The sequence below is a fragment of the [Pseudopropionibacterium] massiliense genome, from assembly GCF_900607225.1.
GTDB lineage: Bacteria > Actinomycetota > Actinomycetes > Propionibacteriales > Propionibacteriaceae > Arachnia > Arachnia massiliensis.
The window spans coordinates 898,537-953,934 of sequence record NZ_LR027842.1 but is presented as its reverse complement, the minus strand read 5'-3'; the positions used below and the strand labels follow the sequence as shown (position 1 = coordinate 953,934).

59 protein-coding genes and 2 pseudogenes (2 of these 61 cut by a window edge) are annotated in these 55,398 nt (G+C 67.8%); 25 read left to right on the top strand and 36 right to left on the bottom strand.

Annotation, left to right across the window (positions count from 1 at the left end; genetic code table 11):
* Positions 1–1,410, top strand: partial view of a GuaB1 family IMP dehydrogenase-related protein gene (locus tag E0E39_RS04110; RefSeq protein ID WP_130873606.1) — the 3' portion only. The gene continues 48 nt to the left of window position 1, outside the view; only the last 1,410 of its 1,458 coding nucleotides appear in the window; the start codon falls outside the window, past its left edge; its stop codon occupies positions 1,408–1,410.
* Positions 1,411–1,431: 21 nt separating this feature from the next.
* Here E0E39_RS04110 and E0E39_RS04105 read toward each other — a convergent pair whose 3' ends face one another.
* Genes E0E39_RS04105 through E0E39_RS04090 form a run of 4 tightly spaced genes read right to left on the bottom strand, consistent with a single transcriptional unit; the run spans position 1,432 to position 3,779 of the window.
* Positions 1,432–1,779 (bottom strand): HesB/IscA family protein, encoded by a 348-nt coding sequence (locus E0E39_RS04105; protein WP_245988186.1) that lies wholly within the window; start codon positions 1,777–1,779, stop codon positions 1,432–1,434.
* Between the two features lie 28 nt (positions 1,780–1,807).
* A complete protein-coding gene (locus tag E0E39_RS04100) occupies positions 1,808–2,659 on the bottom strand; it encodes a glycerate kinase (protein ID WP_130873605.1) in 852 nt (283 codons plus the stop codon).
* Positions 2,656–2,979 (bottom strand): PspA-associated protein PspAA, encoded by a 324-nt coding sequence (gene pspAA, locus E0E39_RS04095; RefSeq protein ID WP_130873604.1) that lies wholly within the window; start codon positions 2,977–2,979, stop codon positions 2,656–2,658. Before pspAA ends, E0E39_RS04100 begins: the two co-directional genes overlap by 4 nt.
* Positions 2,976–3,779 carry a PspA/IM30 family protein gene (locus E0E39_RS04090; RefSeq protein ID WP_130873603.1) on the bottom strand — a complete coding sequence of 268 codons (804 nt, stop codon included), beginning with the start codon at positions 3,777–3,779 and terminating at the stop codon, positions 2,976–2,978. The genes pspAA and E0E39_RS04090 overlap by 4 nt, the downstream gene beginning before the upstream one ends.
* Before the next feature lie 147 nt (positions 3,780–3,926).
* Here E0E39_RS04090 and E0E39_RS04085 point away from each other — a divergent pair, with 147 nt between their 5' ends.
* Both E0E39_RS04085 and E0E39_RS04080 read left to right on the top strand, forming a co-directional pair.
* On the top strand, positions 3,927–4,664 hold the full coding sequence (locus tag E0E39_RS04085) for a DUF3043 domain-containing protein (protein WP_130873602.1): 738 nt from the start codon (positions 3,927–3,929) through the stop codon (positions 4,662–4,664).
* Entirely contained in the window at positions 4,661–4,867 is a 207-nt protein-coding gene (locus E0E39_RS04080) for a hypothetical protein (protein WP_130873601.1), read from the top strand. The genes E0E39_RS04085 and E0E39_RS04080 overlap by 4 nt, the downstream gene beginning before the upstream one ends.
* 147 nt (positions 4,868–5,014) lie before the next feature.
* Here E0E39_RS04080 and rocF read toward each other — a convergent pair whose 3' ends face one another.
* From rocF to E0E39_RS16000, 9 genes and pseudogenes are all read right to left on the bottom strand, one after another.
* A complete protein-coding gene (rocF, locus tag E0E39_RS04075; RefSeq protein WP_130873600.1) occupies positions 5,015–5,932 on the bottom strand; it encodes an arginase in 918 nt (305 codons plus the stop codon).
* A gap of 79 nt (positions 5,933–6,011) precedes the next feature.
* Positions 6,012–6,785, bottom strand: coding sequence for an ABC transporter ATP-binding protein (locus tag E0E39_RS04070; protein ID WP_130873599.1), 774 nt, complete (start codon positions 6,783–6,785; stop codon positions 6,012–6,014).
* Positions 6,786–6,788: 3 nt separating this feature from the next.
* Complete coding sequence (locus E0E39_RS16020; RefSeq protein WP_207302570.1) at positions 6,789–7,250, bottom strand: ABC transporter substrate-binding protein; 462 nt, start codon at positions 7,248–7,250, stop codon at positions 6,789–6,791.
* The gene (locus tag E0E39_RS16015; RefSeq protein ID WP_207302411.1) at positions 7,205–7,777 is read right to left on the bottom strand and encodes an ABC transporter substrate-binding protein; all 573 of its coding nucleotides are present in this window, start codon (positions 7,775–7,777) and stop codon (positions 7,205–7,207) included. The genes E0E39_RS16020 and E0E39_RS16015 overlap by 46 nt, the downstream gene beginning before the upstream one ends.
* 34 nt (positions 7,778–7,811) lie before the next feature.
* Positions 7,812–8,944 (bottom strand): annotated as a pseudogene (locus E0E39_RS16260) (FecCD family ABC transporter permease).
* On the bottom strand, positions 8,877–9,266 hold the full coding sequence (locus E0E39_RS16555; protein WP_281275611.1) for an ATP-binding cassette domain-containing protein: 390 nt from the start codon (positions 9,264–9,266) through the stop codon (positions 8,877–8,879). The pseudogene E0E39_RS16260 and the gene E0E39_RS16555 overlap by 68 nt, the downstream one beginning before the upstream one ends.
* 74 nt (positions 9,267–9,340) lie before the next feature.
* Positions 9,341–10,570, bottom strand: a pseudogene (locus tag E0E39_RS04055) (ATP-binding cassette domain-containing protein); the annotation flags it as partial.
* Between the two features lie 35 nt (positions 10,571–10,605).
* Positions 10,606–11,514 (bottom strand): ATP-binding cassette domain-containing protein, encoded by a 909-nt coding sequence (locus E0E39_RS16005; protein WP_207302408.1) that lies wholly within the window; start codon positions 11,512–11,514, stop codon positions 10,606–10,608.
* Positions 11,511–12,347 (bottom strand): ABC transporter transmembrane domain-containing protein, encoded by an 837-nt coding sequence (locus E0E39_RS16000; protein ID WP_207302407.1) that lies wholly within the window; start codon positions 12,345–12,347, stop codon positions 11,511–11,513. The genes E0E39_RS16005 and E0E39_RS16000 overlap by 4 nt, the downstream gene beginning before the upstream one ends.
* A gap of 232 nt (positions 12,348–12,579) precedes the next feature.
* On the opposite strand from E0E39_RS16000, the gene E0E39_RS04045 reads away from it, so the two are divergent.
* From E0E39_RS04045 to E0E39_RS04025, 7 genes are all read left to right on the top strand, one after another.
* Positions 12,580–14,073 carry a leucyl aminopeptidase gene (locus tag E0E39_RS04045; protein ID WP_130873598.1) on the top strand — a complete coding sequence of 498 codons (1,494 nt, stop codon included), beginning with the start codon at positions 12,580–12,582 and terminating at the stop codon, positions 14,071–14,073.
* Between the two features lie 205 nt (positions 14,074–14,278).
* Positions 14,279–14,881 (top strand): TetR/AcrR family transcriptional regulator, encoded by a 603-nt coding sequence (locus tag E0E39_RS04040; RefSeq protein WP_130873597.1) that lies wholly within the window; start codon positions 14,279–14,281, stop codon positions 14,879–14,881.
* Positions 14,878–15,156, top strand: a complete 279-nt coding sequence (locus E0E39_RS15995) for an NmrA family NAD(P)-binding protein (protein ID WP_207302406.1) — start codon at positions 14,878–14,880, stop codon at positions 15,154–15,156. The genes E0E39_RS04040 and E0E39_RS15995 overlap by 4 nt, the downstream gene beginning before the upstream one ends.
* 54 nt (positions 15,157–15,210) lie before the next feature.
* Complete coding sequence (locus tag E0E39_RS15990; protein ID WP_207302405.1) at positions 15,211–15,516, top strand: hypothetical protein; 306 nt, start codon at positions 15,211–15,213, stop codon at positions 15,514–15,516.
* A complete protein-coding gene (locus E0E39_RS15985; protein ID WP_207302404.1) occupies positions 15,450–15,773 on the top strand; it encodes a hypothetical protein in 324 nt (107 codons plus the stop codon). The genes E0E39_RS15990 and E0E39_RS15985 overlap by 67 nt, the downstream gene beginning before the upstream one ends.
* Positions 15,770–17,032, top strand: a complete 1,263-nt coding sequence (locus E0E39_RS04030; RefSeq protein WP_130873596.1) for a glycosyltransferase — start codon at positions 15,770–15,772, stop codon at positions 17,030–17,032. Before E0E39_RS15985 ends, E0E39_RS04030 begins: the two co-directional genes overlap by 4 nt.
* 157 nt (positions 17,033–17,189) lie before the next feature.
* On the top strand, positions 17,190–17,903 hold the full coding sequence (locus E0E39_RS04025) for a hypothetical protein (RefSeq protein WP_130873595.1): 714 nt from the start codon (positions 17,190–17,192) through the stop codon (positions 17,901–17,903).
* 110 nt (positions 17,904–18,013) lie between these two features.
* On the opposite strand, the gene E0E39_RS04020 is transcribed toward E0E39_RS04025, so the two are convergent.
* A complete protein-coding gene (locus tag E0E39_RS04020) occupies positions 18,014–18,340 on the bottom strand; it encodes a hypothetical protein (protein WP_126378645.1) in 327 nt (108 codons plus the stop codon).
* A 37-nt stretch (positions 18,341–18,377) separates the two neighbouring features.
* On the opposite strand from E0E39_RS04020, the gene E0E39_RS04015 reads away from it, so the two are divergent.
* The gene (locus tag E0E39_RS04015) at positions 18,378–19,781 is read left to right on the top strand and encodes a dihydrolipoyl dehydrogenase (RefSeq protein ID WP_130873594.1); all 1,404 of its coding nucleotides are present in this window, start codon (positions 18,378–18,380) and stop codon (positions 19,779–19,781) included.
* A gap of 60 nt (positions 19,782–19,841) precedes the next feature.
* Positions 19,842–21,470 carry a 2-oxoglutarate dehydrogenase, E2 component, dihydrolipoamide succinyltransferase gene (gene sucB / locus E0E39_RS04010; protein ID WP_130873593.1) on the top strand — a complete coding sequence of 543 codons (1,629 nt, stop codon included), beginning with the start codon at positions 19,842–19,844 and terminating at the stop codon, positions 21,468–21,470.
* Positions 21,471–21,879: 409 nt separating this feature from the next.
* Here sucB and E0E39_RS04005 read toward each other — a convergent pair whose 3' ends face one another.
* From E0E39_RS04005 to purN, 5 genes are all read right to left on the bottom strand, one after another.
* Positions 21,880–22,869, bottom strand: coding sequence for a malate dehydrogenase (locus E0E39_RS04005; protein ID WP_130873592.1), 990 nt, complete (start codon positions 22,867–22,869; stop codon positions 21,880–21,882).
* Between the two features lie 61 nt (positions 22,870–22,930).
* Positions 22,931–23,215 carry a DUF3017 domain-containing protein gene (locus E0E39_RS04000; RefSeq protein WP_165444629.1) on the bottom strand — a complete coding sequence of 95 codons (285 nt, stop codon included), beginning with the start codon at positions 23,213–23,215 and terminating at the stop codon, positions 22,931–22,933.
* Positions 23,196–24,059, bottom strand: coding sequence for a bifunctional methylenetetrahydrofolate dehydrogenase/methenyltetrahydrofolate cyclohydrolase (locus E0E39_RS03995; protein WP_130873590.1), 864 nt, complete (start codon positions 24,057–24,059; stop codon positions 23,196–23,198). Before E0E39_RS03995 ends, E0E39_RS04000 begins: the two co-directional genes overlap by 20 nt.
* Positions 24,060–24,072: 13 nt before the next feature.
* A complete protein-coding gene (purH, locus tag E0E39_RS03990; RefSeq protein WP_130873589.1) occupies positions 24,073–25,629 on the bottom strand; it encodes a bifunctional phosphoribosylaminoimidazolecarboxamide formyltransferase/IMP cyclohydrolase in 1,557 nt (518 codons plus the stop codon).
* Between the two features lie 8 nt (positions 25,630–25,637).
* On the bottom strand, positions 25,638–26,201 hold the full coding sequence (gene purN, locus E0E39_RS03985; RefSeq protein ID WP_130873588.1) for a phosphoribosylglycinamide formyltransferase: 564 nt from the start codon (positions 26,199–26,201) through the stop codon (positions 25,638–25,640).
* A gap of 192 nt (positions 26,202–26,393) precedes the next feature.
* Here purN and E0E39_RS03980 point away from each other — a divergent pair, with 192 nt between their 5' ends.
* The gene (locus tag E0E39_RS03980) at positions 26,394–27,563 is read left to right on the top strand and encodes a TIGR04053 family radical SAM/SPASM domain-containing protein (protein ID WP_130873587.1); all 1,170 of its coding nucleotides are present in this window, start codon (positions 26,394–26,396) and stop codon (positions 27,561–27,563) included.
* Here the strand turns inward: E0E39_RS03980 and E0E39_RS03975 are convergent.
* Positions 27,552–28,832, bottom strand: coding sequence for a cell division protein PerM (locus tag E0E39_RS03975; protein WP_130873586.1), 1,281 nt, complete (start codon positions 28,830–28,832; stop codon positions 27,552–27,554). The genes E0E39_RS03980 and E0E39_RS03975 overlap by 12 nt on opposite strands.
* 102 nt (positions 28,833–28,934) lie before the next feature.
* Between E0E39_RS03975 and E0E39_RS03970 the strand changes: the two genes are divergently transcribed.
* Together E0E39_RS03970 and E0E39_RS03965 are read left to right on the top strand one after the other, a co-directional pair.
* On the top strand, positions 28,935–30,800 hold the full coding sequence (locus E0E39_RS03970) for a hypothetical protein (RefSeq protein WP_130873585.1): 1,866 nt from the start codon (positions 28,935–28,937) through the stop codon (positions 30,798–30,800).
* Between the two features lie 114 nt (positions 30,801–30,914).
* The gene (locus tag E0E39_RS03965; protein ID WP_130873584.1) at positions 30,915–31,985 is read left to right on the top strand and encodes a M23 family metallopeptidase; all 1,071 of its coding nucleotides are present in this window, start codon (positions 30,915–30,917) and stop codon (positions 31,983–31,985) included.
* Positions 31,986–32,052: 67 nt separating this feature from the next.
* On the opposite strand, the gene pcrA is transcribed toward E0E39_RS03965, so the two are convergent.
* Entirely contained in the window at positions 32,053–34,449 is a 2,397-nt protein-coding gene (gene pcrA, locus E0E39_RS03960) for a DNA helicase PcrA (RefSeq protein ID WP_130873583.1), read from the bottom strand.
* A 30-nt stretch (positions 34,450–34,479) separates the two neighbouring features.
* Here pcrA and E0E39_RS03955 point away from each other — a divergent pair, with 30 nt between their 5' ends.
* Both E0E39_RS03955 and E0E39_RS03950 read left to right on the top strand, forming a co-directional pair.
* A complete protein-coding gene (locus E0E39_RS03955; protein WP_130873582.1) occupies positions 34,480–35,712 on the top strand; it encodes a phospholipase D-like domain-containing protein in 1,233 nt (410 codons plus the stop codon).
* 70 nt (positions 35,713–35,782) lie between these two features.
* Positions 35,783–36,043, top strand: a complete 261-nt coding sequence (locus E0E39_RS03950; RefSeq protein ID WP_130873581.1) for a GlsB/YeaQ/YmgE family stress response membrane protein — start codon at positions 35,783–35,785, stop codon at positions 36,041–36,043.
* 77 nt (positions 36,044–36,120) lie between these two features.
* On the opposite strand, the gene E0E39_RS03945 is transcribed toward E0E39_RS03950, so the two are convergent.
* Positions 36,121–36,786 (bottom strand): response regulator, encoded by a 666-nt coding sequence (locus E0E39_RS03945; protein WP_130873580.1) that lies wholly within the window; start codon positions 36,784–36,786, stop codon positions 36,121–36,123.
* On the bottom strand, positions 36,783–38,015 hold the full coding sequence (locus E0E39_RS03940) for an ATP-binding protein (RefSeq protein WP_130873579.1): 1,233 nt from the start codon (positions 38,013–38,015) through the stop codon (positions 36,783–36,785). The genes E0E39_RS03945 and E0E39_RS03940 overlap by 4 nt, the downstream gene beginning before the upstream one ends.
* A gap of 128 nt (positions 38,016–38,143) precedes the next feature.
* On the opposite strand from E0E39_RS03940, the gene E0E39_RS03935 reads away from it, so the two are divergent.
* Genes E0E39_RS03935 through E0E39_RS03925 form a run of 3 tightly spaced genes read left to right on the top strand, consistent with a single transcriptional unit; the run spans position 38,144 to position 39,674 of the window.
* Positions 38,144–39,226, top strand: a complete 1,083-nt coding sequence (locus E0E39_RS03935; RefSeq protein ID WP_130873578.1) for a PspC domain-containing protein — start codon at positions 38,144–38,146, stop codon at positions 39,224–39,226.
* Positions 39,223–39,432, top strand: a complete 210-nt coding sequence (locus E0E39_RS03930; RefSeq protein ID WP_130873577.1) for a hypothetical protein — start codon at positions 39,223–39,225, stop codon at positions 39,430–39,432. Before E0E39_RS03935 ends, E0E39_RS03930 begins: the two co-directional genes overlap by 4 nt.
* Complete coding sequence (locus tag E0E39_RS03925) at positions 39,432–39,674, top strand: PspC domain-containing protein (protein ID WP_207302403.1); 243 nt, start codon at positions 39,432–39,434, stop codon at positions 39,672–39,674. The genes E0E39_RS03930 and E0E39_RS03925 overlap by 1 nt, the downstream gene beginning before the upstream one ends.
* Positions 39,675–39,814: 140 nt before the next feature.
* Here the strand turns inward: E0E39_RS03925 and E0E39_RS03920 are convergent, their stop codons facing one another.
* The gene (locus E0E39_RS03920; protein WP_130873575.1) at positions 39,815–40,774 is read right to left on the bottom strand and encodes an AraC family transcriptional regulator; all 960 of its coding nucleotides are present in this window, start codon (positions 40,772–40,774) and stop codon (positions 39,815–39,817) included.
* A 144-nt stretch (positions 40,775–40,918) separates the two neighbouring features.
* On the opposite strand from E0E39_RS03920, the gene E0E39_RS03915 reads away from it, so the two are divergent.
* Genes E0E39_RS03915 through E0E39_RS03905 form a run of 3 tightly spaced genes read left to right on the top strand, consistent with a single transcriptional unit; the run spans position 40,919 to position 43,782 of the window.
* The gene (locus E0E39_RS03915) at positions 40,919–41,536 is read left to right on the top strand and encodes an MptD family putative ECF transporter S component (RefSeq protein ID WP_245988184.1); all 618 of its coding nucleotides are present in this window, start codon (positions 40,919–40,921) and stop codon (positions 41,534–41,536) included.
* A 12-nt stretch (positions 41,537–41,548) separates the two neighbouring features.
* A complete protein-coding gene (locus E0E39_RS03910; RefSeq protein WP_130873574.1) occupies positions 41,549–42,307 on the top strand; it encodes an energy-coupling factor transporter transmembrane component T in 759 nt (252 codons plus the stop codon).
* Positions 42,304–43,782, top strand: a complete 1,479-nt coding sequence (locus tag E0E39_RS03905; protein ID WP_130873573.1) for an ABC transporter ATP-binding protein — start codon at positions 42,304–42,306, stop codon at positions 43,780–43,782. Before E0E39_RS03910 ends, E0E39_RS03905 begins: the two co-directional genes overlap by 4 nt.
* Before the next feature lie 91 nt (positions 43,783–43,873).
* Here the strand turns inward: E0E39_RS03905 and E0E39_RS03900 are convergent, their stop codons facing one another.
* From E0E39_RS03900 to guaA, 4 genes are all read right to left on the bottom strand, one after another.
* Positions 43,874–44,098 (bottom strand): hypothetical protein, encoded by a 225-nt coding sequence (locus tag E0E39_RS03900; RefSeq protein WP_130873572.1) that lies wholly within the window; start codon positions 44,096–44,098, stop codon positions 43,874–43,876.
* Between the two features lie 96 nt (positions 44,099–44,194).
* Complete coding sequence (locus E0E39_RS03895; RefSeq protein WP_245988183.1) at positions 44,195–44,518, bottom strand: TA system VapC family ribonuclease toxin; 324 nt, start codon at positions 44,516–44,518, stop codon at positions 44,195–44,197.
* Complete coding sequence (locus E0E39_RS03890) at positions 44,515–44,742, bottom strand: CopG family transcriptional regulator (protein WP_245988182.1); 228 nt, start codon at positions 44,740–44,742, stop codon at positions 44,515–44,517. The genes E0E39_RS03895 and E0E39_RS03890 overlap by 4 nt, the downstream gene beginning before the upstream one ends.
* A gap of 144 nt (positions 44,743–44,886) precedes the next feature.
* On the bottom strand, positions 44,887–46,440 hold the full coding sequence (gene guaA / locus E0E39_RS03885; protein ID WP_130873571.1) for a glutamine-hydrolyzing GMP synthase: 1,554 nt from the start codon (positions 46,438–46,440) through the stop codon (positions 44,887–44,889).
* 126 nt (positions 46,441–46,566) lie between these two features.
* Here guaA and cysK point away from each other — a divergent pair, with 126 nt between their 5' ends.
* Positions 46,567–47,496, top strand: a complete 930-nt coding sequence (gene cysK / locus E0E39_RS03880; RefSeq protein ID WP_130873570.1) for a cysteine synthase A — start codon at positions 46,567–46,569, stop codon at positions 47,494–47,496.
* 270 nt (positions 47,497–47,766) lie between these two features.
* Here the strand turns inward: cysK and E0E39_RS03875 are convergent, their stop codons facing one another.
* The 8 genes from E0E39_RS03875 to E0E39_RS03840 all read right to left on the bottom strand — a co-directional run bounded on the left by E0E39_RS03875 (position 47,767) and on the right by E0E39_RS03840 (position 54,879).
* Positions 47,767–48,591, bottom strand: a complete 825-nt coding sequence (locus tag E0E39_RS03875) for an ABC transporter permease (RefSeq protein ID WP_130873569.1) — start codon at positions 48,589–48,591, stop codon at positions 47,767–47,769.
* Positions 48,588–49,550, bottom strand: a complete 963-nt coding sequence (locus E0E39_RS03870) for an ATP-binding cassette domain-containing protein (protein WP_130873568.1) — start codon at positions 49,548–49,550, stop codon at positions 48,588–48,590. The genes E0E39_RS03875 and E0E39_RS03870 overlap by 4 nt, the downstream gene beginning before the upstream one ends.
* A 105-nt stretch (positions 49,551–49,655) precedes the next feature.
* Positions 49,656–50,219 carry a TetR/AcrR family transcriptional regulator gene (locus E0E39_RS03865; RefSeq protein ID WP_165444628.1) on the bottom strand — a complete coding sequence of 188 codons (564 nt, stop codon included), beginning with the start codon at positions 50,217–50,219 and terminating at the stop codon, positions 49,656–49,658.
* A 54-nt stretch (positions 50,220–50,273) separates the two neighbouring features.
* Positions 50,274–50,828: an RNA 2',3'-cyclic phosphodiesterase gene (gene thpR, locus E0E39_RS03860; RefSeq protein WP_130873566.1), complete on the bottom strand. Its 555-nt coding sequence runs from the start codon at positions 50,826–50,828 to the stop codon at positions 50,274–50,276.
* 309 nt (positions 50,829–51,137) lie between these two features.
* Positions 51,138–51,446 carry a chorismate mutase gene (locus E0E39_RS03855; RefSeq protein ID WP_130873565.1) on the bottom strand — a complete coding sequence of 103 codons (309 nt, stop codon included), beginning with the start codon at positions 51,444–51,446 and terminating at the stop codon, positions 51,138–51,140.
* Entirely contained in the window at positions 51,446–52,549 is a 1,104-nt protein-coding gene (locus tag E0E39_RS03850) for a GuaB3 family IMP dehydrogenase-related protein (protein ID WP_130873564.1), read from the bottom strand. Before E0E39_RS03850 ends, E0E39_RS03855 begins: the two co-directional genes overlap by 1 nt.
* Positions 52,550–52,559: 10 nt before the next feature.
* Positions 52,560–54,074 carry an IMP dehydrogenase gene (gene guaB, locus E0E39_RS03845; protein ID WP_130873563.1) on the bottom strand — a complete coding sequence of 505 codons (1,515 nt, stop codon included), beginning with the start codon at positions 54,072–54,074 and terminating at the stop codon, positions 52,560–52,562.
* A 127-nt stretch (positions 54,075–54,201) separates the two neighbouring features.
* Positions 54,202–54,879 carry a trimeric intracellular cation channel family protein gene (locus E0E39_RS03840; RefSeq protein ID WP_165444627.1) on the bottom strand — a complete coding sequence of 226 codons (678 nt, stop codon included), beginning with the start codon at positions 54,877–54,879 and terminating at the stop codon, positions 54,202–54,204.
* Positions 54,880–55,010: 131 nt separating this feature from the next.
* On the opposite strand from E0E39_RS03840, the gene E0E39_RS03835 reads away from it, so the two are divergent.
* Positions 55,011–55,398, top strand: the 5' portion of a protein-coding gene (locus E0E39_RS03835) for a cyclase family protein (RefSeq protein ID WP_165444626.1). Its footprint extends 371 nt past the window's final position; 388 of the gene's 759 nt are visible here — the first part of the coding sequence; its start codon is at positions 55,011–55,013; the stop codon falls past the right edge of the window.

Sequence of the window (55,398 nt, the reverse complement as noted above, 5' to 3'; positions counted from 1 at the left end):
GTGTTCATGGTGCCGAACCGCTCCGACGTCGCTTCCCGGCTGGATGTGGATCTGACCTCCACCGACGGGCTCGCCACGCCGCTGCCCCTGGTGGCCGCGAACATGACGGCGGTCTCGGGTAGGCGCATGGCCGAGACCATGGCTCGTCGCGGCGGGCTCGCGATCTTTCCCCAGGACATCCCGGTGGAGGTGGTGGCGCGTTCCATCGCGAAGGTGAAGCGTTCCCACCCCGTCTTCGACACCGCGGTGACGGTCTCCCCCGACACCACGGTCGGGGATACCGTCGGCCTGATGGCCAAACGGTCACACGGGGTTGCCGTGGTGGTGGAGTCCGGCAAGGTCGCGGGGCTGGTTCATCCACAGGACGCGGCGACCGCCGACCGTTTCGCCCAGGCCCGTGACGTGATGACCAGCGACATCATCACCGTCCCGCCGGACACCGCGCCGAAACAGGTTTTCGACTCCCTCTCGGAACGGCACCAGAAGGTGGCCCTGGCCGTTGATGCGGAAGGCCTGCTGATCGGGATCATGACCAGCAAGGGGGCGCTGCGCTCGGCCCTCTACGCCCCCGCGCTCGACGAACGGGGGCGCCTGCGAGCAGGGGTCGCGATCGGGATCAACGGCGACGTGACCGCCAAGGTGCTGGCGGCACTGGATGCACAGGCCGACGTGCTGGTGGTCGACACCGCCCACGGGCATCAGGAGAAGATGATCGCCGCGTTGGGGCTGGTGCGCGGGGAACGCGACCGGTTCGCTGAACGCACCGGAAGGCGGGTGCCGATCGTCGCGGGAAACGTCGTGACCGCCGAGGGGGTGCGCGACCTCGCGGGGGCCGGCGCCGACATCGTCAAGGTGGGTGTTGGACCGGGTGCGATGTGCACCACCCGTATGCAGACCGGTGTCGGCCGGCCCCAGTTCTCCGCGGTCCTCGAGTGCTCGGAGCAGGCCCGCAGCAGCGGCTGCGCGGTGTGGGCCGACGGCGGGGTGAGGCATCCTCGCGACGTCGCCCTGGCGCTGGCGGCCGGGGCCGGTTCCGTGATGATCGGTTCCTGGTTCGCCGGTACCCACGAATCCACCGGTGATCAGTTGTTCGATCACGAGGGCCGGGCCTACAAGGAGAGCTTCGGGATGGCCTCCGCCCGTGCGGTCAGGCAGCGCACGCGGGAACAGTCCGCCTTCGACCGGGCCCGGGCCGCTCTGTTCGAGGAGGGTATCTCGTCGTCGCGGATGTATCTGGATCCGCAGCGCCCGGGTGTCGAGGACCTGCTCGACTGGATCACATCCGGGGTGCGCAGCTCCGCCACCTACGCGGGTGCCCGAACGCTCGCGGAGTTCGCCGACCGGGCCGTGGTCGGGGTGCAGTCCGGGTCGGGCTTCGAGGAGGGACGCCCGGTCAGCACGAGCTGGTGACCGGGCCCCGCCTCCGAGGGGTCAGTGGAAGGAATCGCCACAGGCGCAGGCTCCCGTGGCGTTCGGGTTGTCGATCGTGAAGCCCTGCTTCTCGATTGTGTCGACGAAATCGATGGAGGCCCCACCGAGGTAGGGGGCGCTCATCCTGTCCGTGACGACTTTCACGTCGCCGTACTCGGTTGCGATGTCTCCGTCGAGTTCGCGGTCGTCGAAGTACAACTGGTAACGCAGCCCGGAGCAACCACCCGGTTGCACCGCGATGCGCAGGCTCAGGTCAGTGCGGCCCTCGGCCTCCAGCAGGGAACGCACCTTGGAGACGGCGACGTCGGTCAGTACGACGCCCTGGGGAACAGTCTGGGTTTCACTCACGGATCCGATTCTACTTCTCTTCGCGGCCTCACCAAGTCCAGGTGTCGGCCACCCGCCGCGCCACGGTTCCCAGCTGCTCAGGGGTGATGTCAATTTCACCCACCCCGGGGGGAGCCACGGCGTGCGCCTCCTCGATCCCGGCCAGGCGCAGTTCCCGAGGAGAGACGAAGTTCCGGCCCGCCACCACGACGACGGGTCTCAGTGCTTCGACGCCCAGGCGCGTCAGTTCGGCCACCACGTCCCCGCCGCGGCGGTGGAGGTCCAGCACGTCCGTTCCCGTGACCACCAGGTCAGCCCTGGCGGCCAGCGTCGACAGCCGGTGGCCCTGGCCGCAGACCTCGATTCCCGAGGCCACCCGCGCCCCACACCCCAGCGCCCACGCGCCGAGCCCACAGAGCGCCCCCGCGGGCGCCCGGTCGGTCACCCCCAGCCGCCCCAGCCACGCGGCGGCGCGGGAATCCTCCGCCAGCGTCGCCGCGATGCCGGCCCCGGTTTCCCGGCCCCGCTCCGCCAGCGATCCCGTCAGCCCCGTCAGGGTGCGTCCCGCCTCGCGGTGCGGCACCACCACGGTGGTTCCCTCGTGTGCGGGGGTCACCGGCAGCGCCAGCAGCTCCTCCAGCCCCGGGGCGGCCACGGCGGTGACGTCCAGGTAATCGGGGCCCTCCGCCAGCATGTCGCACGCCTGGCGGGGGTTCTCGGCGGCCAGCACCCGCGCGTCCGGGGAAAATCGCGCCACGGCCTCGGCGAACCCGTTGCCTCCCGCGCTCACGGGTGCGACGGCAACCTGCGCGCCCCGCCCCACGAAAGCCTCCGCAACGGCATCGGACGCCCCGGCCGCGCCGAGGCGTCCGATTCGGTCGCAGGAGACCAGGACCCTCACTCGCTCTGGGCGGTTTCGAGGCCCGCTTCCGGGTCCGGAATGAGTCCGTAGTACTCGGAGGTGCTGTCGAGCAGTTCCCGCACCTCCTCGAGGGTGGCGTCCACGTCGGGCAGCACGAGATCGGATTCGACGATCAGATCGTCGGGCACCTCCTGGCCGTTGCTGCGGACGGCCTCGACGAGCCGTTGGAGTTCCTCGTGGAGCTGCTCCTGGTCCCCGGCCTTGACGGCCTGCTCGACCGCCTCGTCGATCGTGTTGAGTTCGAGCAGCTGCTCGGGCTCCATGGTCCACTGTCCGAGCCCCATGATACGAACGATCATGCCTGCCCCCCGTTGTTGTTGGTGGTCCTGGTGTTCTCGATCATCGGGAAATTGGTTGTGGGTGTGGAGGAGATCTGGGGGTTCGTGGTGCCGGAACCGCCGCTGAGCTGCGCCTTCATGGCGGCGAGTTCGTTCTCGACCGAGGACCCGGATGCCAGGGCGTCGAGTTCGCGGTCGAGATCGCTCCCGACCGAACCCGTGGAGTCCTCCAGGGCCCCGGAGGCCAGCAGCTCGTCGACGGCGGAGGCGCGGGCCTGCAGCTGCAGGGTCTTGTCCTCGGCGCGCTGGATGGCCATGCCCACGTCGCTCATCTCCTCGGAGATGCCGGTGAAGGCCTCGTTGATCCGGGTCTGCGCCTCGGCAGCCGAATAGGTGGCCTTGATCGTCTCCTTGCGGGTGCGGAAGGCGTCCACCTTCGCCTGGAGCCGGGTGCTGGCGCGCACCAGTTTCTCCTCCTCCGCCTGGAGAGCCGCGTGCTGGTTCTGGAGGTCCTGCAGCTGGGTGGTGAGGCCGGCCTTGCGGGTCAGGGCCTCGCGGGCAAGATCCTCGCGGTTGGATTCAAGGGCACGCTGCGCGGTGACGGTGTAACGGTCGATCTCGGAGCTCATCTTCTGGGCCTGGAGCTCGACGCGTTTGCGACTGGTGGCCACGTCCGCCACTCCCCGGCGCACCTTGCGGAGCAGCTCGAGCTGGCGCTCGTAGGAGTAGTCCAAGGTCTCGCGCGGGTCCTCGTACTTGTCTAGTGTTTTGTGAGCCTTGCTCTTGAACATCAAGGCGATCCGCTCAAAGATGCCTGCCATTGGGGTCCTTCCACTGCTGATCTACTCCGTCAACCGTACCGTCCCCGGGGCCGGCGTGGGGCCGGTACCACCCTGATTCGCTCCCTGATGTTGACAGGCCGTTAGAATGACCAACCGAATTCACCCATCCACTCGAAGGCAGATCCCGTGGCACTGTTCCGCCCCTACGAGCGCAAGACCGATCAACCGGGACGCAAACCCTACCAACGGACCCGGTTGGTACCAGAACCCGACCGGAAAACCGGGACCACCGTCCCGAAGGGAAAGGCCACCGCCCCCGAGGAGAAGAAGAACCAGGACGAGAGCGGCCGGAAAACCCGGGAGACGACGCCCGGGGCCGGGACACCGGACAAAACCCCGACCGGGTCCGGGAAGGTGAGGGTGACCCGCCGCCAACCGGTGCGCAAGTCGGAGCCGACCCTCACCCGCAAGCAGGCGGAGGCCGCGCGGATGCAGCGGCTGCACCCGAACCTGAGCCCGAAGGAACAGCGCAAGGCCGACCGCGACGCCCAGGCCAGGGCCCGGATCGACGCGTGGGACAAGGTCGAGGCGTCACCTGAACGCGTCCTGGCCCGCGACTACGTCGACACCCGGTGGACGATCACCGAGTTCATGTTCCCCGCGATGATCCTGATCATGGCCGGGACGATGGCCACGGCCCAGTGGCCGTTGATCAGCGTCTCCATCGGGCTCGGGCTGTGGGTGATGCTCATCCTGAGTTTCATCAACACGTGGTTCATGTGGCGGGGGTTCAAGAAGCTCCTGCTGCAGCGCGTCCCGAGGGCCAGTCTTCGGGGATTGTTGATGTACATGTTCAACCGGTCGTTGATGATCCGCCGTTTCAGGCGGCCGACGCCCCGGATCAACCGTGGGGAGACGATATGAGCTACCAGTGGCGCCCGGCCGCGGGCACCCACGACATGGACGATCTCAGGTCGCAGGACCTGCTGCCCGAGTTCGGCAGCCAGCCGGAGGCCGAGGACTGGCTCGGGTTGTACTGGTCCGATCTGCTGGAGGCCGGGGTGACGGAGGTCGCCCTCTGGGACGCCGACCGGCAGGTCCAGCCACCCATGTCCTTGTCGGCCTGATACCCCTGCTCCGGCCGTTTCCGCCCAGCGGACCGGCCGCAGGTCACGCCCCCGCCACTGGGCCCACCGCTTCCAGGCGGGAAAGCCCGGCCACGAAGCGGTGGGCCCGGTGTGGTCATGCCCCGTTGCCCGGGGTGATCCGATGCCTCAGGCCTCGGTGAAACGAAGCAGGGTGGATTTGCCGAACAGGCTCTCGACGAGGTCGACGGCGAGTTCGGCGGTGGTGTTGCGGATGTCGAGCGCCGGGTTGATCTCGACGAGGTCGATGGAGCCCAGCCTCCCGGTGTCGGCGATCATCTCCATGGCCAGCTGCGCCTCCCGGTAGGTCGGTCCCCCGACGACGGGGGTCCCGACACCGGGCGCGACCTGCGGGTCCACGAAGTCGAGATCGAGACTGAGGTGGATGTGGGTGTCCTCGTCGATGTCGTGAAGGGCGCGTTCCATGGCGTGACGCATGCCGGCCTCGTCGAGGAAGCGCATGTCGAACACCTCGAGGCCCTTATCCACGAGCACCCGTTTCTCGCCGGGATCGACGCTGCGCAGCCCGACCTGGCGGATGTTGTCCACCTCGATGGCGGGCCTCCGGTCCGACATGCCGGTCAGCTCCTCCGGTCCGTCTCCGAGAAGGCAGGCCACCGGCATGCCGTGGATGTTCCCGGAGGGAGTGAGCTCGTTGGTGTTGATGTCGGCGTGGGCGTCCACCCAGATGATGCGCAGCTTCTTGCCGACCCTGCGGCAGTGCGCGGCGATGGCGCTGATGCTGCCGATGGCGAGGCTGTGGTCGCCGCCCATCAGCACCGGCATCCGGCCATCCGCCAGTTCGGCGGCGACGGCGTCACGCACCGCCCGGTTCCACTCGATCACCTCCGGCAGGTGGCGATAGCCGTCAACCGGCGGGGTCTGGGGATTCGGCGGCCCGGTGACGTCACCCGCGTCACGGACATCCACTCCGAAGGCCCGCAGGGCCTTCCCGATACCGGCGACACGCAACGCCCCGGGCCCGAGGCGACAGCCCGCGACACTGGCGCCGATGTCAGTGGGGGCTCCGATGAGAGTCAGTTTCATCCCACCATGCTAACGACCCGGCTCCCTGTCGGGCCGGGCACCACCAGCCACGCCACGGGAGGTCTCACCGAGGCCGGGATCACTGCGCGGCGCACCCCTGGAACACGAACTGCTTGACCCCGTCGTCCTCCACCTCCAGGGCTCGGGTTCCCCAGATCTCGGCGATGAGTTCCGTGGTCAGCACCTCTGGCGGCACCCCCGAGGCCACCAGTTCACCCCTCCTCAGCACCAGCACCTCGTCGCAGTACCGCGAGACGATGTTGAGGTCGTGGAGAACGATCACCGCGGTTTCCACGACCTCCCGCACCAAGGTCATGATCTGGTGCTGGTAACGGATGTCCAGATGGTTGGTGGGCTCGTCCATCAACACCAGGTCGCATCGCTGCGCCAGCGCCCGGGCGATGAGGATGCGCTGTCTCTCCCCTCCGGAGAGGGTGTGGACGTAGCGGTCCGCGATCCCGGAGAACCCCACCGCGGCCAGGGCATCCTCGACGATCCGGTGGTCCTGGCGGCTGTAGCCCTCGATGTCGCGGCGGTGGGGCGCCCGGCCCAGCATCACGAGGTCCGCCACGCGCATCCGTTCCCCGCTGTCCTCGAACTGCGAGACGACGGCCAGTTTCCGTGCCACCTGCCGGGTCCCGAGCCGGGACAGGGGCTCCCCCTCGATGCTGACCGTCCCGTCGGTGATTTGCTGCGCGCCGTGGATCGCCTTGAGCAGGGTCGTCTTGCCGGATCTGTTGGGGCCGGCGATGCCGACGATCCTTCCCCTGGCGATGTCGAAGGTGACGGATTTCACCGCCGTGAAATCGCCGAAGCTGACTGTGACGCCACGGGCTTCCAGGGGGAGATCCATGGGTTACTGCTTGATCTTGGAGGCCAGTTCGATGGCCCCGTGGATGGCCGACGGGGATGCGTAGGCGATGGCGGACTCGGCGTAGAAGATCTTGCCGTCCTTGACCGCTTTCATGTCCTGGAACCCGGGAATCGCCTGTAGCCGCTGCATGGTCGATTCCTTGGTCGCTCCCCCCATGCCCAGGAGCACGACTATCAGGTCGGCGTCGGATTTCACGAAGGCCTCGGGGGCGATCGGACCCTGGTGGGGGTGGTAGCTGGGGTCCACCGCCGTCCTGAGGTCCAGCGACTTCATCATGTCGCCCATCACGCCCGCCTCCCCGTAACTGAAGAGGCCTTCCTCCTCGCCGAAGTAGTATGCGAAGGCCACTTTCCGTCCCGCTCCGGGTTTCTCCCTGGCCAGCCTGTCGAGCTCCCCCCTCAGGGTTGCGACCTCGGCCTCGGCCTTGTCGGAGGTGCCGAGCACCTTCCCGAGCCGGGAGACCTCGGTGAGGATCGCGTCGAATGACTCATCCTCTTCTGATCGGAGTAGAGGTAGTGGCATTCGGGTTGGTCGACGACCGCCGGAATGCCCTTCTCGATCAGGCGTTCGGGTGGGAGCTGGGAGGAATCGAACCCCCCGCCGTAGACCAGGTCGGGTTGCAGCCCGATCACCCCCTCGACGGACATGCCCGAGTCGGCTGCGATCCTGATGTCGTCGGCACCGCCGCCCATCCACGAGGCGGCTGGTTCCCCGTACTCGTTGGCCCGGGCGACGATCTTCTCCTTGGCTCCCGCGGCATAGAGATAGGCCAGCCCCGAGACTCCCAGCGACAGCACCTTCGACGGTGGGGTGGTGAAGGTCGTGTTCTTGCCGCAGTTGCTCATGGTCATGGCCTCGCCGCTGGTCGTCTCGGTGGTGTTCGCCGGGGAGCAGCCGCTGAACGTGGTGACGGTGGCCGCGACCCCCAGCACCAGCGCGGCCAGCCTGGCGGGCGTGGATGTGGGTTTCATGGATATCTCCTTGTCCTCGTCATTTCCGGAATGGTCATGAATGGTTGCGGATCAGCACCATCAGCGTCGGTGTCCCGATGATGGCGGTGAGGATCCCGATGGGCAGCTCCGCGGGTCTGAGAACGATCCGGGCCCCGATGTCCGCCGCCACGAGCAGGATCGCCCCGCTGAGAGCCGCCACGGGGAGGGCCCGTCGCGTCACGGTTCCCACCAGCAGTTTCGCCAGGTGGGGAATGATCAGGCCCACGAACCCGATGGTTCCGGTGACCGACACGAGAACCGCCACGGTGAGGGCCAGCAGGATGAATGCGGCGTTCCGGTAGGGAACCGGGGATGTGCCGAGGGAACGCGCCTGGTCGTCGCCCAGGTTCAACAGGTCGATTCTGCGTCCCAGCAGGGTGAAGGCCCCGAGGGCCGCCAGGGTCACGGGGCCCGCGAGCCACACGTCCTGCCAGGACGCCGCGGACAGCGATCCCAGGATCCAGAACATCACCGACCGGGCCCCGGCGGCGTTCCTGGCCAGCAGGGTCGTCAGGCTCGTGACAGCGGAGAAGAAGTAGCTGACGGCCATCCCCGCGAAGATGATCCGGTTGACGGTGATCCTGCCGCCGGCAGAGGCCAGGAAGGCGACGACGACGATCGACAGGAGAGCTCCCAGGAAGGCACCGCCCGTGATTCCCAGGGAGCCGATCGCCGCGCTGGAGGCCCCGAACACCATGACGATAGCCGCCCCGGTGGAGGCACCCGAGGAGATCCCCAGCAGGTAGGGATCCCCCAGGGGTTCCTGAGCAGGGACTGGGCCACCAACCCACACACCGCCAGCCCGGCCCCGGCCAGCGCCCCGAGGATGGCGCGGGGCAACCGGACGTCACCCACGATCTGGGCATCGACGGTGGACAGTCCCAGAGCCTCGGTGCCCTGCCCTCCGACGGCGGCCCAGATTCCCTTGAGCGTCGTCTCGAGGCCGATGTCGGTGGCGCCGACGACGACCCCGAGGATGACGACGAGGATCAGGAGGATCGTCAGCCCGAGATTCAGCAACGCCCTCCCGGTGAAGGTCGCGATCACGTGTCGCCCTTTCCCGTGCAGGCGGGAGCGGTCATGTCTCGTCCCCGATCTGGGTTCCGAGCAGGTTCCTGTAGAACGGGTTGCCCAGGAGCTCGTCATGGTTCCCGCTGGCCTCGATCCGCCCGTCGTTCAGGACGATGATCCTCTCCGCCATCCTGATCGAGGTGAGCCGGTGGGCGATGACCACGGTCGTCCTGTCCGACCTGAGCCGGGCCATGTTCGCCGAGATCTCGGCCTCCAGGAACGGGTCGAGGTTCGCCAGCGGCTCATCCAGGATCAGCAGCTCGGGATCGCGGAGGAAGGCCCGCGCGATCCCGAGGCGTTGACGTTCGCCTCCCGAGAGGTTGGCACCACGGTCGCCGATCCTGGCCTCCAGCCCGCCCAGCCGGCGCACCATCTCCGCCAGGCCGGCCCTCTCCAGGGCCTCCCACAGCTGGGCATCGGATGCCTCCGGCCGGGCCAGGGACAGGTTGGAGCCGCCGTTCCGGCGAAGATGTGGCAGTCCTGCGGCACCAGGGCCAGTCGTTCGCGGTGCTCGTCGGGGGCGACGGCCCGCAGGTTCTCGCCGTTGAAACGCACCTCGCCCTCGCCGGGATCCAGGAATCGCATCACCAGGTTGGCGATGGTCGTCTTTCCCGCCCCGGAGGGACCCACCAGGCTGATCGAGCGTCCCGGTTCCACGGACAGGGTGACGTCCTTCAGCACCTCCTCGTCGCCGTAGGCGAACGACACCGATTCGAGGTCGAGCTCTCCCTGCTCGCCGGGTCGCGAGCGCAGCCCCGTCTCCGGAGTCGCGGGGATCGGGTCCTCCACCTCCAGGATTCCCCGGATTCTCCCGGCACAGGCGCCGATCTCCCCCACCCGGGCGAGCATCCCGGTCAGGGAGATGACCGGGGCGATGCTCATCCCGGCCAGCACGATGGCCACGGGCAGGATGTCCGGGGCGATCCTGCCATCGATGACCCCACCGGTCAGGACAACTATGAGGACCAGGGTCGCGACGGCGGTGAGGATCCCACCACAGGCCTTCTCCACCGACTGCCTCAGTGACTGCCCGAGTTTGATCCACTGGATCGAATCGGTTCCCGACAGGATCGCCGACCCCTGGCGTTCCACCATTCCCAGGCTGCGCAGCTCCCGTTGCCCGTGCACGAAGTCCAGTGCCGTGACGCGCAGGTCGGAAAGGCTCTTCCTGAGCCTGATCCCCTGCCGCGTCTGGACTCCCATCAGCAGCAGCGGGCAGGCGACCAGCAGCACGCACGCGAACGCCATCACAAGGCCGATCGGCCCCACCAGCCAGCAGAGGATGCCGATCATCAGGGCGGGGCTGATGACCGCGCAGATGGCAGTACTCGCGGTGTGCGCGTAGAACCACTCCAGGGTCTCCGCGTCACCCATGGCCGCGGACGCCACGTCCCCGGTTCTTCTTCCCTGCAACCCCAGGGGGGCGATGCGCCTGATCGCCGCGTAGATCCGGACCCGGAGGATGTGGAGGATCCGGTAGGCCACCTCGTGGGACCACCAGACCTCGAGCAGGAGGCTCAACGCGTGGAAGGCGACGCCCCCGAACAGCACCCCGGTCAGCAGCGACAGTCCGGCGTCCGGGTCGGCGATCAGGGTGGTGGTGATCCACACCGATGTGATGCTGACCGACACCAACGTCAGCTGCGACAGCATGGTGACCACCGTGGATGCGGCGAACAGGCCCCGGCAGGTTTTCAGCATCCCGAGCAGGTGCAGTACTTCACGGATCGCGGTTCTCACACTGCCTCCCGTCCGGCTTGCATGGCGACGAGTCCGGCCCAGGGGCTCCCGGGCTCCGCCAGCAGTTCCCCCGGGGAACCCTGGCAGGCGACCCGGCCGTGTTCCATGACGATGACGTGATCGGCACTCGATGCGGCGTCGATCCGGTGGGTGACGAGGATGAGGGTCAGACCCGGGTGTCTCTCCCTGATCCCGGCCAGCAACCGCTGCTCCGTGCGGGAGTCCAGGGCCGAGGTGGATTCGTCCAGGATCAGAACCGGGGTTTCCCTGATCAACGCCCGGGCAATCGCCAGCCGCTGTTTCTGACCGCCCGAGAGGTTCGTTCCCCGTTCCAGGACCCTCACATCGAGGATGCCGTTCTCCTCCCCGGCGTCGAATGTCCTCAGATCCTGGGCCTGTGCTGTCCCCAGGGTGGTCAGCATCTGCGCCTCGCCGGCCCCGGGATTGGCCTCGGCGAGAATCTCGCGGACGGTTCCCGGGAACAGGAGTGGGTCCTGCGGCACCAGGGTGATCAACCGTTCGACGGGAATGGTGGCGGGGTCCACCCCGCCGACGCGGATCCTTCCTTCAGCGGGTCGATCGAATCCCATCAGCAGTCCGAGGGCGGTGGACTTCCCCGAACCGGACAGACCGACGATCGCGGTCACGGCGCCGGCGGGAATCCGGAAGGACGCCCCATCCAGCGCAGGTTGCCCGGCTCCCGGGTAGCTGTAGACGACGTTGTCGAACTCGATGTCCCCCGCCGGGGGTTTGCCCCATCCCTCCCCGGATGGCCGGGGATTACCGGGCGCCAGCCGGAACAGCGCGCTCATCTGGCTGGCTGCGGAGATTCCGTAGAAGGATTCGTGCCAGATGCCGGAGAGGGCGGTGAACGGCCGGAACAACTCGATGGACAGGAGTATCACCAGGAAGAGCGACCCGAGGGTGAGCGATCCCCTCTGATCTGGCCGATCCCCAGGACGAGGGCCACGGCGGGTCCCAGCACCTTCATGGCACCGCTGAGCCCGGTCTCGCCCAGGGAGAGCCGGAGCTGGCCGAGGGTCGAGTCCAGCAGCCGCGTGGACTGCGTCTCCAGCTGCTGCCCGTAGTATCCGGCCGCCCCGAAGGACTTGAGCGTGGTCATTCCCAGCATGGCGTCGATGAAGTCGGAGTTCATGTTCTCGTAGGCGTCCCAGTGCTCCCTTCCCCGCTCGGCGAGCACCCTGTCCCAGATCCGCGGGATGGCGACCACCGCCATGCCACAGACCAGGAGGATGCCCGCGATGAGCGCGCTGTGCACACCGATCATCACGGTGATGGCCAGGGCGACGGCCACCGTGACCACCAGTTGGGAGAGGTACTTCACGAAGTAGGGTTCCACCGCCTCGATGCCGTCGGTGAGGACGGAGTGCAGCGCACCGCTGCAGCCCGCATCGGAACGCATCGGTCCGAGTTCCTCGAACTTGGCCAGCAGTGCGCACCGCAGGTTGCGTTTGACGACCAGGCCGGAACGGTTCTGGGCGATCTCCCCCAGGAACTCGGCCAGGGGACGCAGCACCAGGACGACTCCGAGGGCCCCGGCCAGCCACGCGAGCTGGTCCGGGCGCCGCTGCCCCAGAAGCTCGTTGAACAGCGCGGCATTGATCCAGGCAGCCGAGATGAGCAGAGCGGAACTTCCCAGGCCCGCGAGCACCGGGAAACCCAACAACCGGACGCCCACCCCAGCCGCTCTGACGACTGATTGATGCTGCAACAGCATTGAACTCCCTTCCGACAACACAGTGGAATCGGGCAAGCGGTCACTTGACGCCGGCGTTGCGCACGGTTTACCCGGCCACAAACAAAAGTTAGGGTATCTTAAGCTGAATTGGTAATGGTCCCTAGCCCCGATTTGCGACGCCTTACCTCCCCTCGCCGCGCGCGACGCAGCCGCGGAATCCCGCTCACGGGGCCCACGCGCGACTCCCCGGCGAAGCCTCTAAGCTGGCCCGGTGAGCACCAACATTCCCGCCCTGAAGACCGCAAAGAGCATCGACCGGGACGCCGACGTCGTCGTGGTCGGCCTCACCAGCGTCGGCGGGACCCCGACCCTCGTCGGGGTGCCGGCGGAACTGGAGAAGGCATGGAGCAAGCAACTCCCGTCACCGCTACTGGAGGCAGCCGTCGCTCTGGGCGCACGCAGCGAACTCGGCACGCTGGCCGCCCTGCCCCCCGTTCCCCAGCGACTCGTCGTGGTCGGCCTGGGTGATGTCGATGTCACCCCGTCGGCTCTCAGGCACGCGTGCGGGGTCGCCCTGCGGAAGATCAGCGGCACGAAGGACGTCGAGAACCTGAACGTCACCATCTCCCTCGAGCTGCACGACCCCGAGCTGGCGCGGGCCGCCGCGGAGGGCGCCGTGCTGGGCGCATACCGCATTCCCCGCGTCACCCGGAAGCCCCAGAAGAACGCCGTGGCCGCCATCACTCTCGTGACCGGGCGCGCCCAGCTCAAGGAATCCGTCGAGGAGGCCGGGGTCGTCGCGGCCGCCGTGGTGCAGGCCCGCGACTGGATCAACACCCCACCCAACCTGCTCTACCCCGAGACCTTCGCGGAATCCGCCAAGGCCCACGTCTCGGATCTCAAGGTCGGGGCCGAGATCCTCGACGAGAAGGCCCTCGCCAAGGGCGGCTACGGCGGCATCCTGGCTGTGGGCGGCGGCTCGTCGAGAGCCCCGCGCCTGCTTCGTCTCACCTGGGCCCCGCGCGGCGCGAAGTTCCACCTGGGACTGGTGGGCAAGGGCATCACCTTCGACTCCGGCGGCCTGGACATCAAACCCGCCGGGCAGATGGCCTCCATGACCTGCGACATGTCAGGGGCGGCCGCCGTGATCGCCGCCACCCGGGCCATCGCCGCCCTGGGGTTGTCGGTCAAGGTCACCACCTACGCCGCCATGGCCGAGAACCTTCCATCCGGCACCGCCTACCGCTCCGCCGATGTGCTCACCATGTTCGACGGAACCACCGTCGAGAACGTCAACACCGACGCCGAGGGCCGCCTCGTGATGGCCGACGCGCTGGGGCGTGCCGGCACCGACTCCCCGAACCTGATCGTGGACGTCGCCACTCTCACGGGAGCCTGCATGGTGGCCCTCGGGAAACGCACCGCCGGGCTCATGGCCAGCGACGACGCCACCGCTGATCGCCTGCTCGACGCGGCCGAGGCGGCAGGGGAGGGTTTCTGGCACCTGCCGATCACCGATGACATCCGTGAGGGGTTGAAGTCGGATGTCGCGGACCTGCGTTCCGGCGGCAAGGGCCGCTACGGCGGGGCCCTGAGCGCGGCGGCCTTCCTGCAGCACTTCATCCCGGACGGTGTCTCCTGGGCACACCTGGACATCGCGGGCCCGGCCTGGAACGACGAGTCCCCCTACGGCTGCACACCGGTCGGCGGCACCGGTGCCGCGGTGCGCACCCTGGTGGCACTGGCGACCCAACTGGTCAGCTGAGGGCTCCGGCCACAGCGGCTTCGCGGGGTACCGGAGACGCACTCCGGTACCCCGCGGCCGTTTTCCGGCACCCTCTCGCCTCCCGACCGGGGGACGAACACCGGGAGGACACTCCCGGTTCGGCCCGACAAAATACATGAACATTTCGGTCCAGGAACTGGATATCATCGCACCATCCCCCGATCAACGCGAAGGAGCAGCGAGGATGCCGCGCACCCGGAAACCCATCGCCCCCGAGCGCCGCGCCCGCCTGATGCGCGCGGCCCGCGCCCACTTCGCCCGCCACGGTTACCGCGGCGCTTCCCTGCAGCAGATCCTCTCGGAGGCCGGCTTCCCCCGCAGCTCCTTCTACCATTTCTTCCAGGAGAAGGAAGCGCTGTTCGACGCCGCCCTCGCCGACGGCCTGGCCCTGCTGGCTGCCCGCATCGAGGTGGCCGATCCCGGCGCCCTCACCGCCGAGAACTACTGGCCCACGGTTCTCGCCCTCGTGGAGGCCCTCGGCAGGGCCTGCCGCGACGAGGACCTGGCCGCCGTTCCCGTGATCTTCCACCTGCGCGACGCGCCACCGTCGGCGACGCGGGATCGGTTCGAACGGGCCGCCCGTGAGTGGTGCACGCTCATGGTGGAGCACGGCCGCGCCCTCGGGAGGCTCGAGCGGGATCTCCCGGCCGACCTCCACGTGGAGCTCACGTGGAGCATGGTGGTGGCGCTGGACCGGTGGCTCGCCGCCCACCCCGAGCACATGGACGACAGCGCCCGGATCACCGGCGTGCTCCTGGCCCGGATGCTCAAGGCGGCGGACCGGTGAGCGCCCCGGACGTGCTCCTGCTGGGCGCCACCGGTTGCCCGGGACGCCATGTCGCCGCGGAACTGCACCGGCGCGGTCACCGGATCCGGGCCGTGGTCCGGGACGCACGGCGCGCGGAGAAGCCCGGGGCCTGGGATTCCCCCGCGCTGTCGGGGCTGATCGACGAGCAGATCGTGGGCGACGTGCGGGATCCGGACCTTCCCACCCGGTTGACCGCAGGTGTTGGCAGCGCGGTCTCGGCGCTCGGGGTCACCAGGCAGGGAACCGATCCGTGAAAGATCGATCACGGCGCCAACCTCGGCATGTTGCGGGCCGCGGAGAGGAACGGGGTGGGGAGCTTCCTGTACGTGCACGCCCTGGGGGCGGAGCGGTGCCCGGCGCGACTCACCCGCACGAAGTGCGCCTTCGTGACCGAGCTCCGTTCCTCGCCGGTGACGGGAATGGTCGTCAGTCCGAGCGGTTATTTCTCCGGCCTGGCGCAGCTGCTGCTGATGGCGCGCCGGGGCCGGGTGGCGCTGACGGCACCCGGGGCGCGCATCACCCCGATCCACGGGCCGATCTGGCGGCGGTGTGCGTCGAGCACCTCTGCCGGGGCGAGGGCGGCACCAGGGAGGTCGGCGGCCCGGAGGAACTGAGTTTCCGCGGGATCGCCGAACTGGCGTTCGGGGCCCTCGGCACCCGCCCCAGGATCACCCGCCTGCCGTCCCGCACCCTGGACGCCGTGGTGCTGCTGGCCCGCCCCTTCGCGCCGCACAAGGCAGACCTGCTCCGTTTCCTGGCGTGGAACATGCGCACGGACAGCGTCGCGGAGCGCACCGGCAGCCGGCGGATCGGCGACTTCTTCGCCCAGCAGGCCGAGCGCATCGCGTCCCCACCCGAGGGGAATCCGTGAGCACCGGCACGCCCGGGCGGCGTTTCCTCTTCGCCCCCGAGACCTTCAACCTGGGTGAGACGTCCCGCGGGGTCGAGGTGGCCCGAGAACTCGCCCGGGCAGGGCACGACGTGCGTTTCATGGGGTACTCACGCACCTATGCCCCCTACATCCGGGAGGCGGGGTTCGATCTCGACCTCCTCGCCCCCGAGGTGGACGATGCCCTGGCAGCCGGGTTCCTCGCCTTCGAGCAGGGGCGTTCACTGCGCTTTCCGTTCACGACGCGCATGGTGCGCACCCGGGTGCGCAGCGAACTGGACCTGATCGCGCGTTGGCAACCCGACGCGGTGATCATCGGGACGACCCTCACCCTTCTGCTGTCGGCCAGGATCGCCGGGGTGCCGTTGGTGTACCTGCGCCCCTATCCCTTGAGCGCAAGCCACCTGGCCTCGGTCTCCGGCCTTCCGCTGTGCGTGCACGCAGGTCCCGTCTCTCGTTGCGTCAACCGGCTCGCTGGGTTCCTGGCCGGGAAACTCGCCAGGCATCTCCGGTGGAAACCAGCGGCTTTCCGCCGCGTGGCCCGCGAGCACGGTCTCCGGCTTCCCGGGTGCACCGCAGCGATGCTCGACGCCGATCTGGCGCCGATCGCTTCCCTGTTCCCCCTGCTGGACGGGCGGCCCCTGGTATCCGGTGAGGTGGCGGTCGGCCCCATCTACGCCCGTGCCACCGGGAACCTACCTCCGAAAGTGGAGGAACTCGCCCGGGAACACGGACGTCCGCTCATCCACGTGGGTCTGGGTTCCTCCGCTCGCCGCGAGGTGGCGCTTCCGCTGCTCACCGCCCTCGGGGATCTCGATGTGGACGTCGTTTCCACGGCGGGCCGCTATCTCACCCCGCGGGATCGTCGTGGGCTGCCTCCCTCGGTTCTGGTCTTCGACTTCCTCCCCGCCCACGAACTGGGCGGGCTCATCGACGCGTCGCTCATCCATGGAGGCGAGGGGACGGTGCAGACGGCCTGCGCCTCGGGTGCACCCTTCGCAGGCATCGGCATGCAGATGGAGCAGAAACTCAACATCGCAGAATGCGTGGACTTCGGCAATGCGCTGGCCTTCACGATGCGTGACATCCGCCGGCACAGGATTCCCTCCCTGGTGGAGCGGCTGCTCACCGACGCCACCCTGCGGCGACGCGCGCGAGAACTGGCCGCCCTGACGCGAGGCATCGACGGGGCACGACGCAGCGCCGAGGTCATTCTTCGTTTCCTCGATGATCGGCAATGACTCCCGGGCACACACTCGGAGAGCCGCGCCGAGGCCCCTGGTCATCGCCACTTCGTCCCCACGAAAGACCCCGTGACTGATACCGTGAAACGGCACCCGGCATCACCTCACCGGCCCGGGAAACGCCCGATCCGTCGATGCGAAATCCAGGAACCCCATGCACACGACATTCCGGAAAAGCGAACTCGACCGTATGGCCCGGTCGGGATGGATGGGCCCGGTTGCCCGGGAAATGCTCACGGTTCGAGGGCTACCCACTCCGGTAGAACATCTCGAAGGCATCCAGGACGACGACTGGTGGGAACGCGCCGAACGAGCGGCGGCGGCGCTCCGGGACCATTTCGCCACATTCCGGTTCGGGGAGAGGGCGGAGTTCGGGTTGCTGCTGGTCCCTTCCCCGGGAAAAATTGACACCCGTTCCCATCTTCCCTCTGCGGTCCGGAAACAGCAGAGCCCCGGCCTCGGCGAGGATTTCGTGGACCCTGCGCTGGGCCAAGGCGTCGACCTCACCCTTTCCGGGGTCCCGTGGACCCCGTTCGTCTCGGTCGTCGGTCCCCAGGGCATCTCGGCGGGAAGCCACGTGGCTGTCCGGGATGCGGAGCGGCGACGTTTCGAGGTTCTGGGACACGACACCCGCGACGCCATGACCCGCCAGCTGTGGGGAGCACGTCTGCTCCAGTCACCGGCCGGGACGGTACCCGACAGCGATTACAACGAAACCTGGACGTTCACTCTTTTCCCCGCAGAGCCCCTGGTGGATGGAAGGGCCACATCAGGAACGGTTCTGAAGGGACGAGTACGTTTCCGCCTGGGAAGGAGTAATCGGGGAATCAGCAGCGCCCGAGTCGCTCCCGGCATTCCCGTGCCGTGACCTGCGGCGGGCTCGCCCCGGTCCCCGGGCTGGGAAACCGCGGGCCGCCGCGCATTGGGTGGGCGTTTTCTCGGCTGATTCGAGCCGCGGATCTTCTGTTGGAACCGGCTCTATCCGGAGATCCTCTTGTTCCTCGCCCCGTATTCGCGCATGCGTTGCGGATACGGCACCACACCCGCGTCGTAGGCGGGAATGTCGTGGCGGGAGGCGAAGTCGTAGCCGAAGGCGATCGAGGGGATGGCGCGCCGGGTGGATTCCCCGTCGGCGGCCACCAGCAGGATCGACGGTTTGTTGAAGCTGGTCGGCTGCTCCAGCCAGGCCTCGACGCCCCGGCGGGTGGTCACGAAACCGTCCAGATGGTCGAGGAGCACACCGTCCACTTCCTTCTGCTCCTTGGCGACCTTTGCAGCGACCCTGCGTTTCGAGAACCAACCCACCCGAACATTATGCCGGGAGGATGGAAGACTGTCCCGCATGACGCAAGTTCATGACCTGGCCGTCCTGGGCGGCGGCCCCGCCGGCTACGCGACCGCCCTGCGGGCCGCGCAGCTCGGGCTGGACGTGGCACTGGTAGAGGAGAAGGAGCTGGGCGGCACCTGCCTGCACCGGGGGTGTGTGCCCACCAAGGCGTGGCTGCAGGCGGCCAAGACCCGCACCACTGTAGCCAAGGCCGACAGGCTGGGAATCGGCGCCATCCTCACCGGGGTGGACGCCGCCAAGGTGCGGGGTTTCGCGGACTCCCTGGTCTCGGGGCTGCACCGCGGGTTGACCGGTTTGATCCGCTCCCGCGGCATCCGGGTGGTCCCGGGACACGGCCGGCTGGTGGTCGATGCCGAAGGACCTGCCCTCGACGTCGACGGGGAGCTGCTGCGCGCCCACAACGTCGTCCTGGCAACCGGATCGGCCCCCGTGACGCTGGGTCTGCCGACCGACGGGGAACGCATCCTCACCAGCGAACACGCGCTGCGCCTGGAGCAGCTTCCCGGGCGGGCGGTCATCCTGGGCGGCGGCGTGATCGGCGTCGAGTTCGCGTCCCTCTGGCGCGATCTGGGGGTCGACGTGGTCCTGGCGGAGGCCAGGCCGCACCTGCTCCCGAACGAGGATCCGGACCTCGTCGCCGTGTTGGAACGACGCCTGAGGGCCCGGGGCGTCGACCTGCGGCTCGGGGCGAAGGCCGAGGGCATCGTCCGCGACGGCGACCAGGTGCGCTTGGAACTACCCGACGGGACCGTCACCGCGGATGTCGCGCTGATCGCGGTCGGGAGACGCCCCGTCACCGGCGGCCTGGGACTGGAGGAAGCGGGTGTCGCCCTCACCTCCACGGGACACGTGAGCGCCACCCGGGAGCTCGCCACCACCGCGGCGGGGGTGTTCGCGGTCGGGGATCTGATCGCGGGCCCGCAGCTGGCGCACCGCGGCTACGCACACGGCATCTTCTTGGCCGAACAGCTGGCCCATCTGTCGGGTGGGCGCCCCATCCGTCCCCGGCCCCCCGAGGACCGCGACATCCCGCGGATCACCTATTCGAGTCCGCAGCTCGCATCGGTGGGGCTGACCCGGGAGCAGGCAGCGGCGACCGGGGGCTGCGAGGTCTCGGATTTCGACCTGCGCGGCAACGCCCGCGCCCTGATGCTGGCCCCCGGGGACCGCGATGCGGGACTGGTGCGGGTGATCCGGCGTCCGGGCGGCGCACTCGTCGGTGTGCACCTCGTGGGAGAGGACATCGCGGAACTGATAGCGGAGGGTACCCTGATGGTGGGTTGGCAGGCCACCCCCGACGACGTGAAGGACCTGATCCACCCGCACCCGAGCCTCAGCGAGGCACTGGCTGAGGCGAACCTCACCCTCGCCGGGTCGGCCCTGCACATGCACGCCTGATTGAAGGATAGGCTTGGAACGGATAGCGACGCGCCAGACACAAAAGGAGCCATTGTTCACATGTCAACCGAAGTAACACTCCCGGCACTGGGCGAGTCGGTCACTGAAGGCACCATCTCCCGCTGGCTTAAGGCCGTCGGCGAGACCGTCGAGGTGGACGAACCCTTGTTGGAGGTCTCCACCGACAAGGTGGACACCGAAATCCCCTCCCCCGTGGCCGGTACCCTCCTGGAGATCAGGTTCAACGAGGACGACGTGGCGGAGGTCGGCGCCGTTCTGGCCGTGATCGGCGAGGCCAGTGAGGCTCCCGCCCCGCAGGCCGTCCCTGCGGGCAATGCAACCGAAGTGGTGCTCCCCGTTCTCGGGGAATCGGTCACCGAGGGAACCGTTTCCCGTTGGCTGAAAACGGTCGGCGAAACCGTCGAGGTGGACGAACCCCTCCTCGAGGTGTCCACCGACAAGGTCGACACCGAGATCCCCTCCCCCGTCGCGGGGACCCTCCTGGAGATCCGTGTCGCGGAGGACGAGACCGCAGCTGTCGGCGCTGTCCTGGCGTTGGTCGGCGATGCTGCACCTGCGCCGACGCCGGCCCCTGAACCGGTCCCGCCGGCTCCCGCCGCTGAGCCGGCACCCACGCCCGCCGTCCCGCCCACGCCCGCTCCCCCGGCAGTCACCGCACCGGTTGCTGCACCTGCTGTTCCGGTCACCGCACGCCGCGCATCGTCCGAGGAGGGGGTCTACGTCACGCCTCTGGTTCGCAGGCTCGCTGCCGAGCACGGCATCGCCCTGAGCTCCGTCCAGGGCACCGGTGTCGGAGGTCGTATCCGCAAGCAGGACATCCTCGACGCCGCCGAATTGGCCAGGAAGGCAGCATCCGCGGCCTCTGTCCCCACCGCCGCCACGGCACCCACGACTGCACCGGCCCCGACTCCCCAGGTGGCCGCCGTTTCGGAGGAGGCCGCGAAACTGCGCGGCACCACGGAGAAGCTGTCGCGGATGCGCAAGGTGATCGCGGAGCGGATGACGGAGTCGCTGCGGGTCGCCTCGCAGCTCACGGCAACGGTCGAGGTGGACGTGACCGCCATCTCGAAGCTGCGCAAGATCGCAAAGGACGACTTCAAGAAACGCGAGGGCGCATCCCTGTCCTACCTGCCGTTCATCACGAAGGCCACGATCGAGGCCCTGAAGGCGATGCCCGTGCTCAACGCCTCGCCCGACTTCGAGGCGGGTACCGTGACCTACGCGTCGCAGGAGAACATCGGCATCGCCGTCGACACCGATCGCGGCCTGATGGTGCCCGTCATCCATGACGCCGGGGATCTGAACCTGGCCGGGCTGGCCAAGCGCATCGGCGACCTGGCGGCCCGCACCCGCGCCGGGAAGGTCGGCCCCGACGAGCTGAGTGGTGGCACCTTCACCATCACCAACTACGGTTCGGCCGGTACCCTGTTCGACACCCCGATCATCAACCTGCCGCAGGTCGCGATCCTCGGCACCGGCGCACTGGTGAAACGCCCCGTGGTGGTCACCGACGCCCTGGGCGGCGACACCATCGCCATCCGCGACATGATGTACCTGTCGCTCACCTACGACCACCGCCTCATCGACGGCGCCAAGGCCGCCCGTTTCCTCAGCCTGATCAAGACACGCCTGGAGGCCGGCGACTTCGCCAGCGAGCTGGGACTCTGATCCGTGAGCCGGTTGGCCCGGGCCGCGACGAAGAAGCGGCCCGGGCCAGTTCAGCGCCCTGTCCTGAAGCCGGCTGAGCCGGGGAGCGAGGAACCGAGCGAGTCAGAACCCCTGACGCCCGACAGCAAGAACCCGGAGACTCTCACCACGGTTTCGACACGCCCCACTCGCTGACGCTCGCAGGCCGGCTCAACCAGCTTCACCATTTCCAAGCTGGTTGAGCCGGGCCGCGAGGAACGAGCGACCCGAGTCGAAACCCCTGACGCCCGACAGCAAGAACCCGGGCACGCGCAAGATGTTTCCGGCGCGACCGGCCCCGGAATCGCTCACGGCCCTCGTGCCCGGCGGTCTTCAAGACGAAAGGTGCCCGGCGGGAAACCCGCCGGGCACCTTTGTGATCCCTGCCGGATCAGATCAGGCCGAGTTCTTTGACCGCTTTGCGCTCGTCGAGCAGCTCGGCGACGGATGCGTCGATCTTGGCGCGGGAGAACGGGTCGATCTCGAGGCCCTGGACGATCTCGTACTTGCCGTTCTTCACGACGCACGGGAAGGAGGAGATGACGCCCTCGGCGACCCCGTAGGAGCCGTCGGAGGGAACCGCCATGGACACCCAGTCGCCGTCGGGGGTGCCGAGCACCCAGTCACGCATGTGCTCGACGGTGGCGTTCGCTGCGGAGGCCGCGGACGACAGGCCACGGGCCTCGATGATGGCCGCGCCGCGCTTGGCGACCGTCGGGATGAAGGTGGACTCGATCCAGGCCTCGTCGTTCACCAGTTCAGCGGCGTTCTTCCCGCCCACCTCGGCGTGGAAGATGTCGGGGTACTGGGTGGAGGAGTGGTTGCCCCAGATGGTCATCTTCCTGACCTCCTCGACGGGACGGCCGAGTTTCTGGGCGAGCTGGGTCTTCGCACGGTTGTGGTCCAGGCGGGTGAGGGCGTTGAAACGCTCCTTCGGGATGTCGGGGGCGTTGCTGGATGCGATCAGCGCGTTGGTGTTGGCGGGGTTGCCGGTCACCAGCACGCGAACGTCGTCCGCTGCCACCTCGTTCAATGCCTTGCCCTGGGCGGTGAAGATGGCGCCGTTGGCGCTCAGCAGATCGCCGCGCTCCATGCCGGCCTTGCGGGGCATGGCGCCGACCAGCATCACCAGGTTGGCACCGTCGAAGACCTTCTTCGGATCATCGCCGATGACGACGTTCTTCAGGTTCGGGAAGGCACAGTCGTCGAGTTCCATGACGACACCCTCCAGGGCCTTCAGGGCCGGGGGGATTTCCAGCAGACGCAGCTCGATGGGCCGATCACCCAGCAGGGAGCCGCTGGCTATGCGAAACAGCAGGCTGTAGCAGATCTGGCCGGCGGCGCCGGTGACCGCGATCTTGACGGGAGCCTCAGTGCTCATCGTGCGGACCTTTCTTTCGACGTTGGTGTCCACGACCGAGCCTATCGTCCACCGCCGGATTTCACGTGCCGGGGGGAACCACCAGCGCGAGCACGCCGATCGCAGCACCCAGGCTGAAGAGGATGGTGATGTCCATCCAGCGGCGCCGGACCACCAGCAGACCGGAGACGCGACGCGGCAGCAGCATCCGGGCGACCCCGGCGAGGAGGGTCGCCGCGGCCATCACCACCGCCCCGTAGCGCCAGTTCACGAAACTCGCAATCAGCACGCCGATCGTGAACACGCCGAGCACGGCCGCCAGCGGCCACGGGTTCGTGGGAAGCCGGTTAACCGTGGGGGTGTCCATGAATTTCCTCGGCGCGATCGACGACATTGCTGAGCAGCATGGCTCGGGTCATGGGGCCCACCCCGCCTGGGTTCGGGGTCACCCAGCCGGCCCTGTTCCACACGTCCGGCTCCAGGTCGCCGGTGGTTCTGCCATCAACGCGGCTGACGCCGACATCGATGCACACCGCGCCCCGGCGGATCATGTCGGCGGTGATCATACCCGGTACTCCGGCGGCCGCCACCACGACGTCGGCCCGCCGGGTGTGTTCGGCCAGGTCGCGGGTGCCGGTGTGGCACAGGGTCACCGTGGCGTTCTCGCTGCGGCGGGTCAGGATCAGCCCGAGGGGCCGCCCCACCGTGATGCCGCGACCCACCACGCACACGTCCGCTCCCCGCCACTCGATGCCGTGACGGCGTACCAGTTCCACGATGCCCCGGGGGGTGCAGGGCAGGGTGGCGGGTTCGTTGAGCACGAGCCGCCCCAGATTGATCGGGTGCAGCCCGTCGGCGTCCTTGTCCGGATCGATCAGTCCCAGCACCCGATTCTCGTCGAGGTGCCCCGGTATCGGCAGCTGCACGATGTATCCGGTACAGGAGGGGTCGGCGTTGAGCGCCGCGACGGCCTCCTCCAGCTGCGCGGCGGTGGCGTCGGCGGGAAGCTCCACCTGGATGGAGGCGATGCCCACCTGCTCGCAGTCGCGGTGCTTCATGCGCACGTAGTTCCGGCTGGCCGGGTCGTCGCCGACGAGCACCGTCGCCAACCCTGGCACCATCCCCCGGGCGCGGAGCCGGCCCACCCGCTGCTTCAGTTCCGTCTTGATGGCGGCGGCCGTGGCCCTGCCGTCCAGGATTCCCGCGGTCATTCGCACTCCTGCATCAGTGGAAGAAGTGACGGGTGCCGGTGAAGTACAGCGCAACGCCGTGTTCGGCACACAGGTCGACGGTTTCCTGGTCGCGCAGGGAGCCGCCCGGCTGGACGATGGCCCGGATGCCGCCGTCGATCAGGATCCGCGGCCCATCGGCGAACGGGAAGAAGGCGTCGGATGCGGCCACCGACCCGGCGGCCCGTTCCCCCGCGCGTTCAACCGCCAGGCGGCACGAGTCGACACGGTTCACCTGCCCCATGCCGACGCCGACGGAGGCGCCGTCGCGGGCCAGGAGGATGGCGTTGGATTTCACGGCGCGGCAGGCCCGCCACGCGAACACGAGGTCGGCCAGGGTCGCATCGTCGACCGCGTCACCGGCCTTGAGTTCCCAGTTCACGGGGTCGTCGCCGGGCGCGTCGATGCGGTCGGGTCTCTGGAGCAGGGCGCCCCCGGAGATGGGGTGGAGGACGCGTTCCCGGTGCGTGTAAGGGGTGGCCCTCAGCAACCGCAGGTTCTTCTTCGCGGTGAGGATCGCCAGGGCCTCCGGTTCGAAACCGGGGGCGATCACCACCTCCGTGAAGATGTCCTTGACCTGTTCGGCCAGTTCGGCGGTGACCGGGCGGTTGGCTGCGATGACCCCTCCGAAGGCGGAAACCGGATCGCAGGCGTGGGCCCTGCGGTGGGCCTCGGCGATGTCGGGGCCGATCGCGATCCCGCACGGGTTGGCGTGTTTGATGATCGCGACGCACGGCTCGGTGAAGTCACCCGCGGCGCGGTATGCGGCCTCGCCGTCGGTGTAGTTGTTGTAGCTCATGGGTTTGCCGTGCAGCAGCTCGGCCTGGGCGATTCCCTCCGGGCCGGGCGGGTAGGTGTAGAGGGCAGCTGCCTGGTGGGAGTTCTCGCCGTAGCGCAGGTCCTGTTTCTTCACCCAGGCCGCACCCAGCCAGGCCGGGAAGCCGTCGCCGGGCGGGGTGGCCACGGTGGCCCCCATCCAGGAAGCGACGGCGATGTCGTAGGATGCGGTGTGACGGAAGGCGTCGGTGGCGAGGTCGCGGCGCTGCTGGAGGGTGAAACCGCCCTCGGCGAGGGCGTCCAGGACCACGGGGTACTGCGATGTGGAGGTCACCACCGCGACGCTCGGGTGGTTCTTCGCGGCGGCACGCACCATCGAGGGTCCGCCGATGTCGATCTGTTCGACGCACTCGTCGATCCCGGCCCCGGAGGCGACGGTGGCCTCGAACGGGTAGAGGTTCACCACCACCAGATCGAAGGGGGCGACACCGAGTTCCTCCAGCTGGGAGACGTGGGCGGGCAGACGGCGGTCGGCGAGGATTCCGGCGTGAACGCGCGGGTGGAGCGTCTTGACGCGGCCGTCGAGGCATTCGGGGAAACCCGTCAGCTCCTCGACGCGGGTCACGGGGATCCCCGCCGCGGCGATCCGGGCCGCGGTGGATCCCGTGGAGACCAGCTCCACCCCGGCGGCGTGGAGGGCGGTGGCCAGTTCCTCCAGACCATCCTTGTCGTAGACGCTGAGCAGCGCGCGGCGCAGCTGAATCCGGTCGGTCATCTCTCTCCTTAGTTCCAGGCACGCACGGTCTCCACCAGCAGGCGGCGTTCCACCACCTTGATGCGTTCGTGAAGGGTCTCGACGGTGTCGTCGGGCAACACCTCGACAGCCCCCTGGGCCAGGATCCTACCGGTGTCCACCCCGGAGTCGACGAGGAAAACCGTGGCGCCGGAGATCTTGACCCCATGGTTCAGCGCGTCCCTCGGCCCGTGCATCCCGGGGAAGCTGGGAAGCAGCGCGGGATGGGTGTTGATGGTGCGTCCCCCGAACCGGGCGAGGAAACTGGTCCCCAGCAGCTTCATGAATCCTGCCGAGACCACCAGGTCAGGTTCGAAACCGGCCACGATCCCGGTCAGTCCGGCATCCCATTCGTCGCGGTCCGAGCCCTTGACGAGGGGATGGGCGACGGCCGGCACCCCGGCGGCACGGGCCCGTTCCAGGGCGTGGGCGGCGGGCTGGTCGGAGACCACCGCCACGACCCGGGCGTCCACCTCCCCCGCCGAGGCGGCGTCGAGAAGGGCCTGCAGCAGGGTCCCCGACCCGGAAACCAGCACCACCACGCGAATCGTCACCGGACAACCGTATCGCCGGTTGCCCCGTCCTGCCCGGGAACCCGGCCCCCAGGAGCAGCCGCCGCGGTATCCGTGGATCGGGGAACGAAAACTTCCTGCGGCCCGGGGAAGCGACGGATCGCCTCAAACACCCCACTTGGCGACACTCCCCCTCGCAAGTTCCGTCGCCAGCCGGAGCGCTAGCGTCGAGACATGCCGCATCCCCATGCACACCGGGCCGGGCATCCGCACGGGAAACCCTTTGGCGCCCGCCCGAACCTGGACTTCGACCGGGCCCCGTTCATCGTGATCTGGGAGACCACCCAGGCCTGTGACCTGGCCTGCCGCCACTGCCGCGCATCCGCGCAGCCGTTGCGCAACCCGAACGAGCTGACCACGGCGGAGGGGATGAAGCTCCTCGATGACGTGCGGAGGTTCGGGCGCGTGGTGTTCGTCTTCTCCGGTGGGGACGCCTTCAAACGCCCGGACATCGTCGACCTGGTGCGGCACGGCGCCGACATCGGGCTTCGCATGGCCATCACACCGGCCACCACCTCGCTCGCCTCGCGTGAGCAGCTCCAGGCCCTCAGGGACGCGGGACTGAGCCGGCTGGCGGTCAGCCTCGACGGCTCGAACGCGACCATCCACGACGAGTTCCGCCGCGTGGCGGGAAGTTTCGCGCACGGCCTACGCATCCTCCGCGAGGCCCAGGAGATCGGCCTGACCACCCAGGTGAACACGGTGGTCCGCAAGGCCAATCTCGACGACATGGAGGCCATGTGCCGGCTCATGACGGAACTGGGAATCGTCTTCTGGGAGGTTTTCTTCCTGGTCCCGATGGGGCGCGCCAAGAAGGAGGACGTCGCCTCCGCCGAGGGATTCGAGGCCGTTTTCAACCAGCTCTACGACCTGTCCCGGACCGCTTCCTTCGACATCAAGGCAACCGCCGCGCCCCAGTACTCGCGGGTCGTCATGCAGCGCAAGCGCGCCGAGGCGCGGGCCGGGGCGGACACCGACCTGGACGTGCTGACCTCCGGGATGCACTACTCGCAGCAGGACGGCATCGGCCGCGCCCGCAACGTCAATGACGGCGACGGGTTCATGTTCGTCTCCCACGTCGGCGACATCTATCCGTCAGGTTTCCTGCCCGTCAGGGCGGGCAACGTCAGGACCGACGACATCGAGGAGGTCTACCGCCACTCCCCGCTGTTCACGACGCTGCGTGACCGCAGTCAGCTCAAGGGCAAGTGCGGCGTCTGCTCCTACCGTTCCTTCTGCGGCGGTTCACGGGCCCGCGCCTACGCGATGACGGGTGATTTCCTGGCTGAGGAGCCCTTCTGCTCACATGAGCCACGACGCTCCCACGGAGGGCTACCGGCGTAGCGTCTCCTCGTCATCCCTGCCCCGCGATCCAAGGCTCTCCTGCCCGGTTTCGGTGTGCATGCCCCGACGCGTCGGCCACTCCCGCCGGGCGAGTCCCACCGTAAGCCCCGTGACCAGCCCGGACAATCCGAGAATGCAGGAGGCGGTGATCGCAAGACTGCCGAGCCCGACCCCCACATGGGAGAGACGCTGTGTCCCCAACCCCCCGGTTGCACACCAGGCGAGCACGAACAGCACGGCTCCCGCGACAATTCCCGCGAGCCCACCGACCAAGGACGTCTCGTAGAACCTTTCGGAAGATCGGTTGAGCGTGACGACGAGGGCCGCCAGGACGCCAGCGAGCACCCCGCCCAGCCCCCACAGCCAGGCCAGTTCGGATACGGGACCCGGGTCCGGGACCGCTCCCAACACGGGAATCGAGGGCAGGAACCCCAGGCTCGTCCCGTTCATGTTGAGCAGCGTTCCCTCTCCCAGCGTGACTCCTGCCCCCAGTGTCCAGGCCGTGGCCCAGACGACGAGGTTCGGGAGCCACACCAGCTGGATGACGCCCAGCAGGAGCCCCGCCGCACCATCGCCGCCGAGCCCGTCGGAGATGGCGGCGATGCGGTCACGGCCCAGGACGAGCATGACCGTGAGGAGCGCGGCCCCGGTTCCCACGCATGTGAGGACGGCCACCCCGATCCCCCGCGGCAGCGACCGCAGCCACGCGGGCCACCGTTCGAAGAGGTCGTATCCGACGGCGCGCGCGGCCCCCCGGAACCCGGAGAGCCCCCCGATCAACACGCTCCCCAGGAAGGTCCGGATCGCGGAGGTCTCCGGGACGAAGAACGCGATCAGGGTGATGGAGACGACGTAGGTTCCCGCATAGACACCCCCGACCCTCAGCACCACTCCTCCAAGGTCATCGGTCTCGTCGAGGGCGACGCGGGCCGCCAACCCCGCGACCGGAACCCCGAGCAGTATCAGCACCAGGGTCAGTCCGAGTGGCGCGACGCTCACCAGCTGTCCTCCGATCATGGTCGCCGCCCCGTTGGCGAGCAGCAACACGCGGGAGGCCAGGTCGAGCGCATCGGCCAGTTGCGACTCCGGCGAGGTCAGCCATCCGAGAGCGGCAGGGCCCGCCATCAGAAGCCACCCCGCGGCCACTACCGCGAGCCCCCCCAGCGGCGCCAACACGAACCACGGAATGATCATCTGAGGTCTCGCCGCCCGTGCCGCCTCGTCCACATCCACGGCTATCATCCGATGCCGGGAACCTCGTTCCGCCACACCAGCCTCCTTCCTCGATCCAACAGATCATCGAAGTCATGGGTAACCTGTACCAGTGAGATACCGCCCCGGTGGCGGTTCGTCGTCCGCGTGGAGGTGAACATGACTGACTCCGGCAAGCAGCGTCCCCGCAGGGCCTTCTCGGCGGACGACGCCCAGCCGGACGGCGTCGACGATACACTCAGCACACCCAGCGGGCGCGCAGGCCGGGCCCGACGCGGCGCCGCTGAGGACATCGACTCACCGTTCACCCGTCCCATCGACCCCCTCGACGAGAGCGCCGTCCCTGCTCCCGTTCTCCCGGGAACGGAACGACGTGCCATGCCGGGTTCAGGGGCCGGTAAAAGAGCCATGCGATGGGACGGACTCGATGACGAGACCACTCCTGCGGGACGGGATTCGGCATCCGGAACCGCCGTGCACGCCGCGATCTCACCCACCCCATACCCGCCTTCCCGACCCGATCCACAACGCCGGGCCCAACAGCCGGCCTCCTCCTGGAGCGGCTGGCCCGAGCAGCAGCCCTCCCCGCCGCCGCGGGTGTCCCGTCAACCCCGGGCCGCTGCACATCGTTCCCCGGCCCGAGCCGCAGATCCCGAACCGGAGGCGGACAACCCCTGGCAGGCGAACTCCAGGCAGACGCAGCGCGAGGGGTCCGCCACTGTGTCACAGGGGTGGCTCGCGCATCACAGGCGCATGCTCACCACGTGGGTGGTGGTGGCCGTCACCGTGGCCGTCCTGACGGCAGGCGGGATCTTCGTGCTCTCGCGCCTGAACACCCCCGGCCCTGCTGCCAGCAACGCCAATCCCAGCTCGTCGGAAACCACCGGCACCCCGGTCAACCTCGCTGACACCTCTCTTCTCGACACATCGGATGCGGCCCTCATCGAGCCGGCCGCAAGTTGGACCGTCACCCAGACCGTCACGGAGAAGGGCAAGGAGACCCTTCGCAAGGTGAACTGCCTGGACTCCGACCCTGCGGAGATCAACACGACCGCCACCCTCCAGCGCGCGATCGGTACGCAGCAGGAGGACAAACTGGCCCTCATACACCAGGTTGATGCGTACGCCAACGAGGAGACCGCCAAGAAGATCTACGAGCAGCGCGCCGCCTCCTTGGCGTCCTGCTCCGCGATACCCGCCCTGATCACAGGTTCCTCCACTGTGACCGGGCTCGGCGACGAGGTGCTGCAGATGAGCGTCGTCCAGGAGGACATCGCCCAGTACCACACGATCCTGTTGGTGCGCACCGGCAGGGTGATCAGCCTGCTCGACGTGGCCCGCAACAATGGCACCGTCGACCCGAAGAGCACGGTGAGCGCCCTGCTGCGCCCCCTGACCGCGACCTGTGAAACCGCTGCGGCACCTGTCCCGGAACCCCCGATGTCACCCCGGCCGCCCCACCCCGCCAACCCGCAGGGTTGGCTGATCCCGAATGACATCCCGATCATCGCCCCGGGACACCTGGCCTGGAGCGGAAGCAGCAGCCTGAAGGAGGTGGAGTCCTCCGGGATGGGCTGCGAGGGCGTGAACCTGGCCAGTGAACAAGGACCCACCGACCGCAAGCAACGCTCCTACACGGTCGGTTCCCCCGACGAGACGTTCAAGGTTTTCGGCATCACCCAGTACCGCTTCGCCTTCGCCGACGAAACCGCCGCCACCACCTTCGGGGATCTGCTCTCGGAGAACCTGGCCTCCTGCGCGAAGAGGGTTGCGGCGGCCAAGGTCACGGAACTGACCCCCGTGACCACCGACGGCAGCGACGGCCCAGCCGTGGCGGCCCGGCTTTTCGACGTGAAACAGCAGATCGCCGATGACGGCACCCAGAGACCGTACCAGTTGATGGTCGCTAGGGCCGGAACGGCCGTCAGCTATCTGCTGTTCACCGGCGTCGGGGAAACCCAGTTCACCGAGGACCAGCTCAAGGCCTTGGCCATCCGGCTCGGCCAGCGCACAGCGCAGGGATAGCACGCTGGTGTGGGCGGGGATCAACGCGAGGCCGCTGTTCGGTCGTGTCAGACGTTGGCCCGACTCGAAACTTGATTTTGAGAGCATGCTGAGAATTGCTAAGGTTTGCGTCGGATGTCCATCAAGAGCGGAGACACAGCCTTGAACCACGCAGAAAAGGCCAGCACGCCGAAAAGGGCCATGGTCGAGGTCGATCATTTCGACCTCCCCGATGAGCAATCCGACACGAACGACCTCGTGGAGGCCTCCACGGCTCCCCCGGCAAGGGGACGCCGACGCCTCGGGAAGGTCTCGATCGCATCCGGTCTGGCCGGTTTGCTCGCGGTGGGCACCCTGTTCAGCTGGGCCTGGTATTCCCGCACTTCGGGAAACGAGGCCGTCTCCGAGCAGGTGGCCAGCGATGCCGCAGTCCCGGAGGCCGCAGCCCAGGCCGTGGAGCAGGGTTTCGGCGATTCCGGCGCTTCTTCCCGTTCCGGGGTGCGGGGAAATCTGGACTCCGCCGTCGCGGATGAGAACGCAAAGGAACACGACGCCTCCCTCAAGTCCTCCCACGACAGCGCCCTGGAGACCAGCGCGGACGAAACCGCGGCCGAACGCGAGCAGCTGATGGAGACCGACCTCAAGCTCGTTGCCGCGCAGGCGGAGAAGCTCGAGGCCGAGAAGAAAGCGGCCGAGGAACGTCTCAGCGCCGCCCGTGAGTCGCTCAAGAAGGCAGGCGTCGACACGTCCCAGATCTCCGCCGAGGATTTGGCCGCGGCCTCCACCGGGGGCGGATCCATGCCGCTCAAGGAGAACTACTCCATCGGTGCCCACTTCGGCCAGACCGGCGCGTGGGCCCGATACCACACGGGGCAGGACTTCCCGGCCCCCGTGGGAACCCCCATCTACGCAGCCGCGTCCGGCATCGTGTTGAGCCCAACCGCCGCATCCTGGGCCGGCAACAACGTGGTGATCATGCACCTGAACGGCGGCATGACCCTGTACGCGCACCAGTCACAGGTCGTGGTGAAGCCGGGTCAGGCGGTCAAGGCCGGCGACCTGATCGGCTACGTCGGAGTGACGGGGCGTTCCTTCGGGGCGCATCTGCACTTCGAGTACTACCCGGCGGGCACCACTCCGGGCGACGTCTACACGGCAACCGACCCGATGGCATTCCTGCGCAGCCAGGGCGTCACCGTTCAGTAACGGTTCCCCGCATCTCCGCATGCCTGGTCGGGACCCCGCTCGTCGCGCGGGGTCCCGATTGCGTTGCCTACAGCTTCTCCATGGGGGCATGGCTGATGGCGAGGCGCTTCTTCCCCGCCGATCCGAAGTCCACGTCCACCTGCTGCTTCGGGCCGGCGCCGTGAACGGCCAGCACCGTTCCGAGCCCGAAGGCCGTGTGAGCCACGCGATCCCCGACCACCAGCTCGCCGGCTGTCGGACGTTTCCCGCATCCGGTCCCGAAACTCAGCGCTTGCCTGGTCCGTGACCTGCGTTCCGCGTTGCTGGCCGCCCACGTGACGGAGGGCTCACCGAGACGACGCCAGTCCATCAAACCCACTGGGATCTCCTCCAGGAAACGGGAGGGCGGATTGTGGCTCGGCTGCCCGAAGGTGACCCGCACCGTCGCGCGGGACAGGTGCAGCAGCTTGCGGGCCCGTGTGATGCCGACGTAGGCCAGCCGGCGTTCCTCCTCCAGTTCGTCCTGCGATTCCATGGCACGCAGGTGGGGAAAGACTCCGTCCTCCATGCCGGTGAGGAACACGGTGTCGAACTCCAGGCCCTTCGCGGTGTGCAGGGTCATGAGGGTCACCACGCCCTGCCCTTCCGCACCGTCCGGCACCTGGTCGGAGTCAGCCACCAGGGCGATCCGCTCCAGGAAGGCGGGCAGCGAGGCGTCGGGTTCGGGCATTCCCGCCGCCAGCCCGGACTCGCTCTCCTCGTCGAGGTCGACGGCGTTCGCGGCTGCGACGAACTCCGCCGCCACGTTGACCAGTTCCTCGAGGTTCTCCAGGCGCGTCTCGTCCTGGGGATCGGTGGAGTTCTGCAGTTCCGTGAGGTATCCGGATTCGGCGAGCACCGAGGTGAGGATCTCGTCGGCGGGATCACCCTGGGCCATCTTCACGCGGTGCCGTTCAACCAGATCCACGAAACCGCGAATCTGTTTCGCCGACCGCGTCGCCAGGCCCGGCGCCTCCTCGCTGCGCGAGAGGGCGTCGAAGAAACAGATGCGTTCCGCACCTGCCAGTGACGAGACCGCCGCCACGGCCCGATCACCGATCCCACGTTTGGGAACGTTCAGGATCCGCCGCACCGACACGTCGTCGGCGGGGTTGGCGATGGCCCGCAGGTAGGCGATGGCGTCGCGGATCTCCCTGCGTTCGTAGAACCGCACCCCGCCGACCACCCGGTAGGGCATCCCGACGCGGATGAACACCTCCTCGAGCGCCCGGGACTGGGCGTTGGTCCGGTAGAACACCGCCACGTCGCCGTAGCTGGCACGGCCGTCGTCGACGAGCCGGTCGATCTCCCCCGCCACGAACTGCGCCTCGTCGTGTTCGGTGTCGGCCACCCACCCGACGATCGGGGCGCCCTCCCCCAGGTCGCTCCACAGCGCCTTCTCGCGGCGCCCCGGGTTCCTGGCTATCACCGCGTTCGCGGCCTGGAGCACGGTGTTGGTGGAGCGGTAGTTCTGGTCCAGCACGATCGTCCGGGCACCCGGGAAGTCCTTCTCGAAGTCGAGGATGTTGCGGATCGTCGCCCCCCGGAAGGCGTAGATGGACTGGTCCGAGTCGCCCACCACCATCAACTCGGCCGGCTCCACCACCGGCGCATCCGTGGCCGGCGAGGTGGTCTGTCCGCAGAGTTCACGGATCAACGCGTACTGGGCGTGGTTGGTGTCCTGGTATTCATCCACCAGCACGTGGCGGAACCTCCGACGGTATTTCTCACGGATCTCCGGGAACGCCTGGAACAGGTTCACGGTGGTCATGATCAGGTCGTCGAAATCGAGGGCGTTGGCGGCCCGCAACCTGGCCTGGTAGGCCTCGTAGACCTCGGCGTTGGCCTTCTCCACCGGACCGGAGGCCTGTTCCTTCGCGGTCTCGAAATCCACCAGGTCGTTCTTCCAGCCGCTGATGGCGTTCATCACCGCACGCACCGGGAATCGTTTCGGGTCGAGTTCCTGGTCCCGCATCACCAGCGACACCAGGCGTTTGGAGTCGGCGTCGTCGTAGATGGAAAAGGATTTCGCGATGCCGAACCGGTCAATATCGGAACGCAGGACGCGCACGCAGGCCGAGTGGAAGGTGGAGACCCACATCAGTTTCGCCCGGTTGCCCACGAGCCCGGCGACCCGTTCCCGCATCTCGGCGGCGGCCTTGTTGGTGAAGGTGATGGCCAGCACGGCGCCGGGATGCACCCCGCGGATCCCCACCAGGTGGGCGATGCGTCGGGTCAGCACCCTCGTCTTGCCGGAACCGGCGCCGGCCACCACCAGCACGGGGGAACCGGAGTGGACGACGGCCTCCCGTTGCGGTTCGTTCAGGTCCGCCAGCAGCTCCCCCTCGTCGACGGCTCGCGCGGCGCCCCGCAAGGAGGGTTTGGGAGTTGCCGTCCCGTCTGGTGCGAAAACGGCGGCGAGATCGGGGAAGAGGGAGTCAGACATCGTGTCATCACCGTAATAGGCTTGGCCGTCATGAGGCGAGTCCTGAGGTTCCTCCGTGTCGCGATTCCCCGGATCAGCGTCGGTCTGTTGCTGACACAGATCGCTCTGATGATCGGAGTCACCGGCTGGGAGTCGCTTCGGAAGAAGCACCGGAAACTGCGGCGCTTCCCCTACTCCCCCGCCCAGCCGGTGGTCGTCGGCCAGGACGAGATCACCGTCTACACCTTCGGCGAGGAGCTCTACCGGGACATGCTCGCCGCCATCGACGGCGCCCGGAAGGTGGTGAACTTCGAAACCTACATCTGGAAGTCCGACGAGGTGGGGGAGGCCTTCAAGGAGGCACTCGGCAGGGCGGCCGCCCGCGGGGTCGAGGTGAACGTCATCTGGGATGATTTCGCAAATCTCGTGGTGCCGCGCCGGTTCTTCGCCATGCCAGAAGGAGTGCTCGCGCTCCGGCACCCGGCCTTCCCGAAACCCTGGTCACCGCGAACCTGGGGACGCGACCACCGCAAACTGCTGATCGTCGACCACGAGAAGGGCTTCATAGGCGGCTACAACATCGGCAAGCTGTACGCGCAGCAGTGGCGCGACACCCACGCCCGCGTGATCGGCCCCGGGGCCGCGGAACTGGAGAACGCCTTCGTCGACTTCTGGAACCAGAACGCCGGCAGACAGGGACTGCCCATGCTCACCAACGATCAGCAGCGACGCTGGGACTCACCGCTGAAGGTGCATCGGAACGTGCCCCGGATTCAGGTCTACCCGATTCGCAACATGTACCTCGAGGCCATCGACCGCGCCACCGAACGCATCTGGCTGACCCACGCCTACCTCATCCCCGACGACGACCTGGTGGCCGCGCTCCGTGACGCCGTGAAACGTGGGGTGGATGTCCGGATCATCGTGCCCGACCGCTCCAACCACGCCGTTGCGGACTGGCTGTCGCGCGGCTTCTACACCGATCTACTGAACTCCGGCATCCGGTTGTTCCTCTACCAGGGGGCGATGGTGCACTCGAAAACCGCGGTGATAGACGGCACATGGTCCACCATCGGAACCGCGAACCTGGATCGTCTGAGCCTGTGGGGCAACTACGAGGCGAATCTCGAGATCACCGACCGTGATGTGGCCGCCCACATGGAACACATCTTCTCCGTGGATGAGGGCAACACGGTGGAGTTGACCGCCGAGACCTGGCTTCGTCGGCCCTGGTGGAAGAAGTTCGCTGAATCCCTGCTCAGCCCCTGGCGTCCCCTGTTCTGAGCAACCGCACGGGGATGAACCGGGGGTTCACCTGATGGCGTGTGGCTCTGCAACAGGGCATGCTTGATGCATGACCCTCATTGGATACATCATCATCGGTTTGATCGGCGGAAGCATCGCGAAGGCGATCATGCCCGGGGAGGAAGGCGGAGGCTGGGTCGCCACCGCCGCGCTCGGTGCTTTCGGCGCCGTTCTGGCAGGCTGGCTCGGCCAGCTGGTCTTCGACTCCTCCTACCAGGGCATCTTCTCCATCCGCGGTCTGATCTTCTCCGTGGTCGGTGCCGTCATCATCCTGACGGTCCAGGGCTGGCTCAAGAAACGCAAGGCCTGATACGCCGGCCCCGTGGCCCGTCGATCACCCGGGCAGGGCGACGACGGGCCACTTCCCGCGGGGCCCGGATCCCCGATTCACACCAGGTGCCGGTCCGTGGCCCACTTGGTGAGTTGGTGCCGGTTGCTCAGCTGAAGTTTCCGCAGCACCGAGGAGACGTGGGTTTCCACGGTCTTGATGGAAATGAACAGCTCTCTGGCCACTTCGCGGTAGGAGTAGCCGCGGGCGATCAGTTTCAACACCTCGCGTTCCCGGGAGCTGAGCCGGTCCAGTTCCTCATCGATGCTGGAGATGTCGACCGCGCCGGAGAAGGCGTCCAGTACGAAACCGGCCAGACGCGGCGAGAACACCGCATCGCCGGAGGCCACCCGTTGGATACCCTCGACGAGCTCTTCCGAGGAGATGGATTTCGTCACATACCCTCGCGCGCCCGCTCGGATCACACCGATCACGTCCTCAGCGGCGTCGGAGACCGAAAGCGCCAGAAATTTCACGTCGGGCGCCTTCGCGGCAACCTGCTTGATCACCTCTGCTCCGCCACCACCCGGCAGGTGAACGTCGAGCAGCACCACATCGGGTTTCGTCTCGAGGATGGAGGTCACGGACGACGCCACGTCGTGGCCCTCCCCCACCACCTGGCACAGTTTTCCGATCTCATGACGCACCCCGGCGCGAAACATGGCGTGATCGTCCACGAGCACCACGCGCAGCTCTTCCAGTGCTCTGCCCTGCTCCTGACTCATCGAATCAGCTCCAACCTGACCTCTGTACCTTCGCCCGGTGCCGTTCGGATCCGGGCCGTCCCTCCATGGCGCTCCATCCGCGCCATGATCGATTCTTTCACGCCTCTGCGGTCCGGACGGATCGTCGACTCGTCGAATCCGCAGCCACGATCCCGGACGAACACCTCGACCCGTTCGGGTTCGACCTCGGCGAACACGTCGACCCGGGGCGCGCCGGAGTGTTTGGCGGCGTTCGTGACGGCCTCACCCGCCGCCTGAACCAACGCCGTGGATGCCTCGTCAAGATCCATGTCGCTCACGCAGATCACCTCGACCGCTATCGGGAACCGCTCCTCGACATCGATCCGCATCTGCTCCAGTGCGCCCTTGAGGGTTTGTGCCCGGGTCTCCTCCCCATAGAGCCAGGTTCGCAGCTCCCGTTCCTGGCGGCGCGCCAGGGAGGCCACCAGGACGGGATCGTCGGCCTGGCGCTGGATCAGGGCCAAGGTCTGCAGGACGGAGTCGTGCAGGTGGGCGGCCATGTCTGCCCGAGCCTCGGCACGCAGCCGTTCCCGGTCCGCGGTCCTGACCCGCGACCAGATGCGAAGCAGCCAGGGCGCCATGACGACGGCCACCCCCGCGAGAAGCGCGACGGCCGCCGCGACCACCGTCTGGAGTCCGTCCCAGCCGAACTGGGAGGCGAGCAACCAGCTGGTCCCGGAACCCACCAGGATCAATCCGCCGACGAGCCTCACGACGCTGGCGATCGTTCCGGCACGCTTCCCCGGGGAACGTGTCCTCAATCCGCCCCCGTCGGCCTGGAACCAGATCAGGACCACTCCGACGCCCGCCAGCAGTAGCGGCCAGAACAGGGACATCCCCCGGCCGGCATCGGTGTCGTCGCCGGGGATCATCCCCCACAGCACCCCGGCTATCAACGCCCCCGCGGAGAACAGCATTCCCGCATCGATCCGCCCGTCGATCCGCTGCGGCCGCATGCTGGCCCGGGTCGCGCCCGCGAGTCCGGGCGCCTCCTCGCGTTCACCCGCGGGCACCAGGGCCCACAACACCCCGTACAGGAACACCCCCAGACCATTGAAGAACGCCAGCAGCACGAAGGCCGCCCGGAACCAGACAACGGGCAACCGCAGGTGCGCGGCGATTCCGCTCGCCACTCCGGCTATCGCCTTCTGCGAGAGGTCGCGTTGCAGCTGCGGGGGGTCGTTCGTGGTGGACGGATCGGAAGTCATGACCCTCAAAGACTGACACGCCGTGAATCGTCACGCCACCCCGTGAACCGGGTTTCAGGGCCCTTCAAGGACAACCTCAGGGGAAGTCCTGATGGCCGCTCGCCGTTTCAGGGGCCAGACTGGAGAGCATGAACGAGCTGGTGGACCTGGGGGCGCTGCACCCGCGGCTGGCCCATCTGGACCGCCCGTCCAACGGTTTCACTCCCGGGTTCTGCCGGGCCATCGGCTCTCGTTTCGGGATCGACCCGCTGCTGATACGCGTCCTCTTCATCCTGACCTCCGCGCTGAGCGGGGTGGGGGTGATCGCATACGGCTGGGGAATCCTGCTGACCCCGCGCGCCGGACGCCAGGCCCTCATCCACCGGTTGCTTCCCGTGTTCACCAGCTGGAGCCTGCGGACCCAGTGGACCGTCATCGTCCTGAGCTCCACCTTGGTGGTGGCGGCGGTCTCCCAGATGTTGTCCTCGCTGTCCTCCGTGTTGTTGCTGCCGTTGTTCGCCCTGGTGCTGTACAGCCGCTGGCGGGAGCCCCGCAGGCGGCCGGTCTCCCCCACCGTCAGCCGGGAGCAACCCGCCGCCGGGACCGACCCCCAGCTTCCCGTGGTGGATCTCTACGCCCCCGAGACGCCCGAACCCCAGCCAGTCGAACGCGTGCGATGCTCCTGGCTCGGCACGGGGCTGGTGTTGTTCATCGGCTATCTCGCGGCCACCGGTGTCGTCGTACTTGGTCTGCTGAGCAACCCCCTCCTGAGTCTCTCCATCGTCCTCGGTGCCGTCGGGGTCATGATCCTCGGCTGGGGACTGCTGGTGCGCAACCGTCGCCTCCCCGTGGTGTTGCTGCTGCTCGCGGTCATGTTCGCCGGCACCACCGCGGCCCTTGCCACCAGCGAGGTGGAGAGGGCCACGAACCCCGTCGAGGTCAGCTCCGGCCAGGAGCGCCTCAGCTATCAGTTCACGATGACCAATGAAGGAGTGGTGGATCTCCGGCACCTGCCCGCGGACAGCTCCACGTTCGTTCACGTGCGGACCGTCATGAGCGAGGTTCGCATCATGCTGCCGGGCCCGCCGGCCCGCCGCTACGTGAGGGCCTGGGCGATTGACGTGTCCTGGCCCGGGGGCACCGATCCTCGGGATCATGATCCCGCGACCCGGGGAATCCGGTTGCTCATAGACGGGTATTTGTCCAGCGTGAAAGTGGAGTACCCCTCATGAAACGGCTGGATGTTCCGACCATGGTCACGGGTGTGATCGTCATCGGTTTCGCGGCGATCTCAGCGTGGGCCGCCCTCGGACAGGGGTTCGTCATCCCCATGAGGATGTTGTTCGCGGGTGTGCTGCTGGTGGCGGGCTCGCTGGGGTTGATGATCATCCTCGGACGTTCACCCGGAAACAGGAAAACCAACGAAAGGAAGAAATGATGAAACTCGTTCGTTCCGACTCCGACAAGTGGATCGCGGGCGTCGCCGGAGGCATCGCCGAGGCGACCGGATACGACTCCCGGACCGTGCGCCTGGTGCTCGCACTGCTCATGGTGTGCGCCGGCTCCGGGCTCCTGATCTATTTCGTGCTCTGGGCCATCATGCCCCGCCCCACGGGTGGCTCCCTGGCCGAGGACGGGTTGCGGGAGGTCAACCGGTGGCGCCGGGAACGGCACCGCTGATCCTCCGGTCCCGCGCATCCCATCGGCCTGCTGTGCCCGTGATACGGGCGGGGTGGTGTGTTCCGACGGAGCGTACCCGAGGCGTTCCGCCGAGCGCCTATCCCGCCCGGACGGCGTCATGATGCGCAGGTCGAGTGCGACTACGGTCCCAGCGTCCTGCGGAATTCGCTGGGAAGCATTCCGGTCTCGCGTTTGAACAGCGCCGAGAACCGGCTGGCGCAGCTGTATCCCACGGCCCGCCCCACCTGCTCGATGGTGAGGCCGGGTTGGCGCAGCAGCAGTTCGGCCCGGCTCATGCGCCGCTCCTGGACGTACTGGGTGAGTGTTTTCCCGTTCGCCCTCTTGAAGGTTTCCTTGAACTTCGTGGGACTCATGCAGGCGATCGAGGCCAGGTCCGAGATGCGCAGATCCGCGGAGCAGTGATCGTCTATGTAGCGCACCACGTCGTGGATGCGCTCGCGATCGGTGGGGTTGAGGGGTTTGGCCTCCCGGATCCGGACTCTCCTGGACCGCTCGACGATGAGCCCCATCGCCTCGAGCACCTTTCCCTCGTAGTGGAGCTCATTGTGGTACGCGTCGCCCGGTTGCGGCCAGAGCCTGGACAGCAGCGCCCTCATCTCGGGAAACTCGTCGCCACCACCCAGCGCGACGAAGGCCTGTTCGACGCTGTGGAACTCTCCGTTGAACTCCCTCGCGAGATATTTCTCAGCGAACTCGGGCGCCATCTCGATGGAGACGCTCTGAACGGGGACGGTGTCATGGACGACACCTCGCCAAGGGCCACCGCCGATGCTCTGCCCCCAGATGGAGCCAGTTCTGAGTTTGCGGTAGGGGTTGAACTCCTCCCCCGAGACGGACTTGAACCATGTGACGGTCAGATAGCTCGGCGGCTCCGATTCCATGACGTAATCGCCCGCCATGACGAAATCGTGAATGCTGATGGACCACAGGGCCTCCCCGGGGGACAGGAAGTGAAACCATCCATCCAGTTTCTCGCCCCGGGACCTGTACGAGACCCAGAGCGGACCGAACCCGCGGGGGGATTCTGCCCTCACGAACGACGAGCCCCCCAGGATGGATTCCTGAAACGATTTCTTCATTCTCCCGTCCTTTCATCATGTGACGATGGGACACGAATCTGTGCGGATGGGACGGAATATCCCGGGAAAACTCGGCGAATCCGCGCACTTTCATATACTGACGGGTGAGAACTTAGCATGTCCTCACCTGATACGAAAGGACGGATGATGCAATCCTCCGTCACTGATGCACACACGAGGGGGCTCACCGCCCGCGACCTGGTCACCATCGGAGTGTTCACCGCGCTCTACGTGGTTTTCATGATGGTGGGAGGACTGTTCTTCGCCCCGAACCCCGTGCTCACGTTCTGGATGCCGGCCGGCGCGGCGTTGCTCACGGGACCGGTCTACCTGCTGCTCATTGCAAAGGTTCCCAAGCATGGTCCCCTCATCGTTCTCGGCGTCGTCGAGGGGGCGTTCCTGTTCGTCACGGGCATGTACTGGGTGTGGGCGGTGGCCTGCGTCGTGCTCGGTGTCGTCGCAGACCTGCTCGCCGGCGCCGGGGGCTTCACGAACAAAGCCCTGAACCTCGCGGCGTTCATCCTGTACTCGCTGTCGCCCATGGGGTCCTACCTCATGCTCTGGGTCGATCCGGGCGGCTACACGTCATACCTGATGGGAAACGGCACGGAACACACCTACGTGGACACGATGACGTCCACGGCCACGGGGTGGATGCTTCCTGCAATGATCCTCGCCACCGTCGCCTGCGCCATCGTGAGCGGGCTGGTGGGCATGCGTCTGCTGCGCAGGCAGTTCGAAAAAGCCGGCGTGACGGCGTAGAGGAGGCCCACGTTGGCGGATCAGGTCACGTTGGGATCCCTCGCCTCACGCCGGAAGGCTCCCCCGAAAAAGGGCATCCGCCTTGATCCGCGGACCAAACTCACGGCGACAGCGGCCATGGCGGTCGCGGTGGCGCTCGCCCCGAACATGATCTGCGAGGCCACCCTGATGGGCCTCGCCGTCACTTTCGGCGTCGTGGCTCTGGGCAGGTGGAAGGGCGCTGCGGTCGCACTCGTCCTCTATGCGACGATCATCACGGCAGCACAGTTCGTCCCCCACATGGGGAACATCACGCTGCGAACGTTGTTCTTCTCCTTCTTCCTGCTGATCCGCAAGGTTTTCGCCTGCGGATTCATGGCCTACGCGACAATGGCGACCACCCCCGTCAACGAACTGATGAGCGCACTGGTGAAGATCGGTACGCCGCGCTCGGTGACGATCCCCATTGCCGTTGTCGTGCGCTACCTGCCCGCGGTGCGCGAGGACTGGGGATTCATCAAGGCCGCCATGCGGATGCGCGGCATCTCGCCGACCCCTCTGGGGTTGCTCCGGACCCCGATGCGTACGATCGACTGCATCTATGTTCCCGTGCTCATGAGCGCGGGCCGCGTGGCCGACGAACTCTCCATGGCCGCGATCGCGCGCGGCATCGAGAATCCAACCAAACGCACCTGCTATCTGCACATCGCCATGGGTTTCGCGGACTACGTGATGCTCGCCCTCTTCTGTGCCGCCGTCGTCGGTTCACTGGCCTTCAGGTTTCTTGCATGATCGGGTTCGATCACGTCTCCTTCTCGTACCGAGCACCAGCCGCTGCCAACAGGGCGGGGGTCGAGGACGTGTCGCTGTCGGTGGGTTCCGGTGAGGTGGTCGTGCTCTGCGGCCGCTCCGGTTGCGGCAAATCAACCCTGCTGCGCCTGGCCGGCGGGCTCGCGCCCCGCTTCTTCCCGGGGGAGGTGCGCGGTCGTGTCCTGCTCGACGGGGAGGCCGTGGACGGGCTCGCCACGTGGGAGATCGCGCGGAGGGCGGGTTTTCTCTTCCAGAACCCGCGCACCCAGTTCTTCAACGTGGACACCACCGGTGAGGTGGCGTTCGCCCTGGAGAGCGCGGGCAGGCCCGAGGAGGCCATCCGGGCCCGCGTCGGGGCGACCTTCGAGGAACTGGGTCTGTGGTCTCTCGCGGGCCGCAACATTTTCCAACTCTCGGGCGGGGAGCGCCAGAAGGTGGCCTTCGCGAGCATCTGGGCCATGCGCCCCGGGAACCTGTTGCTCGACGAGCCGACGAGCAACCTGGATCTGCCCTCGATGGCGGACATGGCCGGGTTCGTGAAGCACGCGAAGGAATCGGGGTGCGCGGTGCTGGTCGCCGAGCACCGCCTGTCCTGGCTGACCGGAATCGCCGACAGATACGTACTCCTGGAGAACGGGCGCCTCCGTCGCGTCATGACGGCCGGCGAGTTCGCCGCCCTCGATGCGGGCGAGGTGAGCCGGATGGGCCTGCGGGTGCGCGACCCGGACGAGATAGTCCCCCACGCGGCCACGACCCGTGAGGTTCCCGCGGCCCCGAAACCCCTCCTCGCGGCACGCGGGCTCACTCTCGACCGCGGCGGTGAGCCCGTCCTGCGAGGGATCGATCTGGAGCTGTCCGCCGGTGAGGTCTGCGCCCTCACCGGCAGCAACGGAACGGGCAAGACGACGCTGTCCCGCACGCTGTGCGGTTTCGAGGCCGGGGCGGGGGGAACGGTCACGATCGGGGATGCGGCAGCCGCCCGGAAGAAACGCACCCGGGTCTCGTCGATGGTCTTCCAGGACGTCAACTACCAGCTCTTCGCCGAGAGCGTCGCGGCCGAGGTGACCTTCGGCCTGTCGCGCCAGCGGGCCGGGGCCGTGGACACGGACGCCGTTCTGCGCGAACTCGCCCTGGACGACGTGGCCGACAGGCATCCGGCGACGCTGTCCGGCGGCCAGAAGCAACGCCTGGCCGTTGCCGCGTGCGTGGCCGCCGGCAAACGGATCCTCGTGTTCGACGAACCAACGAGCGGGATCGACCTGGACGGGATGCACCGCGTGGCCCGCCTGTTGAGGCGACTGGCGGACCAGGGGCGGGCGGTCCTCGTGATCACCCACGACCTGGAGCTCATCGCGTGCGCCTGCGACCGGATCCTGCACATGGACGGCGGCCGCATCGTCGGCCAGGCACGGGTGGCCGACGAGTTCGGCGCCATCCGGGCGGCGATGGGTTCGTGAACTCCTCGGAACCCGTGCGGCGCGTCACGACGACGACCCGATCCGCGGGCAGCGGTCCTGAGCCGACCACCGACGTTGTTCACCGCGGTACTCATGTCGTAACGGTGACAGCGCCGCGCTGCTGCCGTTCGGCGAGCAGCACGACAGCCACGCCGACGAGGAGGGCACCAACGCCGATGCCCATCCGGATGACCGGCCCGGTGCCGCCGATGAGCAGCCAGGTGACCACCATGAAACCCGGGGCGAGGGTCCCGGAACCCGCCATGCTGAAGAAATCGCTGCGATCACAGGGCTTGGCGTCAAGTGGTGGAAGCAACGAGTGAATATTCGTGTGCTTCGTGCGGGGATGGGCAATCCGGGGATGATTTGGGGCCTCCGCCCAGGATCTTCATCGATGGCACCCACAATGGCGCTATCTGCGGTCGGGATTGATCCAGCGGATGCCGTCGATGAGAAGCCGTCCGAGGATGTCGCTGTGGCGGTTCCCGGGGTTGGGCACCCAGGCCTGGTCGGCGTCCAGCCAGTCGGTGATGCACCTCCACGCGTCCGCCGGCTTCAGGGGGTTCGTGCTCACTCGCGGGTGGGTGATGATGCGTTGGAACGCCATCAGCGATACCCACGGCAACCCCACACGCTCAACGCCGTTCATCGCCTCCTCCAGCCACGTTCGCGCGGAGGCATGGAAGTGGGACTGCTCATCGACGGCGTAGAGCAGGACGTTGGCGTCGATGATCACCGGGCGTCCTCGGCGTCGAACTGGTCGATCAGCTCGAGAGTGCCGGCGATATCGGTGACGTCGATCCTCAGCCCGACGCCGGCCGTCCGCTGCCGGAAACGCGTGGGCTTCCGCTTCTGGATCAGGCCCGCGCGTGCGAGTTCGTTGACGGCCTCGCCCAGACCGATGTGGCGCTCCCGGCGCAGGCGCTCCGCCGCAGTGGCGACCTCGGGATCAAGTCGCACCGTTGTCCTCAACGACATCACCATAACATCACAGATTCATGATTGACGCATCGCTGATGCAGCCAATGCTGTATGAGGACCCGGGTTGGGCTGCCGGGAGACTCTGCTCAGCATCAGGGCGTTGCGGAACATCTCGTCCCTGGGCTACTCCCATTCGATGGTTGCCGGTGGCTTGCTGGTGATGTCCAGGACCACCCGGTTGACCTCGTCACACTCGTTGGTGATCCGGGTGGAAATCTTCTCCAGCAGCTCCCACGGCAATTTCGCCCAGTCCGCGGTCATGGCGTCGTCGGAGGTGACGGGCCGCAGCACGATGGGATGCCCGTAGGTGCGTCCGTCGCCCTGCACCCCGACGGAACGCACATCCGCCAGCAGCACCACCGGGAACTGCCAGATCTCCCGTTCCTTCCGGGCCTGTGCCAGCTCCTGGCGGGCGATGGCGTCGGCGCGCCGCAGCACGGCCAGCCGCTCGGCGGTCACCTCACCGATGATGCGGATCCCCAGACCGGGTCCGGGGAACGGATGCCGCCACACGAGCGAATCGGGCAGGCCGAGCTGCAGGCCGACGGCCCGCACCTCGTCCTTGAACATGGTGCGCAGCGGCTCGATCAGCGTGAACTGCAGGTCCTCGGGCAGCCCGCCCACGTTGTGGTGCGACTTGATGTTCGCGGTCCCCGCCCCGCCGCCGGATTCAACCACGTCGGGATAGAGGGTTCCCTGCACCAGGAAGTCGATGCCGCGTTCCCCCGCCAGCCGCGCAGCCATCGCCTCGAAGGTGCGGATGAACTCGCGACCGATGATCTTGCGTTTCTCCTCCGGATCCGAGACCCCGGCCAGGGCACCGAGGAACCGTTCGGACTCGTCGGCCACCACCAGGTCCACCCCCGTGATCTCGACGAAATCCTCCTTGACCTGCTTGGCCTCTCCCTCGCGCAGAAGACCGTGGTCGACGAAGACGCAGGTCAGCTGCGACCCGATGGCTCGCTGCACCAGCGCCGCGGCAACCGCGGAGTCGACCCCCCCGGACAGGGCGCAGAGCACGCGGTTCTCCCCGACCCGGGCACGGATGTCGGCGATGGACTCGCTGACCATGTTCTCGGGGGTCCAGTCTGGGGTCAGCCCCGCGATGTGGAACAGGAAGTGTTCCAGCACCTGCTGACCCCACTGGGTGTGCGCGACCTCCGGATGCCACTGCACCCCCGCCAGTTTCCGCATCCGACACTCGAAGGCGGCGACGGGGGCGCCAGCCGTGCGCGCCAGCACGTGGAAACCCTCCGGGGCTCGGGAGACGGAATCCCCGTGGCTCATCCACACGTTGAGCGTGTTCGGGAGGGTCGCCAGGAGTTTGCCGCTGTTCTGGATGGACAGGGGCGTGCGACCGTACTCGCGCTGCCCGGTCTTGGCCACCGCCCCTCCCAGGGCCTGGGCCATGACCTGGAAGCCGTAGCAGATCCCGAAAACCGGCACCCCGGCCTCGAACAGCGCCGGATCGACCTGCGGCGCGTCGTCGGCGTAGACCGACGACGGCCCACCCGACAGGATGATGGCCGACGGCCGCCTGGCCAGGATTTCCTCGACGGACGCGTCGGAGCCGATGATCTCGGAATAGACGTGGGCCTCACGGACCCGCCTGGCGATGAGCTGCGCGTACTGGGCGCCGAAGTCGACCACGAGTACCAGATCGTGCTGGGAAGTCATGGGCGAGAGTCTAGGCCCAGCCGATCCGGTTGGGCCAGAAGATGAGGCGCCCGCACCAGGTGTCCAGCATGTGATACGACGAGTCGTAGTGGGAATAGCGACGATGCGGGCCCCGTTGTCCCCCACATGACCGTTTACTCCAATGTCACCGAACTCATCGGACGCACCCCCCTGGTCAAGTTGAACCGCATCGCCGGGGACAACGCCACCGTCGTCGCGAAGCTCGAGTTCTACAACCCCGCCAACTCCGTCAAGGACCGCATCGGCGGCGCCATCATCGAGGCCGCGGAGGCCTCCGGCGAGCTGAAACCGGGAGGCACCATCGTCGAGGGAACCTCCGGCAACACGGGCATCGCCCTGGCGATGGTTGGTGCGGCGAAGGGATACAAGGTGGTCCTGGCCATGCCCGAGACCATGTCCCTGGAACGCCGTGCCCTGCTGCGCGCCTACGGTGCCGAGCTGGTGCTGACCCCCGGCCCATTGGGCATGAAAGGGGCCGTCGCGAAGGCCGAGGAGATCGCCGAGGAGCGCGGCGGCGTTCTGGCCCGCCAGTTCGCCAACCCGGCCAACCTCGCCGTGCACCGCCGCACCACGGCCGAGGAGATCTGGGCCGACACCGACGGCAAGGTGGACATCTTCGTGGCCGGGGTGGGCACCGGTGGCACCGTCTCCGGAGTCGGCCAGGTGCTCAAGGAACACAAACCCGGAGTGAAGGTCATCGCCGTCGAGCCCGCCGAGTCGCCGATCCTGTCCGGCGGACAGCCCGGCCCGCACAAGATCCAGGGCCTCGGGGCGAACTTCATCCCCGAGATCCTGGACCGCGACGTGATCGACGAGGTCATCACCCGCACCATCGACCAGTCCATCGAGTTCGCGCGGGCCGCCGCCACCCAGGAGGGTCTGCTCGTCGGCATCTCCTCCGGTGCCGCCCTCTCCGCGGCCGTCGAGGTCGCCAACCGCCCCGAGAACGCCGGCAAGACGATCGTCGCCGTGCTGCCCGACTTCGGTGAACGCTACCTGTCCACCGTCCTGTTCGAGGGTCTCGTCGACGCCTGATCCCCGGGACGGGGAAGAAGCGGATCCCCGGAAGCCGGCTCACCCTCCCACTGAAGCTGGTTGAGCCGGCACGTGAACGAAGCGAACGGCTGAGCCGAAACCACCCCGCACCCGGGCGGTAGAACCCGACCACGGTTCCCCGGATATGCGCAAGAGGTTTCGACACGCCCTGCTCGCTGACGCTCGCGGACCGGTTCAACCGGCTTCGGGCCGGGAAAACCGACTCCCCCGCCGATCTTCGATCGGCGGGGTAGTCGCTTTCATGCGGTGTCAGCTCGCGACGCGTCTACGGAAGACGGCGAGGGACAGCGCGGGGAAGACAGCCAACAGCACCACCCATGCGATGGCGGTGGCCGCCACCGGGTTCTGCAGCGACCACACCTCGGGCACCGTCGCCGTGCCGAGGTTCCCGAACAGCGTCCGCACCGCCTGCACCAGCGACGACAACGGGTTCCACTCAGCGATCCCGCGCAGCCAGTCGGGCAGGGTCTCCGAGGGCACGAAGGCGTTGCTGACGAAGGAGGCCGGGAACAGCACGATCATGCCCGCGCTGTTGACGGACTGGGGTTTGGAGACGGCCACCCCCAGCAGCAGCGTCACCCAGCTGAAACACCACGCGGTGACCAGCAGGAGCAGCACCCCGAGGAGAAAGTTCCCCACCCCGGCCTGGAAACGCCAGCCGACGACGAAACCTGCGATGAGCATCACGAACACGGAGCAGGCGGCCACGGCCAGGTCCGCGAGGGTGCGGGCCACCAGGATCGCACTGGGCGCCATGGGAAGGGTGCGGAACCGGTCGATGATCCCCTCCTTGAGGTCCTCGGCCATGTAGATGCCGGAGATCATCGTCCCGAACACGATCGTCTGCCCGAAGACACCGGCCATCAGGAACTGCGTGTAGTCGCTGCCCTGGACGTGCACGGCGCCGCCGTAGACCTGGGTGAACAGCAGCACGAACATGACCGGCTGCATGACGGAGAAGACCATGATCTCGGGGCTGCGCCGCAGCTGGAGCAGGTTGCGCACCAGGACGGCGTGGACGTCGCCCAGCCAGCCGGCCACCGGTCCGCGCCCCAGGGCCTGAACCGGACTCATGCCGCCACCTCCTGTTCCTCGGCGGCGTGACCCGTCAGGGTCAGGAAGACATCGTCCAGGGTCGGGCGGCGGATGCCTGCGTCGTGCAGTTCGACGCCCTCCTCACCCAGGGCCGTCAGCACCGCGATCAGCGCGGCGGTGGGGTCTCCCACCTGCGCCGTAAGGACCCGCCCCGTGGCCGCCACATCGGCCCCGGTGCTGGACGCGACGATCCTCCGGGCACGGTCGGTGTCCGCCTCGTCGACGAGGGTCAGTTCGATGCGCTTGCCGCCCACCGACGCCTTGAGTTCGTCGGCGGTCCCCTCCGCGATGACGTGTCCGTGGTCGATCACGGAGATGGAGTCGGCCAGCTGGTCGGCCTCCTCCAGGTACTGGGTGGTGAGCAGAACCGTGGTCCCCTCCCCCACGCGCCGCCTGATGACCTCCCAGAGCCCCAGTCGGGCCTGCGGGTCGAGGCCGGTGGTCGGTTCGTCGAGGAACAGCACAGGGGGATTGATCACGAGCGCCCCGGCCAGGTCGACGCGCCGCCGCATCCCGCCGGAGAAACCCTTCAATGGCCGGTCGGCGGCCTCGGTCAGGTCGAAGGCCTCGAGCAGCTCCTCCGCGCGCCGTTTCGCCTGACGGGTTCCGATCCGGTACAGCCTGCCCACCAGCACCAGGTTCTCCCGGGCGGTCAGCACCTCGTCCACGGCCGCGTACTGGCCGGAGGTGCCGATCAGCGGACGCACCTTCGCGGGATCGGCGAGCACGTCGATCCCGGCGACGCTCGCCCTCCCGGATTCCGGGCGCAGCAGGGTGGTCAGCACCTTCACGACGGTGGTCTTCCCCGCGCCGTTGGGCCCCAGCAGTCCCCGGACGGTTCCCTGCTCGACGGACAGGTCGAGCCCGTCGAGGGCACGTACCGGTCCGGTTTTGGTTTGATATGTTTTACGCAGTTCCTGCGCCGTGATGAAGGTCATGCATTCCCTTTCTCGTGGTGTGGAATCAGGCGAGAGCCGCTGCAACGACTGCCCGCCCGGGAGTGCCGCGTCCCAACGCACCTACGGATCGCGGCACTTCCGTTTTCATGGGTCCGCCCTTTCGACGGAGTCGCCGATGATGCGGCGCAGCGCCGCCTCGACCTCCTCGCGCGGGGGAACGGTTTCCTGGACGACGGCCTGGAACAGGACCCCGTAGCAATGGGCGAGCACGGCGCGGCCCGTTGCCTCCGGGATGTTCCGCGACAGCCGCTCCGCCAGGGCCGCGTCGCCGGGGACGATGAAGCGCCGAAGCTTCGGGTGGGTCGTGTAGAGCAGGGCGAAGGACATCTCGTTGCGGGTCCGTTTCAGATCCGAGAGGGATTCCATCACCATGTCCACGACCAGGACGACCGGGTCGTCGGCCTCGTCGGGTTCGGAGGCGAACTCGACCAGTTTCTCCTCGCGTTCCTCCTCCAGCCCCGTGAGTGCCTCCGCCAGCATGTCGGTGAGGGACCTGAAGTACTGGGTGGTCGACCCGAGCGGCACCCGGGCGCGCTCGGCCACCTTCCGGTGGGTGACGGCGCTGATCCCGATCTCCTTGATCAGCTCCCCGGCGGCCTGCAGGATCTTCTTCCTGCGCCCCTCCGGGTCCCTCGTCCGTTTCGCCACGGCGCTAATGTACATCTGTACATGTACAGATGTACAGATTCGGCGTGTCGCGGCTCACCCGCGCAGGAGCGCGCGGTGCAGCACCTCGTGGGCCCGGGTGGCCAGTCGGGATTCCACCAGGATGGCCTCGTCGACGACGAACTCCCGGGACGCGTAGGTGTCGAGGGCCTGGAGGAGGCGCCCCGCGTTCTGGGCGCGCTGGGCCCTGGCGATGGTGACGTGGGCCCTGAAACCCGCCCCATCGGGGTGGCCGCCGTGGTGGGTGGCGAGGGCCCGCAACTGTCCGGACCACTCCCCCAGCTGTACCGCCGCAGCCCCTGGAACGCCGAGGTACAGCACCTTCGCGTGTTCCGGGCCGCGGAACCCGCCGGCCCCGGCGATGTTCATCGCCAGCGGGGCACGGCGCCCGGCCCATTCGTCGAGCCCCTGGGCGAGTTCCTCGATCCGGTTTCCGGGGAACTCGGCCATGAAGGCCAGGGTGAGGTGGTAGGTCGCAGGCCGGCTCCAGCGCCACGGCGAGCCCCCGGTGGCGGTGCGGCGCGGTTCCAGGAAGCGGTCGATGTCGGCGACGACATCGGCGGGAGGTGTCACGGCGATGAAACAACGCATCCGACGATCCTAGGGAATGCTTCACCGAGAAACCCAGAACTGGTCGAGTCGATGTCTCCGGGATGCTTCTCCATGGAACGCTTGCCTTGTGGCCGAAGGCTTGCGCTACAGCGCTGGCGTTCGCCCGTAAGGCAAGCGAACGGCAGGAAGGCCAGCACACTGCTGAACGCACCCCGGCAGCCGAAGAGCAGGCCCGACCGCAAGCCCCCGGACACCCGCACGATGGTTTCGACACGACTCGCTCACCAGCGCTCGCGGGTCGGCTCAACCAGCTTCATGGAAGCCGTGAACAAGCCTCCCGGCGTTCGTTCAGCCCTCGTCCGCCTCCTCCGCGGCGATCTGCTCGTGGTGCCGCACCACCTCGCGGACGATGAAGGTGATGAACTTCTCCGCGAACTCCGGGTCCAGTTCGGATTCGACGGCCAGGGTGCGCAGCCGCCGGATCTGCTGGGCCTCGCGCTCCGGGTCGGCCGGGGGGAGACCCGCGGCGGCCTTCAATCTTCCCACCTGCTGGGTGATCTTGAAACGTTCGGCGAGCAGGTGGACCAGCATGGAGTCCATGTTGTCGATGCTGCCCCGCAACTTCAGCAGTTCCCGGCGGGCGTCCTCGGGTTCCATCAGTGCACCATCACGTCTATTCGCTGGAACGACTTGATGTCGGTGTAGCCGGTGAAGGCCATGGCCTTGCGCAGCCCACCGACGAGGTTCATGGTGCCGTCGGGCAGGTGGGATGGGCCGTTGACCACCTCGGCCAGGGAACCGACCTGCTCGAAGAACACCCGCTCGCCACGCGGCAGGGTCGCGTGCCAGGCCTCCGGTCCCCAGTGCCAGCCGCGCCCGGGGGCCTCGGTGGCGCGTGCCAGGGGGGAACCGACCATCACCGCGTCGGCCCCGCACGCGATGGCCTTGGCGATGTCCCCGGACCTCCCGACCGCACCGTCGGCGATCAGGTGCACGTAGCGCCCACCGGATTCCTCCAGGTAGTCACGACGGGCCTCCGCGACGTCGGCGACGGCAGAGGCCATCGGCACCTCGATACCCAGCACCGAGGCGGTGGTGTGGGTGGCACCGCCACCGAATCCGACGAGCACCCCGGCGGCACCCGCGCGCATCAGGTGCAGGGCCATCCGGTAGGTGGCGCATCCACCCACCAGCACGGGCACGTCGAAACGGTAGATGAACTCCTTCAGGTTGAGGGTGTCCTCGGTCTCGTCGACGTGCTCGGCGGAGACCGTGGTGCCGCGGATCACGAAGAAATCCACCCCGGCCCGTTCGATCACGTCCGCGAACTGCTGGGTCCTGGCGGGCGAGAGCGCCCCCGCCACCGGCACCCCGGCCGCGCGGATCTCCGCCAGCCTGGCCTCGATCAGTTCCGCCTTGACGGGTTCGGCGTAGAGCTGCTGCATACGGCGGGTGGTGGTCACCTGGTCGGCGGGCTCGGTGAGCTGCTCGTAGGCCGGGGAGGGATCCTCGTAGCGGGTCCACAGGCCTTCCAGGTTGAGCACCCCCAGCCCACCCAGGCGCCCCATCTCGATGGCGGTGGCGGGTGACATCACCGAGTCCATGGGGGCGGCGGCGATGGGGGCGTCGAAGGTGACGGCGTCGATGCGCCAGCGGAGGTCCACCTCCGACTCGGAGCGGGTGCGCCGCGCGGGGGCGATGGCGACGTCGTCGAAGGAGTACCCGCGGGTGGCGTTCTTGGAGCGGCCGAATTCGTACATCGTTTTCCTGTCAGCGTGACCAGTAGTTGGGTGCCTCAGCGGTGAGCTGGATGTCGTGCGGATGTGATTCTCGCAGACCCGCCGCGGTGATCCGGACGAATCGTCCACGTTCCTGCAACTCATCGATCGTGCGGGCACCGGAGTAGAACATCGACTGCCTGAGCCCGCCGACCAGCTGATAGGCGACCGCCGCCAGGGGGCCGCGGTAGGCCACCTGCCCCTCGATGCCCTCGGGAATGAGCTTGTCGTCGCTGGTGACGTCGCCCTGGAAGTAGCGGTCCTTCGAGTAGGAGGTCTTGCGGCCGCGCGCGGCCATCGCCCCCAGGGAACCCATGCCACGGTAGGTCTTGAACTGTTTGCCGTTGATGAACACCAGGTCTCCGGGGCTCTCCTCGCAGCCGGCCAGCAGCGAGCCGAGCATCACCGAGCTGGCCCCCGCGACGATGGCCTTGGCGATGTCACCGGAGTACTGGAGGCCGCCGTCCCCGATGACCGGCACGCCGTGGGGCCTGGCGGCGCGGGCCGCGTCGTGGATGGCGGTGACCTGTGGCACCCCGACCCCCGCCACCACGCGGGTGGTGCAGATCGACCCCGGTCCGACGCCGACCTTCACGCCGTCGGCCCCCGCCTCGACGAGTGCCCGGGCGCCGGCGTAGGTGGCGACGTTGCCGCCGATGACGTCCACCCCGGTTGCGGCCGGGTCGGACTTGATGCGGCGGATCATGTCGACCACACCCCGGGAATGGCCGTGGGCGGTGTCGACGATGACGCAGTCCACCCCCTGCTCCACCAGGGCCATGGCCCGTTCCCAGGCGTCACCGAAGAAACCGACGGCCGCCCCCACCCGGAGCCTGCCGGCGTCGTCCTTGGCGGCGTTGGGGTATTTGTCGGCCTTGACGAAGTCCTTGAGGGTGATCAGGCCCTTGAGCCTGCCCCACGAGTCGACGATGGGCAGCTTCTCGATCTTGTTCTTCGCCAGCAGCGCTAGGGCGTCGTCGTTGGAGATGCCGACGGGCGCGGTGATCAGGGGCATCCTCGTCATGACCTCGTGGACGGGACGGGTGCCGTCGTCCTCGAAACGCAGGTCGCGGTTGGTGATGATCCCGAGCAGCATCCCGTCGTCGTCCACCACGGGCAGCCCGGATACGCGGTACTGGGCGCATGCCTCGTCCACCTCCTGGAGACTCGCCCCGGGGCCGATGGTCACGGGCTGGGTGACCATCCCCGCCTCCGATCGTTTCACCTGGTCCACCATGTGTGCCTGGTCGTCGATGGACAGGTTGCGGTGCAGGATCCCGATGCCGCCCTCGCGGGCCATGGCGATGGCCATGCGGGTCTCCGTTACCGTGTCCATGGCAGCCGAGGACAGGGGAACGTTCAACCGGATGTTGCGGCTGAACAAGGTGTCGGTCGCCGCTTCCGAGGGAATGACATCCGACTCGTTGGGCTGGAGAAGCACGTCGTCGAAGGTCAGTCCCAGGGTCTCGAATGGGGCCGGGACACCGGAGGGGGTCAGATTCGCCACGAGATTGCTCCTCCCAACTTGGGCTCAGGCGGCGAGTCTATCGCGCGCTCAGGGGATCATCCGGTTCCCCACACCCACGCAGAACCGCTTTCTCGACAGCCCCCGGAACCTCATCACCGCCGCTTGATCACGGCGCGTTTTCCCGTGAGCCCCTGGCATCTGGCCCTGTCCTGATCCTGTTGCTGCCGTTGGGTATGTGCCACCCGTATCGAAGCCCCGCCATCCGGATGAGGAAGATCAGCGTCGCAGTGCCGAACATCCCGATTCCCCCGGCCACTCCCATGGATGCGAGCCAGACGATCAACCCGCTGCCCAGGAGCGCCGCCACCACGTAGAAAGGAGAACGGCGGCGGAAGACGAGCGGCACCTCACTGGCCAGGACGTCGCGAAGGATGCCGCCCCCGACACCGGTGACCACACCGGTCAGCACGGCTGCTGCGGGGTGCAGCCCGAATGCCAGGCCCTTGAGCGCCCCGTCGACGGTGAACAGGCCGAGTCCCACCGCGTCGCACACCAGCAGCGGTATCCGAAGTCGCTTCCCCGTGTGCACCAGTGGCATGACGATGACCGCTGTCACCAGCGACAGCCCGATCATCCAGAGATCGACCAGTGCCGCCACGGGCACCGCGCCGATCAGGAGGTCTCGGAGAATGCCACCTCCAACCGCGGTACAGCAGGCGAGCGTGATGACGCCGATACCGTCCAGGTCCCGTCGTCTCGCCTCGAGCGCCCCGGAAGCCGCAAATGCAACCACCCCCGCCACCGATATCCCCCATCGGGCCAGCATCTCCAGATCCCACACCACGGTCGGAAAGTCTAGAGGTCGCGTCCTCGGGATCCTGCGCATGGACGTTTCCATCCTTCCGGAAACAACCAGGTGTAGGCTCCCCGCGGGGGATTCGCCGGAACAACACGTCCTGCCGAGGAGGAGGCCGAATGGCCCAGAGAACCAGCACCGTGATCGCCGCCCGCGATGCCGCATTCGCCGCCCTCACCGATGGTTTCCGACTCGTCGACCTGACCGACATCCTCGGACCCGAGACCATCCTGTGGCCCGGGGCCCCGGCCCTGGAGATCGTCGATGCGGTCACCCATGCTGCACACGGCTATCACGCCCGCGTCTTCACCACCTTCGAGCACGCAGGGACACACTTCGACGCGCCCGAACATTTCGCTCCCGGAGGCGCCGACACCGCGAGCATCCCGATCGACGAACTCGTGGTGCCGGCCGTCGTCATCGACGTCTCCGAGAAGGCCGCCGCCAATCCGAACGCGGTCATCGAACCCGATGACGTGGCCGCTTTCGAGGAGGAGCACGGCACCA

What these genes read in the sequence shown, in the direction of transcription:
- E0E39_RS03945 (WP_130873580.1), bottom strand. Translation starts at nt 36,786, where the DNA reads ATGAGTCAGGAGCAGGGCAGAGCACTGGAAGAGCTGCGCGTGGTGCTC.
- guaA (WP_130873571.1), bottom strand. Translation starts at nt 46,440, where the DNA reads ATGACTTCCCAGCACGATCTGGTACTCGTGGTCGACTTCGGCGCCCAG.
- E0E39_RS03970 (WP_130873585.1), top strand. Translation starts at nt 28,935, where the DNA reads ATGACTGACTCCGGCAAGCAGCGTCCCCGCAGGGCCTTCTCGGCGGAC.
- E0E39_RS03850 (WP_130873564.1), bottom strand. Translation starts at nt 52,549, where the DNA reads ATGTACGAATTCGGCCGCTCCAAGAACGCCACCCGCGGGTACTCCTTC.
- sucB (WP_130873593.1), top strand. Translation starts at nt 19,842, where the DNA reads ATGTCAACCGAAGTAACACTCCCGGCACTGGGCGAGTCGGTCACTGAA.
- E0E39_RS03965 (WP_130873584.1), top strand. Translation starts at nt 30,915, where the DNA reads ATGTCCATCAAGAGCGGAGACACAGCCTTGAACCACGCAGAAAAGGCC.
- E0E39_RS04005 (WP_130873592.1), bottom strand. Translation starts at nt 22,869, where the DNA reads ATGAGCACTGAGGCTCCCGTCAAGATCGCGGTCACCGGCGCCGCCGGC.
- purH (WP_130873589.1), bottom strand. Translation starts at nt 25,629, where the DNA reads ATGACCGACCGGATTCAGCTGCGCCGCGCGCTGCTCAGCGTCTACGAC.
- E0E39_RS16000 (WP_207302407.1), bottom strand. Translation starts at nt 12,347, where the DNA reads ATGCTGTTGCAGCATCAATCAGTCGTCAGAGCGGCTGGGGTGGGCGTC.
- E0E39_RS03955 (WP_130873582.1), top strand. Translation starts at nt 34,480, where the DNA reads ATGAGGCGAGTCCTGAGGTTCCTCCGTGTCGCGATTCCCCGGATCAGC.
- thpR (WP_130873566.1), bottom strand. Translation starts at nt 50,828, where the DNA reads ATGCGTTGTTTCATCGCCGTGACACCTCCCGCCGATGTCGTCGCCGAC.
- E0E39_RS04080 (WP_130873601.1), top strand. Translation starts at nt 4,661, where the DNA reads ATGAGCTACCAGTGGCGCCCGGCCGCGGGCACCCACGACATGGACGAT.
- E0E39_RS03925 (WP_207302403.1), top strand. Translation starts at nt 39,432, where the DNA reads ATGAAACTCGTTCGTTCCGACTCCGACAAGTGGATCGCGGGCGTCGCC.
- E0E39_RS03950 (WP_130873581.1), top strand. Translation starts at nt 35,783, where the DNA reads ATGACCCTCATTGGATACATCATCATCGGTTTGATCGGCGGAAGCATC.
- E0E39_RS03980 (WP_130873587.1), top strand. Translation starts at nt 26,394, where the DNA reads ATGCCGCATCCCCATGCACACCGGGCCGGGCATCCGCACGGGAAACCC.
- E0E39_RS03905 (WP_130873573.1), top strand. Translation starts at nt 42,304, where the DNA reads ATGATCGGGTTCGATCACGTCTCCTTCTCGTACCGAGCACCAGCCGCT.
- pspAA (WP_130873604.1), bottom strand. Translation starts at nt 2,979, where the DNA reads ATGATCGTTCGTATCATGGGGCTCGGACAGTGGACCATGGAGCCCGAG.
- cysK (WP_130873570.1), top strand. Translation starts at nt 46,567, where the DNA reads ATGACCGTTTACTCCAATGTCACCGAACTCATCGGACGCACCCCCCTG.
- E0E39_RS03875 (WP_130873569.1), bottom strand. Translation starts at nt 48,591, where the DNA reads ATGAGTCCGGTTCAGGCCCTGGGGCGCGGACCGGTGGCCGGCTGGCTG.
- E0E39_RS03915 (WP_245988184.1), top strand. Translation starts at nt 40,919, where the DNA reads ATGATGCAATCCTCCGTCACTGATGCACACACGAGGGGGCTCACCGCC.
- E0E39_RS03870 (WP_130873568.1), bottom strand. Translation starts at nt 49,550, where the DNA reads ATGACCTTCATCACGGCGCAGGAACTGCGTAAAACATATCAAACCAAA.
- E0E39_RS03935 (WP_130873578.1), top strand. Translation starts at nt 38,144, where the DNA reads ATGAACGAGCTGGTGGACCTGGGGGCGCTGCACCCGCGGCTGGCCCAT.
- E0E39_RS03995 (WP_130873590.1), bottom strand. Translation starts at nt 24,059, where the DNA reads ATGACCGCGGGAATCCTGGACGGCAGGGCCACGGCCGCCGCCATCAAG.
- E0E39_RS16015 (WP_207302411.1), bottom strand. Translation starts at nt 7,777, where the DNA reads ATGAAACCCACATCCACGCCCGCCAGGCTGGCCGCGCTGGTGCTGGGG.
- E0E39_RS04000 (WP_165444629.1), bottom strand. Translation starts at nt 23,215, where the DNA reads ATGGACACCCCCACGGTTAACCGGCTTCCCACGAACCCGTGGCCGCTG.
- E0E39_RS03930 (WP_130873577.1), top strand. Translation starts at nt 39,223, where the DNA reads ATGAAACGGCTGGATGTTCCGACCATGGTCACGGGTGTGATCGTCATC.
- E0E39_RS04015 (WP_130873594.1), top strand. Translation starts at nt 18,378, where the DNA reads ATGACGCAAGTTCATGACCTGGCCGTCCTGGGCGGCGGCCCCGCCGGC.
- E0E39_RS03855 (WP_130873565.1), bottom strand. Translation starts at nt 51,446, where the DNA reads ATGGAACCCGAGGACGCCCGCCGGGAACTGCTGAAGTTGCGGGGCAGC.
- E0E39_RS04025 (WP_130873595.1), top strand. Translation starts at nt 17,190, where the DNA reads ATGCACACGACATTCCGGAAAAGCGAACTCGACCGTATGGCCCGGTCG.
- rocF (WP_130873600.1), bottom strand. Translation starts at nt 5,932, where the DNA reads ATGAAACTGACTCTCATCGGAGCCCCCACTGACATCGGCGCCAGTGTC.
- E0E39_RS04070 (WP_130873599.1), bottom strand. Translation starts at nt 6,785, where the DNA reads ATGGATCTCCCCCTGGAAGCCCGTGGCGTCACAGTCAGCTTCGGCGAT.
- pcrA (WP_130873583.1), bottom strand. Translation starts at nt 34,449, where the DNA reads ATGTCTGACTCCCTCTTCCCCGATCTCGCCGCCGTTTTCGCACCAGAC.
- E0E39_RS03940 (WP_130873579.1), bottom strand. Translation starts at nt 38,015, where the DNA reads ATGACTTCCGATCCGTCCACCACGAACGACCCCCCGCAGCTGCAACGC.
- E0E39_RS04090 (WP_130873603.1), bottom strand. Translation starts at nt 3,779, where the DNA reads ATGGCAGGCATCTTTGAGCGGATCGCCTTGATGTTCAAGAGCAAGGCT.
- E0E39_RS04040 (WP_130873597.1), top strand. Translation starts at nt 14,279, where the DNA reads ATGCCGCGCACCCGGAAACCCATCGCCCCCGAGCGCCGCGCCCGCCTG.
- E0E39_RS03920 (WP_130873575.1), bottom strand. Translation starts at nt 40,774, where the DNA reads ATGAAGAAATCGTTTCAGGAATCCATCCTGGGGGGCTCGTCGTTCGTG.